Annotated in this window: 50 protein-coding genes and 1 pseudogene (2 of these 51 only partly in view); 28 read left to right on the top strand and 23 right to left on the bottom strand. The window is 68.8% G+C overall.

Features of this window, described 5'->3' with window-relative positions:
- Positions 1-377 carry the 3' portion of a MarR family winged helix-turn-helix transcriptional regulator gene (locus tag T333_RS00805; RefSeq protein WP_496423412.1) on the top strand. Its footprint begins 121 nt before the window's first position, so the window shows 377 of its 498 coding nt (coding positions 122-498); its start codon lies beyond the left edge, outside the window; its stop codon occupies positions 375-377.
- Positions 378-592: 215 nt separating this feature from the next.
- Here the strand turns inward: T333_RS00805 and T333_RS00800 are convergent, their stop codons facing one another.
- Positions 593-1,348 carry an HAD-IIA family hydrolase gene (locus T333_RS00800; protein WP_354999024.1) on the bottom strand — a complete coding sequence of 252 codons (756 nt, stop codon included), beginning with the start codon at positions 1,346-1,348 and terminating at the stop codon, positions 593-595.
- A gap of 202 nt (positions 1,349-1,550) precedes the next feature.
- On the opposite strand from T333_RS00800, the gene fgd reads away from it, so the two are divergent.
- The gene (gene fgd / locus T333_RS00795; RefSeq protein ID WP_496423411.1) at positions 1,551-2,561 is read left to right on the top strand and encodes a glucose-6-phosphate dehydrogenase (coenzyme-F420); all 1,011 of its coding nucleotides are present in this window, start codon (positions 1,551-1,553) and stop codon (positions 2,559-2,561) included.
- Positions 2,562-2,752: 191 nt separating this feature from the next.
- Positions 2,753-4,060, top strand: a complete 1,308-nt coding sequence (locus T333_RS00790; protein ID WP_496423410.1) for a ferredoxin reductase family protein — start codon at positions 2,753-2,755, stop codon at positions 4,058-4,060.
- A gap of 193 nt (positions 4,061-4,253) precedes the next feature.
- On the opposite strand, the gene T333_RS00785 is transcribed toward T333_RS00790, so the two are convergent.
- Positions 4,254-4,760, bottom strand: coding sequence for a nitroreductase/quinone reductase family protein (locus T333_RS00785; RefSeq protein WP_354998648.1), 507 nt, complete (start codon positions 4,758-4,760; stop codon positions 4,254-4,256).
- A gap of 151 nt (positions 4,761-4,911) precedes the next feature.
- On the opposite strand from T333_RS00785, the gene pta reads away from it, so the two are divergent.
- The 3 genes from pta to T333_RS00770 all read left to right on the top strand — a co-directional run bounded on the left by pta (position 4,912) and on the right by T333_RS00770 (position 9,001).
- Complete coding sequence (pta, locus tag T333_RS00780; RefSeq protein ID WP_496423409.1) at positions 4,912-6,984, top strand: phosphate acetyltransferase; 2,073 nt, start codon at positions 4,912-4,914, stop codon at positions 6,982-6,984.
- Between the two features lie 102 nt (positions 6,985-7,086).
- Positions 7,087-8,286, top strand: coding sequence for an acetate kinase (locus tag T333_RS00775; protein ID WP_496423408.1), 1,200 nt, complete (start codon positions 7,087-7,089; stop codon positions 8,284-8,286).
- A gap of 364 nt (positions 8,287-8,650) precedes the next feature.
- Positions 8,651-9,001, top strand: a complete 351-nt coding sequence (locus T333_RS00770) for a hypothetical protein (protein ID WP_496423407.1) — start codon at positions 8,651-8,653, stop codon at positions 8,999-9,001.
- A 13-nt stretch (positions 9,002-9,014) separates the two neighbouring features.
- On the opposite strand, the gene T333_RS00765 is transcribed toward T333_RS00770, so the two are convergent.
- From T333_RS00765 to T333_RS00755, 3 genes are all read right to left on the bottom strand, one after another.
- A complete protein-coding gene (locus T333_RS00765) occupies positions 9,015-11,351 on the bottom strand; it encodes a serine/threonine-protein kinase PknG (RefSeq protein WP_496423423.1) in 2,337 nt (778 codons plus the stop codon).
- 256 nt (positions 11,352-11,607) lie between these two features.
- Positions 11,608-12,588 (bottom strand): glutamate ABC transporter substrate-binding protein, encoded by a 981-nt coding sequence (locus T333_RS00760; protein WP_496423422.1) that lies wholly within the window; start codon positions 12,586-12,588, stop codon positions 11,608-11,610.
- An 11-nt stretch (positions 12,589-12,599) separates the two neighbouring features.
- Positions 12,600-13,976 (bottom strand): GlnX family signal transduction membrane protein, encoded by a 1,377-nt coding sequence (locus T333_RS00755; protein WP_354998654.1) that lies wholly within the window; start codon positions 13,974-13,976, stop codon positions 12,600-12,602.
- A gap of 142 nt (positions 13,977-14,118) precedes the next feature.
- On the opposite strand from T333_RS00755, the gene T333_RS00750 reads away from it, so the two are divergent.
- Positions 14,119-14,793: an NUDIX hydrolase gene (locus T333_RS00750; RefSeq protein ID WP_354998655.1), complete on the top strand. Its 675-nt coding sequence runs from the start codon at positions 14,119-14,121 to the stop codon at positions 14,791-14,793.
- Here T333_RS00750 and thiE read toward each other — a convergent pair whose 3' ends face one another.
- Entirely contained in the window at positions 14,794-15,498 is a 705-nt protein-coding gene (gene thiE / locus T333_RS00745) for a thiamine phosphate synthase (protein WP_354998656.1), read from the bottom strand. It abuts the gene before it with no gap.
- A 119-nt stretch (positions 15,499-15,617) separates the two neighbouring features.
- Between thiE and thiO the strand changes: the two genes are divergently transcribed.
- From thiO to T333_RS00715, 6 genes are all read left to right on the top strand, one after another.
- A complete protein-coding gene (thiO, locus tag T333_RS00740; protein ID WP_496423406.1) occupies positions 15,618-16,715 on the top strand; it encodes a glycine oxidase ThiO in 1,098 nt (365 codons plus the stop codon).
- Positions 16,712-16,930 carry a sulfur carrier protein ThiS gene (thiS, locus tag T333_RS00735; RefSeq protein ID WP_253813837.1) on the top strand — a complete coding sequence of 73 codons (219 nt, stop codon included), beginning with the start codon at positions 16,712-16,714 and terminating at the stop codon, positions 16,928-16,930. Before thiO ends, thiS begins: the two co-directional genes overlap by 4 nt.
- Positions 16,923-17,681: a thiazole synthase gene (locus T333_RS00730; RefSeq protein ID WP_354998658.1), complete on the top strand. Its 759-nt coding sequence runs from the start codon at positions 16,923-16,925 to the stop codon at positions 17,679-17,681. Before thiS ends, T333_RS00730 begins: the two co-directional genes overlap by 8 nt.
- A 95-nt stretch (positions 17,682-17,776) precedes the next feature.
- A complete protein-coding gene (locus T333_RS00725; protein WP_354998659.1) occupies positions 17,777-18,793 on the top strand; it encodes an ABC transporter ATP-binding protein in 1,017 nt (338 codons plus the stop codon).
- Positions 18,793-19,593, top strand: a complete 801-nt coding sequence (locus T333_RS00720; protein ID WP_496423405.1) for an ABC transporter permease — start codon at positions 18,793-18,795, stop codon at positions 19,591-19,593. The genes T333_RS00725 and T333_RS00720 overlap by 1 nt, the downstream gene beginning before the upstream one ends.
- A 422-nt stretch (positions 19,594-20,015) precedes the next feature.
- A complete protein-coding gene (locus T333_RS00715; protein WP_496423404.1) occupies positions 20,016-20,936 on the top strand; it encodes an adenylate/guanylate cyclase domain-containing protein in 921 nt (306 codons plus the stop codon).
- Positions 20,937-21,258: 322 nt separating this feature from the next.
- On the opposite strand, the gene T333_RS00710 is transcribed toward T333_RS00715, so the two are convergent.
- Positions 21,259-22,089, bottom strand: coding sequence for a Rossmann-fold NAD(P)-binding domain-containing protein (locus T333_RS00710; RefSeq protein ID WP_496423403.1), 831 nt, complete (start codon positions 22,087-22,089; stop codon positions 21,259-21,261).
- Positions 22,090-22,214: 125 nt separating this feature from the next.
- Here T333_RS00710 and T333_RS00705 point away from each other — a divergent pair.
- Positions 22,215-23,075 (top strand): annotated as a pseudogene (locus tag T333_RS00705) (LysR family transcriptional regulator); the annotation flags it as partial.
- A 48-nt stretch (positions 23,076-23,123) separates the two neighbouring features.
- Here the strand turns inward: T333_RS00705 and T333_RS00700 are convergent.
- On the bottom strand, positions 23,124-23,282 hold the full coding sequence (locus T333_RS00700) for a CG2302 family histidine operon protein (protein WP_354998663.1): 159 nt from the start codon (positions 23,280-23,282) through the stop codon (positions 23,124-23,126).
- Positions 23,283-23,432: 150 nt separating this feature from the next.
- On the opposite strand from T333_RS00700, the gene T333_RS00695 reads away from it, so the two are divergent.
- From T333_RS00695 to T333_RS00660, 8 genes are all read left to right on the top strand, one after another.
- The gene (locus tag T333_RS00695; protein WP_496423402.1) at positions 23,433-25,148 is read left to right on the top strand and encodes an acyclic terpene utilization AtuA family protein; all 1,716 of its coding nucleotides are present in this window, start codon (positions 23,433-23,435) and stop codon (positions 25,146-25,148) included.
- Positions 25,145-26,308 (top strand): acyl-CoA dehydrogenase family protein, encoded by a 1,164-nt coding sequence (locus T333_RS00690; protein ID WP_496423401.1) that lies wholly within the window; start codon positions 25,145-25,147, stop codon positions 26,306-26,308. Before T333_RS00695 ends, T333_RS00690 begins: the two co-directional genes overlap by 4 nt.
- Positions 26,305-27,903 carry an acyl-CoA carboxylase subunit beta gene (locus T333_RS00685; RefSeq protein WP_496423400.1) on the top strand — a complete coding sequence of 533 codons (1,599 nt, stop codon included), beginning with the start codon at positions 26,305-26,307 and terminating at the stop codon, positions 27,901-27,903. Before T333_RS00690 ends, T333_RS00685 begins: the two co-directional genes overlap by 4 nt.
- Positions 27,904-27,910: 7 nt before the next feature.
- Complete coding sequence (locus tag T333_RS00680) at positions 27,911-29,950, top strand: ATP-binding protein (protein ID WP_496423399.1); 2,040 nt, start codon at positions 27,911-27,913, stop codon at positions 29,948-29,950.
- Positions 29,950-31,110 (top strand): acyl-CoA dehydrogenase family protein, encoded by a 1,161-nt coding sequence (locus tag T333_RS00675; protein WP_496423398.1) that lies wholly within the window; start codon positions 29,950-29,952, stop codon positions 31,108-31,110. Before T333_RS00680 ends, T333_RS00675 begins: the two co-directional genes overlap by 1 nt.
- A gap of 73 nt (positions 31,111-31,183) precedes the next feature.
- Positions 31,184-31,966 (top strand): enoyl-CoA hydratase family protein, encoded by a 783-nt coding sequence (locus T333_RS00670; protein WP_354998669.1) that lies wholly within the window; start codon positions 31,184-31,186, stop codon positions 31,964-31,966.
- 4 nt (positions 31,967-31,970) lie between these two features.
- Positions 31,971-32,585 carry a TetR/AcrR family transcriptional regulator gene (locus T333_RS00665; RefSeq protein WP_357254499.1) on the top strand — a complete coding sequence of 205 codons (615 nt, stop codon included), beginning with the start codon at positions 31,971-31,973 and terminating at the stop codon, positions 32,583-32,585.
- A 193-nt stretch (positions 32,586-32,778) separates the two neighbouring features.
- Positions 32,779-33,561: an SDR family oxidoreductase gene (locus T333_RS00660; RefSeq protein WP_496423397.1), complete on the top strand. Its 783-nt coding sequence runs from the start codon at positions 32,779-32,781 to the stop codon at positions 33,559-33,561.
- Between the two features lie 219 nt (positions 33,562-33,780).
- Here T333_RS00660 and T333_RS00655 read toward each other — a convergent pair whose 3' ends face one another.
- From T333_RS00655 to T333_RS00630, 6 genes are all read right to left on the bottom strand, one after another.
- Positions 33,781-34,410: a class I SAM-dependent methyltransferase gene (locus tag T333_RS00655; RefSeq protein WP_496423396.1), complete on the bottom strand. Its 630-nt coding sequence runs from the start codon at positions 34,408-34,410 to the stop codon at positions 33,781-33,783.
- A 325-nt stretch (positions 34,411-34,735) separates the two neighbouring features.
- Positions 34,736-35,779 carry a 2Fe-2S iron-sulfur cluster-binding protein gene (locus tag T333_RS00650; RefSeq protein ID WP_496423395.1) on the bottom strand — a complete coding sequence of 348 codons (1,044 nt, stop codon included), beginning with the start codon at positions 35,777-35,779 and terminating at the stop codon, positions 34,736-34,738.
- 8 nt (positions 35,780-35,787) lie between these two features.
- Positions 35,788-36,636, bottom strand: coding sequence for an SDR family NAD(P)-dependent oxidoreductase (locus T333_RS00645; RefSeq protein WP_496423394.1), 849 nt, complete (start codon positions 36,634-36,636; stop codon positions 35,788-35,790).
- A 12-nt stretch (positions 36,637-36,648) separates the two neighbouring features.
- Positions 36,649-38,214: a flavin-containing monooxygenase gene (locus T333_RS00640; protein ID WP_496423393.1), complete on the bottom strand. Its 1,566-nt coding sequence runs from the start codon at positions 38,212-38,214 to the stop codon at positions 36,649-36,651.
- Between the two features lie 19 nt (positions 38,215-38,233).
- Positions 38,234-39,226, bottom strand: a complete 993-nt coding sequence (locus T333_RS00635) for an AurF N-oxygenase family protein (RefSeq protein ID WP_496423392.1) — start codon at positions 39,224-39,226, stop codon at positions 38,234-38,236.
- Entirely contained in the window at positions 39,223-40,176 is a 954-nt protein-coding gene (locus T333_RS00630; RefSeq protein WP_496423391.1) for a diiron oxygenase, read from the bottom strand. Before T333_RS00630 ends, T333_RS00635 begins: the two co-directional genes overlap by 4 nt.
- A 212-nt stretch (positions 40,177-40,388) precedes the next feature.
- Between T333_RS00630 and T333_RS00625 the strand changes: the two genes are divergently transcribed.
- Positions 40,389-40,715: a DUF4873 domain-containing protein gene (locus T333_RS00625; RefSeq protein ID WP_357254484.1), complete on the top strand. Its 327-nt coding sequence runs from the start codon at positions 40,389-40,391 to the stop codon at positions 40,713-40,715.
- A 24-nt stretch (positions 40,716-40,739) separates the two neighbouring features.
- Positions 40,740-41,462, top strand: a complete 723-nt coding sequence (locus T333_RS00620) for a TetR/AcrR family transcriptional regulator (RefSeq protein ID WP_354999027.1) — start codon at positions 40,740-40,742, stop codon at positions 41,460-41,462.
- 525 nt (positions 41,463-41,987) lie between these two features.
- Here the strand turns inward: T333_RS00620 and thiD are convergent.
- On the bottom strand, positions 41,988-42,833 hold the full coding sequence (thiD, locus tag T333_RS00615) for a bifunctional hydroxymethylpyrimidine kinase/phosphomethylpyrimidine kinase (protein ID WP_357254482.1): 846 nt from the start codon (positions 42,831-42,833) through the stop codon (positions 41,988-41,990).
- A gap of 138 nt (positions 42,834-42,971) precedes the next feature.
- Here thiD and T333_RS00610 point away from each other — a divergent pair, with 138 nt between their 5' ends.
- Entirely contained in the window at positions 42,972-44,120 is a 1,149-nt protein-coding gene (locus T333_RS00610; RefSeq protein ID WP_496423390.1) for a GTP-binding protein, read from the top strand.
- Positions 44,121-44,291: 171 nt separating this feature from the next.
- Here T333_RS00610 and T333_RS00605 read toward each other — a convergent pair whose 3' ends face one another.
- Complete coding sequence (locus T333_RS00605) at positions 44,292-44,915, bottom strand: NAD(P)-dependent oxidoreductase (protein WP_354998681.1); 624 nt, start codon at positions 44,913-44,915, stop codon at positions 44,292-44,294.
- Between the two features lie 218 nt (positions 44,916-45,133).
- Complete coding sequence (locus T333_RS00600; RefSeq protein ID WP_496423389.1) at positions 45,134-46,219, bottom strand: epoxide hydrolase family protein; 1,086 nt, start codon at positions 46,217-46,219, stop codon at positions 45,134-45,136.
- Between the two features lie 89 nt (positions 46,220-46,308).
- Between T333_RS00600 and T333_RS00595 the strand changes: the two genes are divergently transcribed.
- Positions 46,309-46,974 (top strand): TetR/AcrR family transcriptional regulator, encoded by a 666-nt coding sequence (locus tag T333_RS00595; RefSeq protein WP_357254475.1) that lies wholly within the window; start codon positions 46,309-46,311, stop codon positions 46,972-46,974.
- Positions 46,975-47,163: 189 nt separating this feature from the next.
- Here T333_RS00595 and T333_RS00590 read toward each other — a convergent pair whose 3' ends face one another.
- Positions 47,164-47,958 (bottom strand): thioesterase family protein, encoded by a 795-nt coding sequence (locus T333_RS00590; protein ID WP_496423388.1) that lies wholly within the window; start codon positions 47,956-47,958, stop codon positions 47,164-47,166.
- A 276-nt stretch (positions 47,959-48,234) separates the two neighbouring features.
- On the bottom strand, positions 48,235-49,479 hold the full coding sequence (locus T333_RS00585; protein ID WP_496423387.1) for a KasA/KasB family beta-ketoacyl-ACP synthase: 1,245 nt from the start codon (positions 49,477-49,479) through the stop codon (positions 48,235-48,237).
- A 40-nt stretch (positions 49,480-49,519) separates the two neighbouring features.
- Here T333_RS00585 and T333_RS00580 point away from each other — a divergent pair, with 40 nt between their 5' ends.
- The gene (locus T333_RS00580; RefSeq protein WP_496423386.1) at positions 49,520-50,074 is read left to right on the top strand and encodes a TetR family transcriptional regulator; all 555 of its coding nucleotides are present in this window, start codon (positions 49,520-49,522) and stop codon (positions 50,072-50,074) included.
- A gap of 138 nt (positions 50,075-50,212) precedes the next feature.
- On the opposite strand, the gene thiC is transcribed toward T333_RS00580, so the two are convergent.
- From thiC to T333_RS00565, 3 genes are all read right to left on the bottom strand, one after another.
- Positions 50,213-51,850: a phosphomethylpyrimidine synthase ThiC gene (gene thiC, locus T333_RS00575; protein WP_496423385.1), complete on the bottom strand. Its 1,638-nt coding sequence runs from the start codon at positions 51,848-51,850 to the stop codon at positions 50,213-50,215.
- Positions 51,851-52,152: 302 nt separating this feature from the next.
- Positions 52,153-52,626, bottom strand: a complete 474-nt coding sequence (locus tag T333_RS00570) for a VOC family protein (protein ID WP_354998688.1) — start codon at positions 52,624-52,626, stop codon at positions 52,153-52,155.
- A 101-nt stretch (positions 52,627-52,727) separates the two neighbouring features.
- Entirely contained in the window at positions 52,728-54,116 is a 1,389-nt protein-coding gene (locus tag T333_RS00565) for a lipase family protein (protein ID WP_496423384.1), read from the bottom strand.
- 94 nt (positions 54,117-54,210) lie between these two features.
- Between T333_RS00565 and T333_RS00560 the strand changes: the two genes are divergently transcribed.
- Entirely contained in the window at positions 54,211-54,894 is a 684-nt protein-coding gene (locus T333_RS00560; RefSeq protein WP_496423383.1) for a TetR/AcrR family transcriptional regulator, read from the top strand.
- A 225-nt stretch (positions 54,895-55,119) separates the two neighbouring features.
- Here the strand turns inward: T333_RS00560 and T333_RS00555 are convergent, their stop codons facing one another.
- Positions 55,120-57,179, bottom strand: the 3' portion of a protein-coding gene (locus T333_RS00555; RefSeq protein ID WP_496423382.1) for an MMPL family transporter. It continues 244 nt past the right edge of the window; only the last 2,060 of its 2,304 coding nucleotides appear in the window; its start codon lies off the right edge, out of view; its stop codon occupies positions 55,120-55,122.

The following is a 57,179-nucleotide window of genomic DNA, read 5'->3' as shown; positions in this document are numbered from 1 at the left end:
GGTGGCAGGTGCTCGGCGCGGTACTGCGCGAGCCGCTGCCGGTGGCGGGCATCGCGCGCGCCATGGGCATCACCCGCCAGAGCGTGCAGCGCATCGCGGACCTGTTGGTGGACAAGGGACTCGCCGAATACCGCCCGAACCCCGCGCACCGCCGCGCCAAGCTGGTCGCCGTCACCGAGGAGGGCCACGCGGCGGTCCGTCGCATCAACCCGCGGCACGCGGTGTTCGCCGACCGCCTCGCCACCGAGCTGGGCGCCGACGAATTCGCCCGCATCGTGGCGGCGCTGACCCGGCTGTCCGCCGCGGTCGACGGGATCACCGAGCGCGAGGGTCAGCCGTCACCGGAAACCGGGCGGGATGGCTCGCCGCCGAGCTAGGCGCGGAACTCGCACACCGTCGAAACGCTGACCCGGCGGCCCGCGGCCGACGTGATCACCGAACCCGAGGGCTTGCGGTCACCGGATTTCCGGCGCGATCTTTCGCGGCCGAGCTCGGTGCGGAGGAACTTGCCCGCATCCCGAGGCGCAGGCCCGGCCGTCCGCGACGCTCGACGCGATCGCCGAGTGCGGATCAGCGCACGCCGAAATTCGCGTCAGTCGAACGGCTTGTCGGTGCGACCGACCAAGTCCGCGACCGAATCGATGACGCTCGTCGGCCGGTACGGATACTGCTCTACCGACGCCCGCGTCGAGATGCCGCTGGTCACCAGGATGGTGCGCATGCCCGCCTCCAATCCGGAGATCACATCGGTGTCCATGCGGTCGCCGATCATCACCGTGGACTGCGAGTGCGCGCCGATGCGGCGCAACGCCGAACGCATCATGAGCGGGTTCGGCTTGCCGACGTAGTACGGCTCGCGGCCGGTCGCGCGGGTGATCAACGCGGCCACCGAGCCGGTGGCGGGCAGCACGCCCTCGCGGGACGGTCCGGTGGCGTCCGGGTTGGTGGCGATGAAGCGGGCGCCACGTTCGACGAGCCGGATGGCGGTGGTGATGGCCTCGAAGGAGTAGGTGCGGGTCTCGCCGAGCACTACGTAGTCGGGGTCGCTGTCGGTCAGCACGTACCCGATCTCGTGCAGCGCGGTGGTGAGCCCGGATTCGCCTACCACGTAAGCGGTTCCGTTGGGGCGCTGATCGTCGAGGAAGGTCGCGGTGGCGAGGGCGGAGGTCCAGATGGCCTCCTCGGGGATGTCGAGCCCGCTCTTGCGCAGCCGCGCCTGTAGATCGCGGGGTGTGCGGATCGAGTTGTTGGTGAGTACGAGGAACGGCGTCTCGTTGGCACGTAGTTCGGCGAGGAACTCGTCGGCGCCGGGCACCAGATGCTCCTCGCTCACCAACACCCCGTCCATGTCGGTCAGATAGGACAGGATCGGCTCGTTGTCAGCGTTCACCAGACAATTGTCGGCTATCCCGGCGCGCGAGGCATCGGACTCGGCGCAGATGCGGCCGGTCACACACTCGTGCGACACCGTGACTATGGTCGAAGCAGGCCGTGCGAGAACGGGGTGCGGAAGGCCGCACCGGCACAGCGAAGCGACAGGAGTGGCGCACATGGGTGATCTGAAGCTCGGGTACAAGGCGTCCGCGGAGCAGTTCGGGCCGCGCGAGCTGGTGGAGATCGCGGTGCTCGCGGAGGAACACGGCTTGGACAGCGCGTCGGTGAGCGACCACTTCCAGCCGTGGCGGCACAAGGGCGGCCACGCGCCGTTCTCGTTGGCCTGGATGGCCGCAGTCGGCGAGCGCACCAAGCGCATCCAGCTCGGCACCTCGGTGCTCACCCCGACCTTCCGGTACAACCCCGCGGTGATCGCGCAGGCCTTCGCGACGATGGGCTGCCTGTACCCGGGCCGCGTCATGCTCGGCGTCGGCACCGGCGAGGCGCTCAACGAGATCGCCACCGGCTACACCGGCGAATGGCCGGAATTCAAGGAGCGTTTCGCCCGGCTGCGCGAGTCGGTGGATCTGATGCGCGCGCTGTGGACCGGTGATCGCGTCGATTACGACGGCGAGCACTACCGGACCGTCGGCGCCTCCATCTACGACGTCCCCGAAGGCGGCATCCCGATCTACATCGCCGCGGGCGGCCCGCTGGTCGCGCGCTACGCGGGCCGCGCGGGCGACGGCTTCATCTGCACCTCGGGCAAGGGCATGGACCTCTACACCGAGAAGCTGATGCCCGCCGTCGCCGAGGGCGCCGCCAAGGTCGGCCGCACCGTCGAGGACATCGACAGGATGATCGAGATCAAGATCTCCTACGACACCGATCCCGAACTGGCGCTGGAGAATACGCGCTTCTGGGCGCCGCTCTCGCTGACCGCCGAGCAGAAGCACAGCATCACCGACCCGATCGAGATGGAAGCCGCCGCGGACGCGCTGCCCATCGAGCAGATCGCCAAGCGCTGGATCGTCGCCAGCGACCCCGACGAGGCCGTCGCCCAGATCCAGCCCTACCTCGACGCGGGCCTCAACCACCTGGTCTTCCACGCCCCCGGCCACGACCAGCGCCGCTTCCTCGACCTCTTCCAGCGCGACCTGGCCCCCCGCCTCCGCAAGCTCGGATAGGCGCAGCACCACCTCCCTTACGTGCCCCAACCACGGCGGTCGCCGAGGACGGGGCGACGGATCCGTTGCCCCGTCCTCGCGGACACGCGTGACCACGAACCGGATCGGCGGCGAAGTCGCGGATAGCGTGGGACGCGTGCCGGCCGGGCACAGCCGTACATCCCATCGACCGGGAGGTAGTGGTGTCTGTGGTGGTTCGGGGAATCGGGTGGATCGCGCTCTACGTGGCGGTGGCGGTGGTGCCGCTGGTGTTCGCCGTGATCGGACCGGTCGAGGGCGGCCGGGGTTTCTGGGTGGAATTCTCGGTGGCGCTGGGATTCGTCGGTATGTCGATGCTTGGTGCGCAATTCGCGCTGGTCGCTCGGTTCCGGGCGGTCGCGGCGCCCTTCGGTGAGGACGCGCTGGTTCAGTTCCACCGCCAGATCTCCTACGTGGCGCTGGCGTTCATCCTGGCCCACCCGATCCTGCTGCAAGTCGGTGGTATCGACATCGTGGCGCTGCTGAACCTCGCCGAGGCGCCCTGGCGCGCCCGCTGCGCGGTCGCTTCCACGGTACTGCTGCTGATCGTGGTGGCTACTTCGGTGTGGCGGCGGCGACTGCGCATCCGCTACGAGGTGTGGCAGTTGGCGCACGGCGTGCTGGCGGTGGCCGTGGTGGGTTTGGCGTTGGCGCACATGCTGCTGGTCGGCTACTACCTCGATGCGGTCTGGAAGGTGTGGTTGTGGACAGTGATGACAGTCGCGCTGGTCGGGCTGCTGGTGTGGGTGCGGGTCGTCGCCCCGATCCGGCGGCTGCGGCGGCCGTGGCGCGTCGAACAGCTCACCCCTGAACGCGGCGACGCCCGAACCCTGACCCTATGCCCGGTCGGGCACAGCGGATTTCGGTTCGCACCGGGGCAATTCGGGTGGCTGATCGTCGATCGGTCACCATTCGCGGTCACCGCCCACCCGTTCTCGTTCTCCTCCAGCGCCGAAGACCACGGCCGCGTCGCGATCACCATCAAGGCGCTCGGCGATTTCACTTCGACCATCGGCGATATCGCCCCTGGTACTCGCGCCTTCCTCGACGGCCCCCACGGAGTGTTCACTCCCGACCGCCATGAAGGGCCGGGGTTCATCCTGATCGCGGGCGGCGTCGGTATCACGCCCATGATCTCGATCCTGCGCACGATGGCCGACCGCGGCGACCGGCGCCCGTTCCTCCTGATCTACGCGGTACGGACGGCGGCCGAGCAAACCTTCGACGACGAGATCACGGTGTTGGCGCAGCGTCTGGACCTCACCGTGGTGCTGGTCCCACAGGACCCGCCGCCTGGTTGGGACGGCGAAAGCGGGTTCGTCGATCGCGAGCTGCTCCGGCGGCACCTGCCCGACCGGCATCGACGGCAGCAGTTCTTCGTCTGCGGACCGACACCGATGGTCACCGCCGTGGAGGACGCTCTCGCCGACCTGGACGTACCGGCGGACCGCGTCCACACCGAACGATTCGCCTTCGTCTGACCTGGAAGGTCCGGTATGCGACACACCTACACCACCCGCGCCGTATGGGTGATCACCGTCGTCCTGCTCGCCGCCTGCACCTGGTTCGCCCTGGCTCTCGCGTGAACCCGAGCCCCGACTCGGCGTCTCGCATCTGGACTACTCCCGCTGGCCGACCCACTGGCCCGCACGGGCCGAACGTCGTCCGGTCGAATCAGGCGCGGGTCAGCGCGAAGATACGTAGATCGCGGGTGGTGCGATCGCGGTAGGCGGCGTACGCGCCGGTCACCTCGACGAACCGCTGGAAGATCGGCTCCTTGGCCGCGCCCTCGACCGGCGTCGCGGTGACGGGGATGCGCTCGCCCGCGATGGCGACCGTTGCGTTCGGGTCGGCGAGCAGATTGGCCGTCCAGGCCGGGTGGTGCGCCTGGCCGAAGTTGCTGCCGATGACGTACAGCGTGTCGCCGTCGTGCACGTACAGCAGCGGCTGGGTGCGCGGCTGACCCGATTTGCGGCCCTTGGTGGTCAGCAGGATGACCGGCGCGCCGATCGGTCCCAGGATCGTGTACTTGGCGTCGGTACGTTCCAGCACCCGGCGATCCAGCGGCGTGATCTTGCGAATAACCCATGACCCCGGCTTGGTCGCGGCGAACTTGTTCGCCACGCGGGACAGAAGATTGGTGCGCGAACCCCACTGCCGGTCCGGGAACTGCGTCGTCATGGGCCGGAATATACCGGCGCGACCGGGTTCGGCGGAGCGCCCGCGTCGCCCGACGAGCCCGGCTCATCGCCTCGGCGATCGAAAGTGATTTCCCGAATATTTGCCATCGGTTGGCCGGGCACCGGCGTGTCGGCTCACTAAGCTCGGGCTCATGGTCGAATCCGCTCCGTCCACCGTCTACATCGCCTCGCCGGAGGGCGACACCGGAAAATCGACGGTCGCGCTCGGCGTGCTGCAGATGCTGTGCGCCACCACCGCGCGGGTCGGAGTGTTCCGGCCGATCACCCGCTCGACCAGCGAGCCCGACTACATCCTGGAGCTGCTGCTCGAGCACAGCACCGCGGACATCGACTACGCCCAGGCCGTCGGCGTCACCTACGAACAGGTGCACGCCGATCCGGACGCCGCGATCAGCGAGATCGTGATGCGCTTCCACGACGTGGCCAAGGCCTGCGACGCGGTGGTGGTGATCGGCAGCGACTACACCGACGTGGCGAGCCCCAGCGAGCTGCGCTTCAACGCCAGGATCGCGGTGAATCTCGGCGCGCCGGTGCTGCTCGTGGTGCGCGGCGCCGATCGCAGACCGGACGAGATCAAGCAGCTCGTCGAGCTGTGCGCGAGCGAATTGCAGCAGGAGCACGCGGCGCTGATGGCGATCGTCGCGAATCGCTGCGATCCGGACGAGTTGAGCGAGATCTGTTCCTTGCTCGACGGTTTCGATGTGCCGTCCTGGTCGCTGCCGGAAGTCCCGTTGCTGATCGCGCCGACGATGGCCGAGCTGTGCGAGGCGGTCGGCGGCGAAATGTACAGCGGCGACCCGGAGCTGCTGCAGCGCGAGGCGCTGAAGGTGATGGTCGGCGGCATGACGGCCGAGCACATCCTGGAGCGTCTGGTCGACGGCGTGGTGGTGATCGCGCCGGGCGACCGCTCCGACGTGCTGCTCAGCGTGGTGAACGCCCATGAGGCCGAAGGCTTTCCGTCGCTGTCCGGCCTCATCATGAACGGCGGCATGCTGCCCCATCCCGCGGTCGCGCGACTGATGGCGGGCCTGAAGCAGAAGCTGCCGATCCTCACCACGAGCCTGGGCACCTACGACACGGCCAGCGCCGCGTACCGCACGAGGGGCCGGATGTCGGCGGGCAACCCGCGCAAGGTGAACACCGCGCTCGCCCTGATGGAACAGCACGTGGACGCGCCGGAATTGTTGCGGCGCATCAGCGTTCCGCGTACCTCGGTGGTGACACCGCAGATGTTCGAGTACCAGCTGATCGAGCAGGCCAGGGCCGATCGCAAGCGGATCGTGCTGCCCGAGGGCGACGACGACCGGATCCTGCGCGCGGCGGGTCGAGTGCTGCAGCGCAAGATCGCCGACCTGGTCATCCTCGGTGACGAGTCCGCCATCCGCGCCAGGGCCGCCGAACTCGGCGTCGACATCTCCGAGGCCGAGGTGCTCGATCCGCGCACCTCCGGCTACCTCGACGAATTCGCCGCCGAATACACCGAATTGCGCAAGCACAAGGGCATGACGCTGGAGCGCGCCCGCGAGACCATCGCCGACATCTCCTATTTCGGCACCATGATGGTCTACAAGGGCATCGCCGACGGCATGGTCTCCGGCGCGGCGCACACCACCGCGCACACCATCCGGCCCTCCTTCGAGATCATCAAGACGGTGCCGGGCGTCTCCACCGTCTCCAGCGTGTTCCTGATGTGCCTGGCCGACCGGGTGCTCGCCTACGGCGACTGCGCCGTCGTCCCGGACCCGAGCTCGGAGCAGCTGGCCGATATCGCGATCTCCTCCGCGCAGACCGCCGCGCGCTTCGGCATCGACCCGAAGATCGCCATGCTGTCCTACTCCACCGGCGAATCCGGCAGCGGAGCCGACGTGGACAAGGTACGCGTCGCGACGAAACTGGTCCGCGAGCGCGCGCCGGAACTCTTGGTGGAGGGCCCGATTCAATACGACGCGGCGATCGAGCCGACGGTCGCCGATGCGAAGCTTCCCGACTCCGAAGTGGCCGGGCACGCGACGGTCTTCGTGTTTCCCGATCTCAACACGGGCAACAACACTTATAAGGCGGTGCAGCGCAGCGCGGGCGCCATCGCGATCGGCCCGGTTCTGCAAGGCCTGCGCAAGCCGGTCAACGACCTCTCGCGCGGCGCGCTGGTCGCCGACATCGTCAACACGGTGGCGATCACCGCCATCCAGGCGCAGGGGCAGTGACACCGGGCACCCGCCGGAACGGAACAAACGCGCGGTGACCCTGGTTGCCGCGGGTAGGGACGTCGCTCGCGGGCGAGGTCTCGAACAGACGCAGGAGGCATGATGAGCAACGACGACCTTGTGCTGGTGATCAACTCCGGTTCCTCGTCGATCAAGTACCAGCTGCTGGACCCGGAGACGGGTGCGGTGGCGGCCTCCGGTCTGGTGGAGCGGATCGGGGAGCGCGAGGGCGCCGTCGAGCATCGCGCGGGCGACCGCACCGTGGAACGTACCGAGCCGATCGCCGACCACAAGGCCGGATTGCAGCTGGTCTTCGACATTTTCGCCGAGACCGGCCACGACCTGACCGGTGCGGGTGTGCGCGCGGTCGGGCACCGGGTGGTGCACGGCGGCGAGGTGTTCTACGAGCCGACGCTGATCACCGACGACGTGGTCGAGGAGATCTCGAAGCTGTCCGCCCTTGCCCCCCTGCACAATCCGGCCAATGTCACCGGCATCGAGAGCACCAGGGAGCTGTTGCCCGGCGTGCCGCAGGTCGCGGTCTTCGACACCGCGTTCTTCCACGGCCTGCCGGAGGCGGCGCGGACCTACGCCATCGACGCGAAAATTGCCGCCGCGCATGGTATTCGCAGATACGGCTTCCACGGCACCTCGCACGAATACGTGTCAGGACGGGTCGCGGAGGTGCTCGATCGGGATCCGAATACCTTGCGCCAGATCGTCTTCCACCTCGGCAACGGCGCGTCCGCGTCGGCGATCCGCGGCGGGCGTCCGATCGACACCAGCATGGGGCTGACTCCGCTGGAGGGACTGGTGATGGGCACGCGGGGCGGTGACATCGACCCGGGCATCATCGGCCACCTGGTGCGCTCGGCGAACTTCGACGTCGACCGGATCGAGGAGCTGCTCAACCGCAATTCCGGTATCAAGGGCCTCTCCGGCGTCAACGATTTCCGCGAGCTGCGACGGCTGATCGACGCGGGCGACGCCGCGGCCCGGCTGGCCTACGACGTCTACATCCACCGGCTGCGCCGCTACCTCGGCGCGTATTTGATCGAGCTCGGCGGCGTCGACGCCATCACCTTCACCGCCGGTGTCGGCGAGAACAGCGCCCAGGTCCGCGCCGACGCCCTGGCCGGTCTGTCCGGGTTCGGCATCGAGGTCGACCCGGCGCGCAACAACGCCGCCGACCGCACCGCCCGCCTCATCTCGCCACCGGACGCACCCGTCGCCGTCTTGGTGGTGCCGACCAACGAGGAACTGGCCATCGCCCGCGCCGCGAGCCAGCTCGTCGAGGACTAGAAAACCTCACGGAATCCTCAGGGTCGGCGCGCCAGCATGGAAGGCGGATCGGGGTCGCCAGGTATCCGGGCCGACCCGCGGGCCGTCGGGAGCGATGCCCTCGCCTCCCTCCAGCCGCTCCGGCTGCCCCCGGAACGGCGCGGCCCGCGGGCTTCCCGGACGCCGACTGCTCCCGCGCCCGGATCCGCCCCGGCCGCCGTTCCGCCGCGGCGGCCGGGTTCTTCCGAACCGCGCTGATCCGACGACTCAACAGTTGCGTAACCCGGGCGCTGGCCGATAGTTTGGCGACTCGTTGACACCGGCATCGCGGACGGCCGTGTCGAAGATCGTTGTCGGCGCTGAGCCGTAGCTTGTGGGGGAACGAATGGTCATCTGGAGCCGCTGGGGCATCGTGCTGTTTCTGGCCATCCCCGCGGTGGTCTTCCCGGCGCTGGCGCTCGAGCATCGGATTCTCGGCGAGCAGCATCCCAGCGAGCCGGTGAACATAATCCTCTGGGGGATCAACGCGCTGTTGCTCTCGCCGACATTCTGGCTGCTGAACCTGCTGATGGAGCGCGTGTTCGACCAGCCGAAGGAAGACCCCCGCACCGGCATCCTGATGCGCCCGCGGCGCGCCACGCTGTTCTACATTCCGACGGAGTACTGGTTCATGATCGCCGGATTCGCGGGTGCGGTCGCGCTGATCATCGGAACCGTCCGGACCGTGGTGGAGTAGCTCCACGCGGGACTCAGAACCAGGTTTTGGCGCGGATGGAGTTGGCGAGGTCGACGAGGGCGTAGCGGTGTTTGCGGCCGGGGGCGTGGCGGGCGAGGGCGCGGAGGCCGGATTCGGTGCCGTCGCGGAGGTCGCGTTCGGTGAACGTGGCGCCCAAGAGCTTGGCGTTCGGGTGTTTCGGGGTGTTGCCTGCTTGCAGCCAGGCCAGCGCGGCGCCGAGGACGAGCACTCGCATCTGCGGTGTGCGACTCTCACCGGGGGGCAGTGCCTGCACCCGCGAGGCCGTCAAGTGCAGTGTCGACTCGTCGAGCTCGGCGACCGGAGATGCGGTGAGCAGCAACAGCACCGCGGTCATCCGCGCCACGGTGTAGCAGCGCGCGGATGTGGCCACCTCGTCCAGCGCGTCCACCGCGGCTTCGACCTGGCCCGCGGCGGCCAGCTGCCTGGCCAGCCCGAACGCCGCGCTCACCACCGCGCGGTCGGTGCGCCAGACGGTGCCGTAGAACTTCTCCGCGTAGGCGCGCCACTGCTCGGGATCCGGCGAATCCCAGTGCTGCAAAACGAGTTCGGCGGTGGCGGCGAGGGCGAGCTTGGGCGCGATCTCGCCGGGCAGCACGTGCAGCACGGCCTCGAATGCCGCGAAGGCGCGCTCGTAGTTCTGCTCCCGCAGCTCCGCGAGCCCGGTGTACCAGTCGATGCGCCAGTCGTAGGTCCGGATGCGGGACAGCAGGTACAGCGCCGCCGCCGACTCGCCCATGTCCAGCCGCACCCGCGCCTCGGCGAGCGAAAGCTCCAGATCCCAAGTCTCCGGGGCGTTCTCGGGGTCGGCGGCCGCCCGATCCCGCGCCTCCTCGAGGGCGTCCAGCGCTTGGCGTGGCTCCGGGTGTACCGCGGCGGCGAGCAGGGGAGCGGAGGGGTCGGCGGGGTCCATCAGCGGAATCGGCAGCGCGGCGGCGATTTCCGAGGCTTGCAGCAGGCTGCTGCGGCCTATGCCGTCGGCGTAGGCGTCGGTCTGCCTGATCAGTTCGTCGGTGCCGAAGCTGGTGCGCTGTGGACTGAACACTGTGGACAACTGTGGATGCTCGGTGCCGGTGTCCAGCGCGAGGATCTCCCGCAGCACGCCCGCCAGCTGCGCGGCCATCGCGCGGGCCGAGCCGAACCGGCGCGCCGGGTCGGGATCGGTGGCGCTGAGCAGCAGCCGGTGGAAGAACTCGTAGCGTCGCAGCACGGGATGCTCGGCGGGATCCGGGATTCCGTCCTGGTAGCGGCCGCGCTCCATGGGCATGTTCAGGGTGAGCACCGCCAGCGTGCGGCCGACCGTGAAGATGTCGGAGGCCACCGTCGGACCGGTCTTGGCGATCTCGGGCGCCTGGAAACCCCTGGTGCCGTAAAGGTTTCCGTACGCCTCGATGGTGGAGACCGCGCCGAGGTCGATCAGTTTGACCTGGTCCTCGGTGATCATGATGTTGTCCGGCTTGAGGTCGTTGTAGGTCAGGCCGATCGAATGCAGGTAGTCCAGCGCGGGCAGGATCTCCAGCACGTACGCGATCGCCTCGGCGACCGGCATCCGCGCGGGCCGTTCGAAGGTGTCCAGGACCGCGCGCAGTGACTGCCCGCCGACGTACTCCATCACGATGTAGCCGATGGGCGAGCCGTCCGAACCGGGATGCTCGACGAAGTTGTGGATCTTGACGATGCTGGGATGGGCGACCTCGGCGAGGAATTGGCGCTCGGCCACCGCCACGGCCTGCGCCTCCGCGTCGCCCGCGTGCAGCAGGCCCTTGAGCACCACCCACCGGTCGCTGACATTGCGGTCGATAGCGAGGTAGATCCAGCCGAGTCCGCCGTGCGCCAGGCAACCCTGGATCTCGTACTGGCCGGACACCATGTCGCCAGGGTGCAGCGACGGACGGAAATCGTAAGGCGCCTCGCAAGTCTCGCAGGTGCCGACCGTCGTCGCCGGACGCACGGCGGTGGCTCGGCCCACGGGATTGCCACAGCGCCAACAGAAGCGCCTGCCCTCGGACACCACCGGATCGGTGAGCACGGCCGACATCGGATCCGCGGGCGGCACCGCCGGTATCGGCACCAAGCCGCCGCCGAGCCTGCGCATCGAAGGCCGAGAACGTGCGGTACGCACGCTACGACCCGAAGTGCGCGATGCACCACCGGAATCCGGCTCGGAGCGCCGGGTCTCGTCGAGGGCCGGGGCGGCCGTCGTGCCGGGCGGTTCCAGGGCGACCGCCATGGTGCCTGGTGGCTCGGGCGCGACCGCCACGGTGCCGGGTGGCTCGTCCGATCGGTTCGATTGCGGCGCTGCGATTTCCGGCGCGCTCGCCTCGGTCGGCATACCACCGTCGCCGGGCCTGGCCGGCCGGGCGTGCTCGTCTTCGGAGTTCGAGGACGCACTGGTCGTACCGGAATCTTCGCCGGAATCCGCTGCGCCGCAGACCGGCCCGGCCTCACCATGGTGAGCAACCGGATCGGACCAGCGAATGGTCGGCGGCGCCTCGGACTCCCGTGACTCCGACCCGGACGGCACGGAACCACCAGCGGGCCGGTCGTCCTCCGGTCGCGGGAAGGGGTGGTATCGCGTTGTCATCGCCTCAGTCCTGGTACGCGGCATCGGGCGGAGCGGGCGTCGGACCGAGGACCGCCAGCCACTGCTGGTAGATCCTGGTCCAGGTGCCGTCGGTGCGCAGCCGCTCCAGCGTGCCGTTCACGAACCGCACCAAATCGTCGGCGTCCTTGTGGATTCCGATGCCGTACGGCTCGGCGCTGATGCTGTCGCCGACCAACTCGGTGTACGGATCCTGCGCTGCCAAGCCGGCCAGGATCGCGTCGTCGGTGCTCACCGCGTCGACTTGCCGCTGTTGCAGGACGACGAGGCAATCGGCCCAGGTAGGCACGGTCAGGATGGTGGCGGCGGGCTGTTCGCGCCGGAGCCGGTCCAGCGAGGTGGTGCCGCTCACCACGCACACCCGCTTGCCCGCGAGATCGGCGACGCCGGTGATGCCGGAGTTCTTCATGACCAGCACCCGCTGGTCGGCCCGCAGATAGACGGTCGAGAACGCGACCTTTTCGCGGCGCTCGCAGGTGATGGTCATCGTCTTGACCACCACGTCCACCGTGCGTTCCTGGAGCACCTTCTCGCGGTCGGCCGAGGCGAGGCTGCGGAATTCGATCAGATCCGGACTGCCGAGCAGATCGCGCGCGATCTCGCGGGCGATGTCGGCGTCGAAGCCGACGATGGTGCCGCTGACCGGATCGCGGAAGCTGAACAGATTGCTTCCGGTGTCCAGACCGACGAGCAACCTGCCGCGGGCGCGGATGGCGTCGATGTTCGGCCCGCTGGCGGCGCGGCCGGAGCCGGTGGGGCGCAGGCTGGCGGTCGGGTCGCCGCACTCCGGTTCGGTGGCGCTCGGCAGCGGCGCGTCGGTGTTCAGCGGGCTGGCTTGCGCGGGCAGCGGCGGTTCGGTGTAAGTGCCGATCGTGGCGTGGTCGACCGGGTCGGGCCCGGCCGCGCAGCCACCGAGGAAGGCGGTGGCGGCGACCGCTGCGGCCAACAGGCCGCGCGCCGTGCTCATCGGTGCGGTGTTCATCGATATTCTCGCAATCGAGGCCAGAGACCGACGCCGACGTAGGCGGCGGCGACGATGCCGAGCGCCATGGCGCCGGTCGCGAGATAGTCGAGTACCCGGACGGCCTGGGAGATGTCGTCGCGCAAGGTGTTTCGCGTATCGGTGATGCCGTCCCCGAGCGAGCGGTCCAGCGCTTCGACGTGCGCAGTCGACTGGGCCGCGCCGGGTCCGGTGGCCACCGCGGCCGCGCCGATGAAGTCGCCACGCGCGAGCGCTTCGTTCATCCGGTGGTGCGACGCGCGCCAACGGTCCAGCGCGGCACGGGCACTCGCGACGCTCTCGGTGGCGGGCGCCGCATGCGGGTAGCCGCCGAGCAGCTCGTCGAGGCGGGCGATGCCGGCGTCGAAGGTGCGGTCGTAGTAGCCGGTCGCATCGCGCCGCACCAGTTTCAGCGTCTCCGCGGCGCGCGCCTGCTGGGCGAGGATGCGGCCTTCGATCAGCCGGGAAGCGGGCACGGCGCCGTCGTCGCGTCCGCTGATCATCGAAGTGGCCGAGACCGATCCGGCGATCACCGTCCACGCCAACAGAGCCAGCATCGCGGCGGAGGCGAGCAGCAGACCGGCGTTGAAGGTGCGCCGCCACCGTCGCGCCAGCTGGGTCTGCGCCCAGACCAGCACGGCGAGCACGAGGATCAGCAAGCCGATGGCCATCCACGGCGGACGGACGTGGGCCCGCTGCGCCGCGTTCACGGCCTCGGCGCGGTGGTCTTGCAGCTCCTCGGCCATCGGAAGCAGGGTGGTCTGCATCTGGTTCGACGCTTCGCTCAAATAGGCCGCTCCGACGGGATACCCGCTGCGGTTGTTGGTGCGTGCGGCCTCGATCAGCCCGGCGTACACCGGTAGCTCGGTCGCGATGCCGGTGCGCAGCCGCACATCCGCGCCAGGATCGGGGTGGCCGACGGTGTGTCCGGACTGGGCGACCAGCTCGGCCGCCGCCTCGCCGACCGCCTGGGAGTATCTGTCGCGCACCGCTTCCGGCTCGACGCCGCCCGAGATGAACGCGGTGCTCGCGGCCGCGTCGGCGATGGACAGCGACGTGTAGAGGCGGTGCGCGGAGTGCGCGTCGGGCTCGGTGTCGTCGAGCAGAATGCGTAGCGCTTCTTGGCGATCGCTCACCATCGACGCGGTCACCGCCCCCGCGGTCAGGCACAGGCCGATGAGCAGCAATCCGATGGCGATCAGACGGCCGGGCGAAGAATTCGCGAAGGACCGCAGGTTGGCGGGATCGAGGTGCTCGCGGACCGTCGCGGCGGACACGGCGCCGAACGGCAGGCGCGCGGGCTCGGCGGCGGCCGACGGCGGCCGCCCGGCCGCCAGCTGCTCGGTCCGAGCCATCGTCCACCTCCGGGTCCGCGTCCCACCTGTGCCCCTGCGTCGCAGTTTATTGTGGTCCTACCGGTGCCGTGGCGTGTCGAACACCCCCTGCTGTCCGCTCTGCGGTGCGGACACGTCAACGGCTGGATGAGGATGGTTAGCGATGCGCGGTGACGGCGACGGGTGGTCGCGAGGCCCGGACGGCCTGAAGCATTGGGGGCGGTTCGGCGCTGCCGGATTGTTGCTGCGCGCGCCGCTCGCGGCGGGTGGCTCGGCGGTGCTGCTCCAGCACCGCGCCCTGTGGAGTCACCAGGGCGGCACCTGGGCGCTGCCCGGCGGCGCCCGCGACAGCCACGAGACCCCGGTGCACGCGGCGGTGCGCGAAGCCTGGGAGGAGGCGGGCATCCATCCCGTCGACGTCCGGGTGCGCGCCGAACGCATCACGGCGTCCGCGCTCAGCGGCTGGACCTACACCACGGTGATCGCCGACGCGGTGATGACCTTGCCGACCAGCGCCAACCGGGAGAGCGTCGAACTGGCCTGGGTGCCGGAGGACGAGGTCGACGCGCGGCCGCTGCATCCCGGTTTCGCCGTGGCCTGGCCCGCCTTGCGTGCGGTCCCGGCCCGCGCCAGCCTCGCCGAGCTCGACGACTCGCGTGCCCTCGCCGCGGCCCTTCCGCGCACCGTCGACCTCGCCGACCAGGGCTTCATCTGGCTGCACTCGGATCCCGAAGGGCCGGGCGGCGTCGCGCGGATCACCGAGAACGAACCCGAAGCCGGAGAACTACCGTCCCCCGTCGCCGTGCTCTCGCTGACCAGAGGACAGATCCTGGGCTGACTACGTCCTGCTGTTGGCGAGCAGCGCGGACTTCAGTTCGCGGGCCGCGGCCTCGGGATCGCGGGCCTCGGTGATCGCCCGCACCACCACGATCCGGTCCGCGCCCGCCGCGAGCAACTCGGGCAGCCGCTGCTGATCGATGCCGCCGATGGCGAACCACGGCCTGGTCGGGTGCGCGTCGGCGGTGGAGCGGATCAGCTCGATGCCCGCGGCCTGGCGGCCGGGCTTGGTCGGCGTCGACCACACCGGACCGGTGCAGAAGTAGTCGATGTGCTCATCGATGGCGGCCAGACCGGCCTGTGCCCTGTTGTGCGTCGAGCGGCCGATCACCACGTCCGGTCCGAGGATGCGGCGCGCGTACCAGGGCGGGAGGTCGCCCTGGCCGAGGTGCAGCACGTCGGCGTTCGCGGCCAGCGCGATATCGGCGCGGTCGTTCACCGCGAGCAGCGCGCCGTGCCTGCGGGTGGCGGCCTTCAGCTCCGCGAGCGCGCCGAGTTCCGCCTTGGCCTCCATCGGCCCGAACTTGGCCTCGCCCGGTGATCCCTTGTCTCTGAGCTGGATGATGTCAACCCCGCCCGCGAGCGCGGCTTCGGCGAACCTGGCCAGATCGCCCTTCTCGCGCCGGGCGTCGGTGCACAGATAGAGCCGCGCGGTGGCCAGGCGCTCCCGTGGCGGCAGCGTTCGGTTCGGGAGGGAGGGTTGCACGTCTTCGACGGTAGCCGCGCTACCGTGGGGATGCGAACAGGAGGCGGGTCGGGCGCGGCGGCCGCGGCGCGCTGACATGGCGCCCGAGTACCCCCGCGCGGATGAGGTAGGTGGACAGAATGCGGACTCTCGCCGTCGTCGGTGGCGGCGCCATCGGGCTGGCGGTGGCGTGGCGGGCCGCCGAGGCGGGATGGCAGGTCACGCTGTTCGATCCCGCCGTCGGATCGGGCGCCTCGTGGGTAGCCGGGGGAATGCTGGCGCCGCTGTCCGAGGGCTGGCCCGGTGAGGATCGCGTTCTGGAATTCGGCGCGGCCGCGCTCGCCCGCTGGCCGGAGTTCGCGGCGCGGCTGGAATCCGTCTCCGGCGCGGAGGTCTTCGTCGCCGACGAGACCCTGACCGTCGCGCTGGACGGCGCCGATGCCGCCGATCTGCGCACCGTCGCCGACTGGGTCGGCGGACACGGTCACGAGCTGCGCGTGCTGGACCGCGCGGGCGTCCGCGAACTGGAACCGGCGCTCGCGCGCACCGTGCGCGCGGGTTTGCTGGCGGCGGCCGAACCCGCCATCGACAACCGGCGCCTGCTCGACGGCCTGCGGCACGCCGTGGCCGCCGCGGGCGTCGAACTGCGCGCCGAGGAGGTCACCGATCTCGACGCGCTCGCCTTCGACCAGATCGTGCTCGCCGCAGGCGCCGCCTCGGCGCGGCTGTGGCCGGACCTTCCGGTGCGACCTGTCAAGGGGGAGATCCTGCGCCTGCGCCATCGGCCGGGCGCCGCGCCCGCGCCGCGGCGGGTGATCCGGGCCAGGGTGCACGGCAGGCCGGTGTATCTGGTCCCGCGCCGGGACGGAATCGTCGTCGGCGCAACGCAATACGAGGCGGGTTTCGACACGGCCGTGACCGTGGCGGGCGTCCGCGACCTGATCGCCGACGCCGAGGCCGTGCTGCCCGGCATCGGCGAATACGAACTGGCCGAGGCGGCCGCGGGTTCCCGGCCCGGCAGCCCCGACAACCTGCCGCTGATCGGCAGGCTCACCGACCGGGTGATCGCCGCCACCGGGCACGGCCGCAACGGCATGCTCACCGTGCCGCTGACCGTCGACGCGGTACTGAGCCTGTTGTCCGGCGCGGTGCTGCCCGAAGCGGAAGCCGCCGACCCGCAACGCTTTTCGACGACGCCGAGAGCGTCGTCCCTATCCACCGCAGGAGGAGTTCGATGACCGCGACATCCGTCCCCATCGGCGTCACCGTGAACGGGCAGGATCACGAATTCGCCGAACCACTCACCGTCCGTGAGCTTTTGGCCCGCCTCGAGCTGCCCTGTCAGGGCGTGGCGCTGGCGGTGGACGGCGCGGTGTTCCCGAAGTCGCGCTGGGACGAGCCCGTCGGCCGCGGCTGGAGCATCGAGGTCCTGACGGCGGTTCAAGGTGGGTAACGCGCCGCTACGCATCGCCGACCGCGAGTTCGGTTCCCGGCTCATCATGGGTACCGGCGGCGCCGAAAGCCTCGCCGTGCTCGAGGAGGCGCTGGTCGCCTCCGGCACCGAGCTGACCACCGTCGCCATGCGCCGGGTGGACGCCGCGGGCGGGACCGGCGTGCTCGACCTGCTGAAACGCCTGGACATCATGCCGCTGCCGAACACCGCGGGCTGTCGCACCGCCGCCGAGGCCGTGCTCACCGCGCAGCTGGCCGCCGAGGCGCTCGACACCAACTGGGTGAAGCTCGAGGTCATCGCCGACGAGCGGACCCTGCTGCCCGATCCGATCGAATTGCTCAGCGCCGCCGAGCAATTGGTGGACGCGGGGTTCGTCGTGCTGCCCTACACCTCCGACGACCCGGTGCTGGCGCGGCGCCTGGAGGACGCGGGCTGCGCCGCCGTCATGCCGCTCGGCGCTCCGATCGGCACGGGTCTCGGCATCGGCAACCCGCACAACATCGAGATGATCGTGGCCGCCGCGGGCGTGCCGGTGATCCTGGACGCGGGCATCGGCACCGCGAGCGACGCCGCCCTCGCCATGGAGCTCGGCTGCTCCGCGGTGCTGCTCGCCACCGCCGTCACCCGGGCGAAGCACCCCGAGCTGATGGCCGCCGCGATGGCCGACGCCGTGCGCGCGGGCTACCTGGCCAGACAGGCGGGCCGCATCCCCAAGCGTTTCTGGGCTCAGGCGTCCTCCCCGGAGCTCTGAACCCACGCACTCAGGGGCGACTCATCCGCAAGGATGACGCGATTGACGTCTTTGTAGTGACGCGCGAGCCGCGGTTTTGCGGAATGCTGGACGGCATGATCGAACTGAGGGGCCTGACCAAACATTACGGCCAGACCGCCGCGGTTCAGGATCTGTCCTTCACCGTGCGACCCGGACAGGTGACGGGCTTCCTGGGACCGAACGGCGCAGGCAAGTCCACGACGATGCGGATGATCCTGGGCCTCGACAAGCCGACCGCGGGTACCGCGCTCATCAAGGGCAAGCCGTACCACGACCTGGATCATCCGCTACGAACCGTCGGCGCGCTGCTCGACGCCAAGTGGGTGCATCCCAACCGTTCGGCGCGCTCGCACCTGCAATGGCTCGCGGCGTCCAACGGCATCGCCAAGTCCCGGGTGGACGAGGTGCTGCGGCTGGTCGGACTCTCCGAGGTCGCGGGCAAGAACGCGGGCGGTTTCTCGCTCGGCATGTCGCAGCGGCTCGGCTTGGCGGGCGCCCTGCTCGGCGATCCCGAGGTGCTGCTGTTCGACGAGCCGGTGAACGGCCTCGACCCGGAGGGCATCCTGTGGATCCGCCGGTTCATGCAGCGGTTGGCGGCCGAGGGGCGCACCGTGCTGGTCTCCAGCCATCTGCTCTCCGAGATGGCGCAGACCGCCGAGCACCTGGTGGTGATCGGGCGCGGTCAGCTGATCGCCGACACCACCACGCGCGAGTTCATCGAGCGCGCCTCCGAGCAGTCGGTCCGGGTGCGCAGCCCGCAGCTGGACCAGCTGCGCAGCCTGCTCACGTCCAACGGGATGACCGTCCGTGAGGACGGGGCGGGCGCGGACGGACCCGCGCTGCTGGTGGCGGGCGTCCCGAGCGACGCGGTCGGCAAGCTGGCGGGCGCGAACGACATCACGCTGTTCGAGCTCTCGCCGCAGCGGGCCTCGCTGGAGGAGGCGTTCATGCGGATGACGGGTGGTTCGGTGCAGTACCACGGCGAAGGTTTCGATCCGGCGGGAGCGACGGGCCCGGAGGCGGCAGCTGGCGTAACCACGAAGGGACCCGCGGACGCCGCGTCCTACACAGCGATGGGAGGTGCGCTCTGATGGGCGTGTTGGCAGCGGAACGAATCAAACTCACCTCGACCAGGTCGCCCTGGTGGTGCGCCGCCCTGACGGTGGTCTTCGCCCTGGGTATCACGGCGCTGTTCAGCCTGCTGCTGAACGTGTCGATGAATGCCTACCAGGACGACCCGACGATCGCGCCGGAACCGCCGTACGCGGAGAATGTGATGGCGGGCCTCGGCATCACCGGCGTCTCGTTCATTCCGGGCTTCGGCTACATCCTGATCATGATCCTGGCCGCGTTGGCGGTGACGAGCGAATACCGCTTCGGCACCATCAAGGCCACCTTCCTCGCCGCGCCCCACCGTTCCACGGTGCTGGTCACCAAGGCGAGCATGATCGCGGTCGGCGCCGCGGTGCTCTCCGCGATCCTGACCTTCCTCAGCTTCCTCATTCTGAAGGCGCTGACCGACAGCGATGTCGGCAGCAAGCTCAGCCTGACCGACGGCGACCTGAAGGTCTTCTACGCGGTCCCGATCTTCGCCGCGCTGGTCGTCTTCCTCTCGGTGGGCGTCGGCGCCCTGATCCGCCAGTCGGCGGGCGCGCTGTCGCTGCTGATCGTCTGGCCGGTGCTGATCGAGCCGATCATCGGCGCGTTCGGCAAGTACGGCCGCAACATCCAGGTGTTCCTGCCCTTCCAGAACGCGAACCGTTTCCTCGGTCTCGGGGACACCGGCTTGCCGTGGCACTGGGGCGCCTGGCCCGCGCTGCTCTACTTCGCGGCCTTCGTCGCCATCGTGTTCGGCGCGGCCCTGGTCGTGGTGAACAAGCGCGACGCCTGAGAAAACCGAAGACTGCCCGAGCTGCCCTCCCTCGCCGCTCGGGCTCGGGGGACGCGACCTTGTCGGGAGGTCCGCGTACCCGGTAGCACTGCCCGCCACTGCCCGGCGGACTGTGCGGGCCACCGGCCCGGCGCCCGGAGAAATCCCCCTTCGGCGCCGGGCCGGTGGCGCTTGTGCGTACCGGCCCCGGTCGTTCGGTGAGCAATACGACGGGCTCGTCCTGCCTGCTCTCCCTGTGCCCGCCGTCACTGCCGAAATGCTGATACCAGCAGTAGCATTAATTCGGATTCGGCAACCATCTCGCTATCGGTCTGCAAACCGGTCGGGATGGTCGCTCCGTCCGATCGGGAGGCGGCGGGAGGTGTCGGGTGGCGATCGCGAGTAGGCAGCAGCGGGCCGTGTGGCTGAGATACGCTCGGGGCGTGAGCGATACACCTTCCGGCGGTGCCGAGCCTGGGTCGCGGCCGGAGGACAACGGCGGTGTCGAACCCGAGGTCGTGATTCCGCTGGTGCCCGCCGAGGAGGCGGGCGGCGCCCGGCGTTCGGCGCCTCTTCGCAAGGCGCAGATCTCCGCGCTGATGAACGCGGCCAACCAGCGGCCGGACCTCATCGGGGTGCTGCGCAAAGCGCGCGAACAACTTCCGGGTGACCCGTCCTTCGGCGATCCGCTGTCGGTCAGCGGGCCGGGCGGCGCCCGCGCGGTCGCCAGGGCCGCCGACAAGCTGGTGGGCGACACCCCGAGCGCGGCGCGCGAGATCGGCTTCGGCGCGCTCCAGGTCTGGCAGGCCATGCTGGAGCGGGTCGGCCGCGGCAAGGGTAGCGAAGAAATAACTGTCATGTTCACCGACCTGGTCGCCTTCTCCAGTTGGTCGCTGACGGCGGGCGACGAGGCGACCCTCGAACTGCTGCGTGAGGTCGCCAAAGCCATCGAACCGCCGATCGCCGAACGCGGCGGCCGGGTGGTGAAGCGCATGGGCGACGGGCTCATGGCCGTGTTTCCTTCGGCCGACCGCGCCGTGCGCGCCGCGATACAGGCCAGGCGCAACCTGGCCGACATCGATTTGCGCGGCTATCGCCCGCGGATGCGAATGGGCCTGCACACCGGTTCACCGCGGGAGATCGGCGGCGACTGGCTCGGCGTCGACGTCACCATCGCCGCGCGCGTCATGGAGGCGGGCGGCAACGGCAACACCATGATCTCCGAGGCCACCCTCCGGTCACTGGAGCCGGAAACACTCGCGGAACTGGGCTTGACCGTCAAGCCCTACCGACGCAGTTTCTTCGCGGCCCCGCTCAGTGGCGTACCGGAAGACCTGCGCATCTTCCGGTTGTCGAGGAACTGAGTCAGGCCCCTGGCTGGCGAAACCGGAACCCCAGGTCGAGGCCGTGTCGGTTCTCCTGCGCCCGGTCACGGCCGACCTGTCGTACGGACGATTAGTGCGTCGGGTGCGACAACGCCCCGGCCGAACCGCACGTATCGGCGGACGGACGGGGCGTTGTGGTATCCGAATTTCAGGCGACCCGCAGCCGGTTCGCCGGCTCCCGATTACGGTTCATCGACGGCCGACCGCCAGCGGTCTGGTGAGCCGACTTGGACCGGCGGTTCGAACCCGGTCGCCGAGCACCGGGCGGTCGGCGCGGAGGAACCTATTGTCGCACTTGCTATTACGCATTCCAGACGCCGGTGGCGGCGGTCTTGCGCACGTAATCGGCGAAATCGCCCGGCTTGCGACCCAGCCCGCGCTCGATGCCGTCCGTCACGTGGGCGTTGCGGCCGTCCAGCACCGTGGTGAACAGGTAGATGAGGAAGTCGACCAGTTCGTCCGGCAGGCCCTGGCTGCGCGCCGCGTCCGCGTAGTCCTCCGGCGCGACCTGCACGAACTCGATCGGACGCCCTGCGGCGGCGGCGATTTCGGCGACCGCCTCGGCGAAGGTGAGCAGCCGCGGGCCGGTCACTTCGTAGATCTGACCGGCGTGCCCGTCCTCGGTGAGGGCGGCGACCGCGAGGTCGGCGATGTCATCGATATCGATGAACGGTTCCACCACCTCACCGACGGGCAGTACCAGCTGACCGGCCTTGATCTCCTCCGCGAAGTGGCCTTCGTCGAAGTTCTGCGCGAAGAAGCTGGAGCGGATGACGGTCAATCCCGGATGCACCTGTGCGAGCAACTCTTCCGCCGCCTGCGCCTCCTCCTCGCCGCGGCCGGACAGCAAGACCACCCGCCGCACTCCGGCCGTCGCGGCCATCTCCCCGAAGGCGCGCACCGTGTCGGGTGCGCCGGGGACCGCGAGATCGGGCTGGAAGGTGATGTAGACGGCCTCGACGTCCAGGAGCGCCGGAGCCCAGGTGGCTGGATTGTCCCAGTCGAACGGCGGCTGCGCCGATCGGGATCCGACCCGCACCTGCACCCCGCGCGCCCGCAGGCGTTCGACGATCCGGCCGCCGGTCTTCCCGGTGCCGCCGAGAACCAGTGTGTGTTTGGTGTTGCCGCTCATGACTTTTCCTTTCGCAATGGCACGAGCAATCGCCACTTCCGAGCATCGGATCGCGCGGCCTCCGTAACAACGACACGGTCGGCAACGGTCGTTCACATCGACTAAACAATCGAGAGCGAGCAAAAGTGTTGGAACGGAACGAAATCGAGGCGTTCTTGGCGGTGGCCGAGGAACTGCACTTCAGCCGGGCCGCCGAACGGTTGCGGGTGTCCACCGGCCGCATCAGTCAGACCATCCAGCGGATGGAACGCCGCATCGGCGCGCCTTTGTTCGAGCGCACTAGCCGCCGCGTCGCGCTCACGCCCATCGGTCGGCAGTTGCGCGACGACCTGCGACGCGGTCACGAACAGATCCAGCAGGCGGTGCGCCGCGCGACCGATGCCGGCCGCGGCATCGAGGGCGTCCTCACGGTGGGCTTCGTGGGGGCCGCTGCCGGACAGTTGATTCTGCGCACCACGGAGAACTTCCGGGTCGAACATCCGGGCGCGGAGGTGCGCATCCGGGAGGTGCAGATCACCGACGGTCTGGACGGCTGGCGCAGCGATGCCTACGACATGGTGCTGATCAGCCGCCCTATCGACGAACCGGATCTGGTCACCGGGCCCACGCTGATCAGCGATCGGCGCATGCTCGCCATCCCCGCGAAGCACCCGATGGCCGGGCGGGAGTCGATCTCACTGGAAGACCTGGCCGAGTTCACCCTGCTGCGGATGCCGAGCAGCCTGCCGCAGTCGGTTCTGGACGACCGCATCCCGCGGGAGACCCCGAACGGTAGACCGATCCCACACGGCCGCACCGCGCACACCTTCCAGGAAGTCCTCACCATGATCGGAGCAGGCGCCGGCGCCTTCGTCTGCGGCGCCCAGGTCACCAAGTTCTACCTGCGCCCCGATGTCGTCTATCTGCCCATCGCCGACGCACCGCCGGTCGAATGGGGTTTCGTCTGGCGCGCCGCCCGCGAGACCGCCCGCATCCGCGCCTTCGACGAGGCCGCACTGCGCACCGCGAAGAAGGGGTTCGACTCATCGCAGTCGCTACGCGAAGCCCCAGGCTATGGCGCCGCCTGCGGCGAGGACGGCGCAGACCGCGAGGGAGATGGAGAGCGGGCGGGAGGTCTTCCACGTGGAGTACGCGCCGCCGATCAAGAACCCGGACAGGGCGAGCAGCAGGACAACGGTTAGGTCGGTGGACATGAGGCCATTCTGCTGGGTCCACTGGGCTGCCCCTGTGGAGGGGCCTGACCTGCTTCAACTATTAACAAGCACGCGCGCTTGATTTTTTCGCGGGCGGATGTGATGCTGAACACCGGAACGCGAACTCCACCGCAAGGAGGCCTCCGGCTGATGAGTAAGTTGGCCGCCGATCCGGATGTCATCCGCATCGGCAACTGTTCCGGGTTCTATGGTGATCGGCTCAGCGCCATGCGCGAGATGCTCGAAGGCGGGCAACTCGATGTGCTCACCGGCGACTACCTCGCCGAGCTCACCATGTTGATCCTGGGCAGGGACCGGATGAAGGACCCGAGTCTCGGCTACGCCAAGACCTTCGTCAAGCAGATCGAGGAGTGCCTCGGGCTGGCGCTGGAGCGCAATGTGCAGATCGTCGCCAACGCGGGCGGTCTGAACCCGGCCGGGCTGGCCGAGAAGTTGCGCAAGGTGGCCGCCGATCTCGGGCTCGACGCGAAGATCGCGCACGTCGAGGGCGACGATCTGCTCTCGCGCGCAAGCGAACTCGGCCTCGGCAGCCCGCTCACGGCGAACGCCTATCTCGGCGCGTGGGGCATCGTCGAATGCCTGAACGCGGGCGCCGACATCGTCGTCACCGGCCGGGTCACCGACGCCTCGGTGATCGTCGGCCCGGCGGCCGCGCACTTCGGGTGGGGCCGAGCGGATTACGACGCGCTCGCGGGCGCGGTCGTCGCGGGCCACGTCATCGAGTGCAGCACCCAGGCGACCGGCGGCAACTACGCCTTCTTCACCGAACTAGCCGATCTCGGCAGGCCGGGCTTTCCAATCGCCGAGATCCGCCGCGACGGCAGCAGCGTGATCACCAAGCACGAGGGCACCGGCGGTGCGGTCACGGTCGACACGGTCGAGGCGCAGCTGATGTACGAGATCCAGGGCGCGCGCTACGCGGGCCCGGACGTCACGACACGGCTCGACACCATCCGGCTCACCCAGGAAGCCCCCGACCGCGTGCTCATCAGCGGTGTCGCGGGCGAGGCGCCGCCGCCGCAACTCAAGGTCTCGCTGAACACCCTCGGCGGTTTCCGCAACGAGATGGAATTCGTGCTCACCGGCCTCGACATCGAGGCGAAAGCCGCACTGGCGCAACGGCAACTGGAGTCCTGGCTGCCGGTGCGCCCGGCCGAGCTGGAATGGACCCTCGCCCGGCTGGACCGGCCGGACGCCGACACCGAGGAGCAGGCCAGCGCGCTGCTGCGCTGCGTGGTCCGCGACCAGGACCCGAACAAGGTCGGCCGCGCCTTCTCCAGCGTCGCGGTGGAACTCGCCCTGGCCAGCTACCCGGGATGCAGCTTCACCGCCGTGCCGGGAAACGGCTCGCCGTACGGCGTGTACACGGCCGGTTTCGTGGACGCCACCGAGGTACCGCATACGGCGGTGCTGCCGGACGGCTCTCGCATCGAAGTCGCCCCCGCAGCGGAAACCGTGGCGCTGGACGGAGTTCCGGAACCCGAGCTTCCCGAGCCGTTGCCCGCCAACGAGACTCGCCGCGCCCCGCTCGGCGCCGTCGCGCTGGCCCGCAGTGGCGACAAGGGTGGTGACGCGAACATCGGCGTCTGGGTGCGCACCGACGAGCAGTGGCGCTGGCTGGTCCACACGCTCACCGTCGAGCGGATCAAAGAACTGCTGCCGGAGGCCGCGCCGCTCACCGTCACCAGGCACGTGCTGCCGAACCTGCGCGCCGTGAACTTCATCGTCTCCGGCCTGCTCGGCAAGGGCGTGGCCTACCAGGCCCGTTTCGATCCGCAGGCCAAGGGGCTCGGCGAATGGCTGCGCTCCCGTCACCTCGATATCCCCGTGGAGCTGCTCTCATGACCAGTGCCGTAGTCAGTCCGTGGAATACGCCGGAACGGCGCGAATTGCGCGCCACCGTGCGCGGTTTCGTCGAGCGCGAGATTCTGCCGTACCTCGACCAGTGGGAGCGCGACGGCGAGATCCCGCGCGAACTGCACAAGAAGGCGGGCGCGCTCGGCCTGCTCGGCATCCAGTTCCCCGAGTCGGCGGGCGGCTCCGGCGGTGACGGCGTCGACGCCATGATCGTCTGCGAGGAGATGCACCAGGCGGGCGCCTCCGGCGGCCTGTTCGCCTCGCTGTTCACCTGCGGCATCTCGGTGCCGCACATCATCGCCTCCGGCAACGAGGACCTGATCGAGCGCTTCGCCCGCCCGACCCTGGCTGGTGAGAAGATCGGCTCGCTGGCCATCACCGAGCCGGGCGGCGGCTCCGACGTCGGCCACCTCACCACCACCGCTCGCCGCGACGGCGACCACTACATCGTCAACGGCGCGAAGACCTACATCACCTCCGGCTGTCGCGCCGACTTCGTGGTCACCGCGGTGCGCACCGGCGGCCCGGGCTCGGGAGGCATCTCGCTGCTGGTGGTGGAGAAGGGCACGCCCGGCTTCACCGTCAGCCGCAAGCTGGACAAGATGGGCTGGCGCGCCTCCGACACCGCGGAACTGTCCTACGTGGACGTGCGGGTGCCGGTGGAGAACCTGGTGGGCCCGGAGAACTCCGGCTTCTATCAGATCGCGGGCGCGTTCGTCAGCGAGCGGGTCGGCCTCGCGGTGCAGGCGTATTCGCAGGCGCAGCGTTGCCTGGACCTGACCCTCGAATGGGTGCGCAACCGCGAAACCTTCGGCCGCCCGCTGATCAGCAGGCAGGCCGTGCAGAACACGGTGACCGAGATGGCGCGGCGCGTCGACGTCGCCCGCGTCTACACCCGAGATGTGGTGCAGCGCAGCGCCAATGGCGAGACGGACCTGATCGCCGAGGTGTGCTTCGCCAAGAACACCGCCGTCGAGGCGGGCGAGTGGGTCGCCAACCAGGCCGTTCAGCTCTTCGGCGGCCTCGGCTACATGAGCGAGTCCGAGGTCGAGCGCCAGTACCGTGACATCCGCATCCTCGGCATCGGCGGTGGCACCACCGAGATCCTGACCGCACTCGCCGCCAAACGATTGGGGTACCAGTCATGACCCGCCTGCGCAGCACCCTCGACAGCGGCTCGGCGGAGTACACCGCCGCCGCCGAGGCGATGAACACCAAGCTCGCCGAGATCGGCGCCGAATTCGCCAAGAACGTCGCGGGCGGCGGCCCGGACAAGATGGCGCGGCACCGCAAGCGCGGCAAGCTGACCGCGCGCGAACGCATCGAGCTGCTCATCGACGAGGACTCGCCGTTCCTCGAGCTGTGCCCGCTCGCCGCGTGGGGCAGCGACTTCCACGTGGGTGGCAGCGTCATCGCGGGCATCGGCATCGTCGAGGGCGTCGAATGCATGATCGTCGCACCGGATCCCACGGTGCGCGGCGGTACTTCCAACCCGTGGACGCTGCGCAAGAACCTGCGCATGAACGACATCGCCATGGAGAACCGGCTGCCGGTGATCGGACTCGTGGAGTCCGGCGGCGCCGACTTGCCCACGCAGAAGGAGGTTTTCGTCCCGGGCGGCCGGATGTTCCGCGACCTGACGAAGCTTTCCGCGATGGGCATCCCGACCATCGCTCTGGTGTTCGGCAACTCCACCGCGGGCGGCGCCTACATCCCCGGCATGTCCGACTACACGGTGATGATCAAGGAGCGCTCCAAGGTCTTCCTCGGCGGTCCGCCGTTGGTGAAGATGGCCACCGGTGAGGAGTCCGACGACGAATCCCTGGGCGGCGCCGAAATGCACGCTCGGACTTCGGGTCTGGCCGACTATCTGGCCGCCGACGAGCAGGACGCGATCCGCATCGGCCGCTCCATCGTCAAGCGTCTGAACTGGAAGAAGCAGGGTCCGGCGCCGCGCGCGGAGGTGATCGAGCCGCTGTTCGATCAGGAGGAGCTCCTCGGCATCGTTCCTTCCGATCTGAAGATTCCGTTCGATCCGCGCGAGGTGATCGCGCGCGTCGTGGACGGCTCCGATTTCGACGAGTTCAAGCCGCTGTACGGCAGCAGCCTGGTCACCGGTTGGGCCGAGCTGCACGGTTATCCGGTCGGCATCCTCGCCAACGCGCGCGGTGTGCTGTTCTCCGAGGAGGCGCAGAAGGCGGCGCAGTTCATCCAGCTGGCCAACCAGTCGGCTACGCCACTGTTGTTCCTGCACAACACCACCGGCTACATGGTCGGCAAGGAGTTCGAGCAGAAGGGCATCATCAAGCACGGCGCGATGATGATCAACGCGGTCTCCAACTCGAAGGTGCCGCACATCTCGCTGCTGATGGGCGCCTCCTACGGCGCGGGCCACTACGGCATGTGCGGTCGCGCCTACGATCCGCGCTTCGTCTTCGCCTGGCCCAGTGCGAAATCCGCGGTCATGGGCGGTGCGCAGCTGGCCGGTGTCATTTCCATCGTCGGCCGGGCCGCCGCAGAGGCCAAGGGCATGCCGTTCAACGAGGAGGCCGACGCGAGCATGCGCGCCATGATCGAGGCGCAGATCGAGGCCGAGTCGCTGCCGATGTTCATGTCGGGCAGGCTCTACGACGACGGCGTCATCGACCCCCGCGACACCCGCACGGTATTGGGCATGGCGCTCTCGGCCATCCACAATGCCCCGATCAAGGGCGCCGAGGGCTTCGGCGTCTTCCGGATGTGAGGCAGCCGTGAACGAAATCTCGACTGTACTCGTCGCCAATCGCGGCGAGATCGCCCGACGCGTCTTCGCCACCTGTCGGCGGATGGGCTTGGGCACCGTCGCGGTGTACTCCGATGCGGACGCCGCGGCACCGCACGTCGGCGAGGCCGACGCCGCGGTCCGCCTACCCGGCAATACACCCGGCGAGACCTATCTGCGCGGCGAGTTGATCGTCGAGGCCGCGCTGTCGGCAGGCGCCGACGCCATCCACCCCGGCTACGGATTCCTTTCGGAGAACGCCGAATTCGCGCGCGCCGTGCAGGCGGCCGGGCTGGTCTGGATCGGACCGCCGATCGAGGCCATCGAACAGATGGGCTCGAAGGTCGCGTCCAAGAAGATGATGGACGCCGCGGGCGTGCCGGTGCTCGCCGAGCTGGACCCGGCCGAGGTCACCGAGGCGCACCTGCCGGTGCTGATCAAGGCATCCGCCGGTGGCGGCGGGCGCGGCATGCGGGTGGTACGCGAACTCGCCGACCTGGAACCGCAGATCGCGGCGGCCCGGCGCGAGGCCGAGTCGGCGTTCGGCGACCCGACGGTGTTCTGCGAGCGGTACCTCGAGACGGGCAGGCACATCGAGGTCCAGGTCATGGCCGATACGCACGGCACGATCTGGTCGGTCGGCGAGCGCGAGTGCTCCATCCAGCGGCGTCACCAGAAGGTCGTCGAGGAGGCGCCCTCGCCGCTGGTCGAGCGCGTCGACGCCATGCGTGCGTCAGGCCCGGAGGCAGTGAGCATGCGGGATCGGCTGTTCGAAGCAGCCCGGATCGCCGCGGGCGCCATCGGTTACACGGGCGCGGGCACCGTCGAATTCCTCGCTGACGAGCAGGGCGATTTCTTCTTCCTGGAGATGAATACCCGTCTCCAGGTGGAGCATCCGGTCACCGAATGCACGACGGGGCTGGATCTCGTTCGCCTGCAACTGGAAGTGGCCTCCGGCGCGGCGCTGCCCGCCGAACCGCCCGCCATGCGCGGACACTCCATCGAGGTCCGGCTCTACGCCGAGGATCCCGCACACGACTGGCAGCCGCAGAGCGGCACCGTACGCCGACTCGAGATTCCCTCGGTCATCGCGGAATTCGATCTGCTCGACCGGCCGGGCGTGCGCCTGGACACGGGTGTCGTCGACGGTTCGGTCGTCGGCGTGCACTACGACCCGATGCTGTCCAAGGTCATCTCCTACGCCGAGACCCGCACGGAGGCAGCGCGTCTGCTCGCCTCGGCATTGCAGCGGGCCCGCATCCACGGTCTGGTGACGAACCGCGACCTGCTGGTGCGGGTGCTGCGCCACCCCGCTTTCCTGGCGGGCGACACCGACACCGCGTTCTTCGAGACGCACGGATTGGATTCGCTCGCCGAACCTTTGGCGTGGGAGTCCGACGAGGCGCTGTCCCTCGTCGCCGCAGCCCTCGCGGATGCCGCTGCCAACCGCGCGGCGGCGCGGGTCGGCGGCGGGCTGCCGAGCGGCTGGCGTAACCTGCCCTCGCAGTCGCAGCGCAAGTCCTACGAGAGCCGCACCAGTGGCGTGCACGAGGTCGGCTACCGGTTCACCCGCGACGGTGTGGTGGTGGACGGCCACGAGGGCGTCGAGCTGGTGGAGCTGAGCCCCGAGCGAGTGGTGCTGAACGTGCCGGGCGAACGCGGTCCGGTGCGGCGGGTGTTCACCGTCGCGCGCTACGGCGACCTGGTCTGCGTCGACTCCCCGCTCGGCCCGGTGAGCGCGCGCAGACTGCCGCGCTTCAGCGATCCGGCCGACCAGGTGGCCACCGGTTCGCTGCTCGCGCCCATGCCGGGCAGCGTGATCCGGCTCGGCGCCGAGCTCGGCAGCCGGGTGGACGCCGGTCAGCCGATCCTGTGGCTGGAGGCGATGAAGATGGAGCACACCATCGCCGCGCCCACCGCGGGTGTGCTGAGCGCGCTCAATGTCACCGTCGGCCAGCAGGTCGACATCGGCGCCGTCCTTGCCGTCGTGGATCCCGACGACGCGGTCAACGAGAACCAGGAGCAATGATGTCCTTCATCGAATCCGACGAGCGCAAGCAGCTGCGGGCCGCGGTGGCCGCGCTCGCCGCCAAGTACACCTACCGCGACTACGTGCTGCCCAGGGCGCGCAAGAACGAGCCGCTCACCGAATTGTGGGACGAGGCGGGCAAACTCGGCTTCCTCGGCGTGAACCTGCCGGAGGAGTACGGCGGCGGTGGCGCGGGCATGTACGAGCTTGCGCTGGTGATGGAGGAGCTGTCCGCGCAGGGCGCGGGGCTGCTGCTGATGGTGGTGTCCCCGGCGATCTGCGGCACCATCATCACCAAGTACGGCACCGACGAACAGAAGCAGCACTGGCTGCCCAAGCTCGCCGACGGCACCGGCAAGATGGTCTTCGGCATCACCGAGCCCGACGCCGGGTCGAACTCGCACCAGATCACCACCACCGCCCGCCGCGACGGTGACGACTGGATCCTCAACGGCCGCAAGATCTTCATCTCCGGCGTGGACCAGGCCGAGGCGGTGCTGATCGTCTCGCGCACCGAGGACCACAAGACCGGCAAGCTCAAGCCCGCCCTGTTCATCGTGCCCACCGACGCGCCCGGCTTCACCAAGGTGCCGCAGGAGATGGACATCATCGAGCCGGACCACCAGTACAGCCTGTTCCTCGACGACGTCCGCCTGCCCTCCGACGCCCTGGTCGGCAAGGAGGACGCCGCGCTGATGCAGCTGTTCGCGGGCCTCAATCCGGAGCGGATCATGGGCGCCGCGATGGCCGTCGGCCTCGGCCGCTATGCCATCGATCGCGCCGTGGAATACGCCAAGGAGCGCACGGTGTGGAAGACGCCGATTGGTGCGCACCAGGGCATTTCGCATCCGCTGGCCCAGGTGAAGATCGAGCTGGAAATGGCCAAGCTGATGATGCAGAAGGCCGCGACCCTCTACGACGCGGGCGAGGAGATGGGCGCGGCCGAGGCCGCGAACATGGCCAAGTACGCGGCGGCCGAGGCCAGCATCAAGGCGCTCGACCAGGCGATCCAGACGCACGGCGGCGCGGGCCTCACCGCGGACTACGGTCTGGCGGCCATGCTCGCCGCGTCTCGCATCGGCCGGATCGCGCCGGTCAGCCGCGAGATGGTGCTCAACTTCGTCGCCCAGTTCTCGCTGGGTCTGCCGAAGTCGTACTGACGCAGCCGATTTCGCCCCGGCCATCGACAGCGCCGGGGCGGAATCACCGGATCGACGAACCAGAGGAGACCCGATGACCGACACTTCCACCGCGCCGCTCGTTCGCTACGAGATCCGCGACGGCTTCGCGGTCCTCACCTTCGACTCACCGCACAACCGCAACGCGCTGTCCTCGCGGCTCGTCACCGAGCTGTTGCGCGGCCTGGACGACGCGGCCGCCGACCCCGCGGTGCGCGGCATCGTGCTCACGCACACCGGCAACACCTTCTGCGCCGGCGCGGATCTCAGCGAGGCCAGCGACGCCGACCCCGCGGTGGCCGCCGACCAGCGCACCCGCGTGATGATCGGCGTGCTGCGCAAGCTGGTGGAGGTGCCCAAGCCGGTGATCGCGCAGATCGACGGCAACGTGCGCGCGGGCGGCATGGGCATCGTCGCGGCCTGCGACCTGGTGGTGGCGGGACCGGGCAGCTCTTTCGCGCTCACGGAAGTGCGAATCGGGTTGGCGCCGTTCATGATCTCGCTCACCCTGCTGCCGCGGCTGAGCCCGCGCGCCGCGAGCCGCTACTACCTGACCGGCGAGAAGTTCGGCGCCGACGTAGCCACCGAGATCGGGCTGGTCACGGTCACGGCCGAGGACCCGGCCGCCGAGGTCGCGCGGTTGATCGGCGAGCTGCGCAAGGGGTCGCCGCAAGGTCTGGCCGAGGCGAAGCGTCTGGTCAACGCGGACATCCTCGCCGGGTTCGACGCCTCGGCCGAAGAACTGGCGCGGCGTTCGGCGAGTTTCTTCGGCACGCCGGAGGTGCACGAGGGCATGCTGGCCTTCCTACAGCGGCGCGCACCGAGCTGGGCAGAATAGCGCCATGGCGACACCCCACGAACCCAAGCAGGACCGCAGCCGAGCGACGAGGCAGCGCCTGCTCGAGGCGACCATCGACTGCCTGGCCGAGATGGGCTGGGCCGCCGCGACGGTCGCGGTGGTCGCCGAACGGGCGGGGGTGTCGCGCGGTGCGGCTCAGCACCACTTCCCGACCAGGGAAGACCTGATCACGGGCGCGCTGGAGTACATGTTCGACACCCGCATGGACCAGGCCAAGGCGGAGGCGGTGACGATCGCCGGAGTGGCCGAGGGCGCGGGCCGGACCCAGGCCGTCGTGGCGGGCCTCGTCGAGTCCTACACCTCGCCGCTGTTCAAGGCGGCGTTGCAGGTGTGGACGCACGCGGCCGCCGACCCGGTGCTGCGCGAACGTATCGTGCCGTTGGAGGCGAAGTTCGGCCGCGTCGCGCACCGCAGGGCCGTCGAGGCGCTCGGCGTCGACGACTCCGATCCCGTCGCGCACCACTTGGTGCAGGCCACGCTCGACCTGGCCCGCGGTCTCGGCCTCGCCGACGTCCTCACCGACGACTCGGCCCGGCGCAAGGAGATCGTCCAGCAGTGGTCGGCGACACTGCATTCGGCGCTCACCGCGCCGCGCTGAATCTCTCCGGCACGGATCGCGGCCGTCGAAGCGCGTGCCGTGCGGTCGTGCCGTGCGGCTCCGCGTGGCGCGGCGCTGGATTCACCCGAGGACTGCCGTCGACCTGCGCGTTCGTCCCGATGTCACACTCGCCCGACCTGCTTCGTCCCCTCTGTGAACGCGGAACACCGCAGCGCAGCAGAAGGAGCAGGACATGAACGCCAGCAAGAAGATCGCCGTCGCCGGAGCCACCGGACGCCTCGGCCGCCACGTGGTCGACGTGCTGAACGAGCAGGGCCACGAGGTGGTGGCCTTCTCCCGCGCCAACGGCGTGGACATCGAGACCGGCTCGGGCCTGGTCGAGGCGCTGGCCGGGGTGGATGTGGTGATCGATGCCTCGAGCACGCCCTCCGCGGACAAGGACATCGCCACCGAGTTCTTCACCGCTGCCGCGCGCAACCTGCACGAGGCGGGCAGCAAGGCGGGGGTAGAGCGGCTGGTCGTGGTGTCCATCATCGGCATCGACGACAGCGTCGCGGGCTACAACGCCGCCAAATTGGTGCACGAGCAGGAGCTCGCTAAGGGTCCGCTGCCGGTGCAGATTCTGCGGGCCGCGCAGTTCCACGAGCTGGTCGAGGTGATGACGCAGTGGGGAACCCAGGGCGAGGTCGCCTTCCTGCCGAACATGCGGACCCAGCTGGTGGCCGCCCGCACCGTTGCTGAGAAGCTCGTCGAGATGGCGGTGAACCCGGCGCCGCAGATCACCGGCGGACCGTTCCCGGAGATCGCCGGGCCCCGGCCGGAGACCATGGCGGGCGCGGCCGCGGTGCTCGCCGCACGGCGTGGCGACGCGATCCAGGTGCAGGAGGTCAGCGACCCGGCCAACCTGGACCGGGACCAGTTCGAGAACGGCGCCCTGCTGCCCGGCTCGCATGCCACGCTGGCGGGCCCGACCTTCGCGGAGTGGGTCGACGCGAACTACCCCACCGCGAACTGAGCGCTGAACAGACGCGCACCGGCTTACGAAAGAGTCGGTGCGCGTCCTTGTTTCGGCAACGGCTCCGCGGTCGGCGGTGGAGCTCCGTCGGACCGGGCTGTGAGGTTCCTTGGACCGTGTCCGCTCGGCGGTGGAGCAAGCGCCGGTACGCCCGGACGATGCTGCCGGACTCAGTCCGTCCTCAGACCGCGCATGACCGGAGCGAAGGCTGAGGTACGCCTAACGCAGGCGGCGGATACGCAGCACCGTGTCCTCCCTACGGCCTTCCTGCCCCTCGGGCCCGACCCTTTCGCGCTCGACGACGTCCTCGGTTTCGACCCGCCAATCCTCGGGCGAGAGCGCGAGGGCGGCGAGAGTGCCTGGGATGGTGGGGAATTCGAAGAACGGCGGCTCGACCATCCAGGTCGGCCAACCCGCGTGCGCCACGATCAGCAGCGTGCCGCCCGGGGCGACGGCATCGGCGGCGTGCCGCAGGATCTTGTCGCGTTCGCCGTCCCCGGCGACCGGCGAGTGCAGGAATTGCGCCGAAACGAGATCGTAGGAGCCCTCGGGGAAGGAGTGCGCGAGATCGTGCCGCGCCCAGGTGATGCGATCGGCGACGCCCGCGGCCGCGGCGTGCTCGGCGCCGCGCGCCAACGCGATGGCCGAGACGTCGACGGCATGCACCCGCCAGCCGCGCTCGGCCAGCCAGAGGGCGTCCCCGCCCTCACCGCAGCCGAGATCGAGCGCGGTGCCCGGCGCGAGGTCGGCGGCTTCGCGGACAAGCAACGCGTTCGGTTTGCCGGTCCAGACCCGCTCGCGCTCGCGGTAGAAGTCTTCCCAGTACTCCTGAGCGGTGGTTTCGGTCATCGAACACCCTTCCTGACCTGCGTATGCCCGGTGCTTGTCGAGCGGAAAACCCGCACAGGGCATGGTGCGCTCAGTCCTCGACCCCACGCCAGTTTCCTTGCCAATCCGGCAACGGTCCCTGGCGGGCGCACTTGTGCGGAGAAGGCGTACCGCAGGCCGTGTGATTCCCGTTGGCAGGTATTCGCGCAGAGAACCACACCATGAGCAGGCAAACCCGTCCCTGGCGGGCGCACATGTGCGGAGAAGGCATACCGCAGGCCGTGTGATTCCCGTTGGCAGGCATTCGCTCAGAGAACCACACCATGAGCAGGCACACCCGCTCCTGTCACTGATCGAAGTCGATGCGGACGTGGTCGGAGACGGGAAGGGCTTGGCAGGCGAGCGTCAGACCGAGGGCGAGGTCGGCGTCGACGAGCGTCTCGTTGCGCAGCATCCGCACCTCGCCCGCGCGGACCGTGCAGGCGCACGCGCTGCACTCGCCCGCCCGGCAGGAGAACGACGCGTCGTAGCCGTTGGCGAGCAGCACGTCGAGCAGCGTGCGAGAGCGCGGCCATGACAGCTCCAGCGTGCGTCCGTCGAGGGTCACCGTGGCGGTGGCCGCGCCCGATTCGGCGTCCGCGCCAGAGAGTTCGATGTCCGCGAACGGGTCGCCGGTCAGCGACTGGAACTTCTCGTGGTGGATGTGCGACTCGGGCATGCCGATCGCCCGCAGCGCCGCGGTGCCCGTCGCCATGAAAGGCGCTGGGCCGCAGAGGAATGCGTCGTAGCGCGGGTAGGGCGTGAACAGCTCGCGCAGCCCGGACACCGTCGGCAGGCCGCGCTCGTCCACCAGCCAGTGCACCACGGTGAACCGATCCGGGAACTCGACCGCCATCTCCTCGAGTTCCGCGCCGAAGATCACCGCGCCCGCGTCGTCGTTGGCGTAGACCAGCAGCACCGTGCCGGAACCCGCGATCAGCGCCGATTTCGCGATGGACATGATCGGTGTGATGCCGCTGCCCGCGGCGAGCAGGAGCAGATCGGCGTCCAGCGACTTCGGCACGAACACCCCGGACGGCGCGAGCACGCGCAACCGCATGCCGACGGAAGCGTTGTCGCACAGCCAGTTCGACGCGTAGCCGCCGGGCGTACGCTTCACCGTCACGATGGCGTCGTCGTCCAGATGCGGTGAGCTGGACAGCGAATAGCAGCGCGCGACCGATCCGGTGCGCTCGCTCGGCACCTCCAGCGTCAGGAATTGCCCAGGGTGGTAACGGAATCGGGGGACCAGCGCGTCGGGGACCTCGAAGACCAGCGAGATCGCCGCGTCTGTCTCCTTGATCACCTCCACCACTTCCAGGGTGTGCACGTGCGAATTGGACTGCGCCATCGCCCCTCCTACAGTTCGATGCCGAAACGGCTCGCGGCCCGCTTGCCCAGCCGGTACAGCGGTACGCCGAGATCCGCGTAGTGCGGCCCGAGCAGCCGCGGCACCAGGTCGAAGCCGCGCGCGTCCGGCCCGATCAGCACCCGCGCCTTGTTCTTGCGCACGCCGCGCAGGATGATCTTGGCCGCGGCTTCCGGGCTGGTCATGGTGATCAGCTCGAAGCCGCGGCGCACCGTCTCCCGATCGATCCCGTTCGGAATGCCGCGGGCGTTGACGGCGATATCGGTCGAGACGCCGCCGGGATGCACGCAGGTGACCCCGACCGGGTGCCCGGCGATGCGCATCTCCTGCCGCAGCGCCTCGGTGAAGCCGCGAACAGCGAATTTCGCGGCGTTGTAGGCGCTTTGCGACGGAATGCCCATCAAGCCGAAGACCGAGGACACATTGACCACGTGCCCGTCGCCGGAGGCGATCAGGTCGGGCAAAAAGGCCTTGGTGCCGTGCGCGACGCCCCAGAAGTCGATGTTCATCAGCCAGTCGAAATCGTCCCAGTCCATGTCGAGGACGTCGGCGCTCAGCGCGACACCGGCGTTGTTGATCACCAGGTCGACGCCGCCGAACTCCGCGCGCACGTCCTCGGCGTGCGCGTAGACGGCGGCTCGCTGCGCCACGTCCAGCTGGTACGGAATGGCGGTGGCGCCGAGCTTTTCGCAGCGACCTGCGGTATCGGCGACCGCGCCGGTGTCGATGTCGGACAGTGCGAGGCGACTGCCGTTGCGCGCCAGCTCCAGCGCGAGCGCCCGGCCGATGCCGGAGCCCGCGCCCGTGACGACGGCGACCTTGTTGTCGAAGTGGCGCACGGGAGCCCCCTGTCAGTTGCCTGTGAGCGTGGTCGGAAAGGTTTGGGACGGAAGGTTTTCCAGCACGACGGTCGATCGCACCGGCGCGCTCGGCGGTGGCCCGATGAACTCGTATTCGTCCGGACGCAACCGCCTCGTCCGCAACCAGTACTCCCAGGTGAAACCGGACCACAGCGTGCGGTTGTTGCCGTGCTCGTCCAGGTACCAGCTGCGGCAGCCGCCGGTGTTCCACACCGAACGGGCCAGCTTGCGCTGGAGTCCGGCGTTGTAGCGGTCCTGCGCCGCCCGCCGTGGCGCCAGCGCCACCGCCCCGCGCGCCCGCACCTGCCGGATCGCGTCGAGCACGTAGTGGATCTGCGACTCGATCATGAAGATGATCGAGTTGTGGCCGAGACCGGTGTTCGGACCGAGCAGGAAGAAGGCGTTGGGCATGTCGGCGACGGTGATGCCGCGGTGCGCCTGCACGCCTTCGACGGTCCATCGCGCGCCGAGATCGACGCCGTCGCGGCCGGTGATCGACAAGTTGGTGAACGAGTCGATGACGTGGAAGCCGGTGCCGTAGACGATCACGTCGGCCGGGTGCTCGACGCCGTCGGCGGTGACGATGCCCGCGGCGGTGAGATGGTCGATGCGGTCGGTGACCACGGTCGTCTTCGGGTCGGCGAGCGCCGGATAGTAGGTGTCCGAGCCGAGCAGCCGTTTGCAGCCGGCCCGATAGTCCGGCGTCACCGCGGCGCGCAGCGCGGGATCGTCGATCTGGCGCGCGATGTGCCGTCGACCGACCCATTCCACCGTCTTCAGCAGGTCGGGTCTGCGCGTCATCGCGTAGGCGGCGACCTCCGCGCCCCAGTAGATGCCGTTGCGCAGCGCGAAGCGCAGTCCGGGCACCCGCCGCAGCGCGGTGCGGAAACGCTCGGAGAAGACCACGTCGGCGCGCGGCAGCACCCACGCCGCAGTGCGCTGGAAGACCGTCAGAGCACCGACTTCGTCGATGATCTCCGGCACGAACTGGATCGCGCTCGCGCCGGTCCCGATCACCGCCACCCGCTTGCCGCGCAGATCGACATCGTGGTCCCACTGCGCGGAATGAAAAGCGGCGCCCGTGAATTCGGTTCGGCCGGGGAGTTCCGGAATGCTCGGAATGTGCAGCGCGCCGATGGCCGAGACGATGAACCGCGCGACGTACTCGCGGCCGTCGGCGCTGAAGGCGTGCCAGCGCCGTTCGTCCTCGTTCCAGTGGCCGCGGACCATGTGCTGGCCGAACCGGATTCGCGCACGCAGCCCGTACTTGGCGACGACTTCCTTCAGGTAGCCGAAGATCTCGGGCTGATCGGAGAACAACCGGCGCCAATTCGACCGTGGCTCGAAGGAATACGAGTACAGGTGTGTCGGCACGTCGCAGGCACAACCCGGATAGGTGTTGTCGCGCCAGGTGCCGCCGATCTCGTCGGCCTTCTCCACGATCAGGTAGTCGCCGAGCCCCGCCTTGTCCAGCGCGATCCCCATGCCGAGGCCGGAGAACCCGCTGCCGATGATCAGCACCCCGGTGTGCACCGGGGTCGAGGATCGCGCTGCCATCGCGTCACCTCCGATCGGATCACGCCGCCGCGCGGCGCTCGAGTTCGTCGAGGATGTCCTGCGGCACGCTCCGCGAGACGCGGTACAGCCGCCGTGTCACGGCGCCGTCGAGCATGCCCACCTCGTGCGCGAAACGCAGCAGCGGTTCGCCGGCGAAGGTCGCGTTCACCCGGAAATTCGGCGAGGTGAAGGCGGCGACGAAGCCACGGAGCGGATCGATGCCAACCGACCGGTACACGCGCGGATTGATCAACACGGGGTACACGCCCAGCACCATCACCGCGAAAACCAGCCGGTGGAAGGCGTTGGACACCTTGCCGCGCTCCTCGATGGCGCGCACCAATTCCTCACGGGCGTAGGTGATGTGGCGCGCTTCCTCCAGTACGTGGATCTTCATCAGTTGGCGCACATGGGGTTGCAGGTCCGGATCGTTCATCGCCTCGCGCTGCAACCGGTCCAGGATCTCCTCGATCAGCAGGGTGCCCGCGTAGGACGAGGGACCGAGCGGGATGAACGCGACGAGGCGGCCGAGCTTGCGCCCGGTCTTCGGCAGCAGGTACGGCCGCAGGCCGGTGAGGTTCACCAGGCGGCTGAACATGGTGGAATGCCGTGTCTCCTCGCCGATTTCGGCCAGCGCGTAGCGGGTGTGGTCGTCCACCAGCCGCTCGCTCTCCAGCACCGTGCGCAACAGCATCGTGCTCAGTCCGGCCTCGGCGAGGATGCCGAAGCTGAGCACGCTCACCAGCTCGTGCAGGCCGAGTTCGGTGCGCTGCTCGGGGGTGAGCCGTTCCCACAGCGCGGTGCCGTACAGCGACTGCCGGTGTTCGGGTATCCAGTGCTTGCCGGGCTCGATCGGTGCGTCCCAATCGATGTCGAGCTCGCCGTCGTAGGCGCGTTCGGCGGAGGAGCGCAGCAGCCGCCGGGCGGTCTTCTGTCGATCGCCGACCGTCTTGCGGCGCACCGTCGATGCGCCCGCGGTGGTGACGATGGGTCCGGGGGTCTCGGTGGTCATCGCACCGCTCTCCTGTTCCTGGTCGAGCGAACGCCCGGGTGGTGCGTTTCGCGGAGGAAGTCGCGCACGGTCGCGGTCGCGGCGCGTGCGTTGCTCCGGTAGGCGCCGGTGGTCAGCGCGGCCGCCGCGCCCACGAGCGGGTGAATTCCGACGGCGCGGTACACGGCCGGATGCACGAGCGCCGCGTAGGCGACGGCGGTCACGGCGCTCAATGCCCAGCGGTGCAACGCGGCGCGAATCGGTCCGCGAGAGTCGATGGCGCGCAACAATTCCGCGCGCGTCGCCTCGACGTGTCGCGCGCTGGACGCGGCGTGCAGCAGCGCGAGCTGGCGTAGGTGCGGCTGGATGTGCTGATCGGTGGTCAGGTCGCGCAACAGCTGCGCCGCCATCTCCTCGACGAGCAGACGGAAGCCGAGCGCGGTGGGACCGTCGGGGACCCACAGCGTCAGCTTGGTCAGCGCGCGCAGCGGCGGGGGCAGGCGATAGGGCGGCAGGCCGGTGGCGTTGATCAGCCTGCTGTACATCGTGGAGTTGCGGCTCTCGTCGTGAATCGCCGCGAGGGTGAACCTGGTCTGATCGTCGACGGGATCGCGGCTTTCGATGACGTCGCGGAACATCAACATGGACAGCATGGATTGCGCGTAGATGCCGACGCTGAGCATGCTGACCAGCTCGTGCTTGCCGAGTTCGCGTCGCTGCTCGGGGCTCAGCCGCTCCCACAGCCCGCTGCCGTACAGCGAAACACGTTCGGGTGGAAGCCAATTCAGCGCCGGATCGGGCGTCGCGTCCCAGTCGATGTCGAGATCGGGGTCGTAGGCCGCTTCGGCGACGCCCGCGAAAAGCAGCCGTCGGGCGATGCTCTGCCGATCGCCGATGTGGCGACGGCGGCGCACTTGGGCGCCGGACGGCGTGGTGGCAGGCCGAAAGCCATGGTTGTGGCTGGACGTCATTGTCCGCACCAGCTCTCTGTGCGGGGTCGCCAGCTGTGCTCGAGTGCTGCGCTGGGACCGCTGCGTCGGAGACGCGGTACCGGGAAAGAGGAGGACCGTGAATGCGGAACTTCTAGTACCCAATACCGCCGGTTCCGTGTACATTTACGAGTGTGTCCCACGTCTCACTCGATGTCAACGGCCCAGGTGAGGTGGGGTTCCGAGGAGTCGAGATGAACAGCGACAGTCCGCATGCGCGGTCCGACTATCTAGGCGCGGCAACCCTCGTCGTGCACGGCCGCGAGATTCCGGTGCAGGTCGAGTTGCGCGGTTACCGGGAACCGATCGACGGCATCTACCGGTGGTTCGGCCGGATTCGTCCGAACGACGATCTCGCGGCCGCGCTCGGTGACGAGCCGCGCACCAGGGTCGTCATCCGCACCGAGCACGGCGCCCGCGACGGGTACGTCGGCGACCCCGATCCATGGCGGCGGTTCCGGATAACGGGAAAGAGCACGCCTCCGTTTCCGGTGCCGACCGAGTTGACCGAGGTGGAGTGAAGAATTGGTACGGTCGGATTCGTGATGCACAGCCGCCGGGAAGTCGACCAGGCGCGGCCCAAACGGGTCGACGCCCGGACCGAGCGGTGGCGCGCGCACCGGGTGAAGGTGCGCGACGAGTTCGTCGACGCCGCGTTCCGCGCGCTGGACAAGTTCGGTCCGGAAGTCAGCATGGGCGATATCGCCAAGGAGGCGGGCGCCGCGAAGCCGAAGCTGTACCGGCACTTCGAGGACAAGACCGACCTCTACAACGCGATCGTCGACCGGGTGCGCGACATGCTGTGGGAACGCATCATCTCCAGCATCGATCTGAGCAACGACTCGGCGCGTGAACTGGTTCGGCGGGGGGCCGCGGAATACGCGCTGGTGGTCACCGAGCACCCGAACGTCTTCCGTTTCATGCTGCACAGTCACTTCACCCAGCAGGCCGACGAGTCCGAGCGGGCGCTGCAATCGGCGCGACAGTCGGCGCGGCGGGCCGCCGAGATGTTCGCCGGGCTTGTCGAGGACGAGTCGATCGACGTGGCCAGCATCGAGCTCGTCAACTATTCGATATTCGGCGCGGTCGCCTCGGCCACCGACTGGTGGCTCGGCGCGAACCGGCTCCAAGCCAACGCGATGCCGATCGAGAAGTTCGTCGCCTATATCGCCGAGATAGTCTCGGCGCTCGCCGAGGCCAATGCTCGCCTCAACGGCATCGTCATCAATGCCGATCTACCTCTGCACTGCGCCTTTTCGAAGATCTGAGCCTTTTCGAAGATCTGAGCCTTTCGGCAATCCGAGCGCCTTCGGCCACCTAGCGCCTTTGGACCGACTCAGCGCCTTTCGGCCGACTCAGCGCCTTTCGACCGACACGACTCAGCGTCTTAGGGCGCAACCATGCGTCTCGCCCCGGCGGTGCCGCCCGAGGGCGGCACGGGGGCGTAAGGCCAGCGCTGCCGGACGTCGTCATGCCGCGCATGGCCGGAGCGAAGGCGGAAGTCCGCACAACATGCGCTGCTGGACGTGTCCGTCCTCAGGCTGCGCATGGCCGGAGCCTATGCGGGACACGCATAACTTGCGCTGCCGGACGGAGTCCGTCCGTCGGACCGCGCATGGCCGGAGCTAGTGCGGAGATACGCCTTGTCGCGTCCACTGCGAACGCCGTTGTTCTCAGCCGAGCCGCGCCGTTGAGGCCGACCGTGTTCGCGACATACCCAGTATGGACCCGCCCACCGACAAGTTTCGGTGCCCGGATCGGTAGGCGAGACAGCCTGTTCTTCGCGGAATATCTCAGGAGGAGTGCAGCCGCCACAGGGGGGAGACCGGGCCGTGGCCGGCGCCGAGATCGTAGGAGGCGGCCAGGCAGCGGCGTGTCCATTCCTTGGCGAACTCGACCGCCTCGGGCACCGGGTAGCCGTGCGCGAGGGCGCACGCGATGGCCGCGGCGAGGGTGTCGCCGCCGCCGTGGTCGTTGCCGGTGGTGATGCGCGGCGCGGGGAATTCGTGGAAGTTCTCGCCGTCGAAGAGGAGGTCCGTGCTCAGGTCGGAAGAGCGCATATGTCCGCCCTTCACGATCGCCCAGCGCGGGCCGAGCGCGTGCAGGGCCTCGGCGGCGCGTCGCGCCTCGGCCTGGTCGGTGACCGTGATCCCGGTGATCAGCCTGACCTCGTCGAGATTGGGCGTCACGATCGTCGCCAGCGGAATCAGGGTGTGGCGCACCGCGTCCAGCGCCTCGGCGTGCAGCAGCGCGTCGCCGTGCATGGAAGCCGCGACGGGGTCGACGACCAGCGGAATCTCGCCGTCACGCCCGATGCCGACTTCGCGGCAGACCCCCGCGACCGCCTCGATGATGGCCGTCGAGGCGAGCATGCCGGTCTTCGCCGCGCCGACGCCGATGTCGCCGACCACCGAACGCACCTGATCGGCGACGATCTGCGGCGGAATCTCGTGGAAGCCGCTCACGCCCACCGAGTTCTGCACCGTCACCGCCGCGACCGCGACGCACGCGTGCACACCGCACATCGCCATGGTGCGCGAGTCGGCCTGGATTCCGGCGCCGCCGCCGGAGTCGGTGCCTGCGATGGTGAGGACGCGGACCGGGGTCTGTCCGTCGGCGGGGAGGGGCAGCAGTTTCACAGGGCGACCATAACCGGCGCGGTCGGACGCGGGTCCGTCGAGAACCTCGCCCATGGCTGGGGCGGTGGCGGAGGTGCGCGGATCTCGCGGTTGCCGGCCGCATGCCGTCCCAGAAATGAAAACCATTACCATTAGGCCGTGACCACTTCATCGCGCACCGATCCGCTGCCCGTCACCGTGCTGTCCGGCTTCCTCGGGGCGGGCAAGACCACGCTGCTCAACCACATCCTGGCCAACCGCGAGGGCCGCCGGGTCGCGGTCATCGTCAACGACATGAGCGAGGTGAACATCGACGCCGCACTGGTCGCGGGCCAGGGACACCTGGACCGCACCGAGGAGAAACTGGTCGAACTCACCAACGGCTGCATCTGCTGCACGCTGCGCGAGGACCTCATCGAGGCGGTCGGCAGGCTGGCTCGCGAGGGGCGCTTCGACCAGCTGGTCATCGAATCGACCGGCATCTCCGAGCCGATGCCGGTCGCGGCGACCTTCGACTGGGAGTTCGAGGACGGTTTCAGGCTCGGCGACATCGCCCGGCTGGACACCATGGTGACGGTGGTGGACGCCTCGACCTTCCTCGCCGAGGTGGTGCGCGGCCAAGCGCTGGCGGAACGAAAGCTGGAGGCGGGGGAGGGCGACGAGCGCACCATCGCCGATCTGCTTGTCGACCAGGTGGAATTCGCCGACGTGCTGTTGATCAACAAGACCGATCTGGTGAGCGCGAATACCGCGGGAACTGTGGAAGCCACACTGCGGCGGCTCAATCCGCGTGCGCGAGTGCTGCGCACGTCGCATGGAGTGGTGGAACTCGGTGAGGTGCTCGGTACCGGTCGCTACAACCCGCTGGTTGCCGCGGAAGCTGAGGGGTGGGCGGAAGAACTTGCGGGCGGGCATGTTCCGGAGACCGAGGAGTACGGCATTCGGAGTATCACCTATACCGCTTCGCGCCCGTTTCACCCGGCGCGGTTGGCTGGGGCATTGGAACAGTTGCGAGGGGTATTGCGCAGCAAGGGATTCTGTTGGATCGCCAGCCGGGCGGGACTGGCGGCCGTGTGGTCGCAGGCGGGGCCGAATCTGAGCTTCGAGCCTGCTGCTTGGTGGTCGTCGATGGAAGTTCCCGCGGGGCAGGAGATCGTTTTCATCGGGGTGAAGTTGGATGGGGATCGGGTTCGGGCGTTGCTGGATGGTGCGCTGCTGACCGATGCGGAATATGCGGCTGGGGCTGAGGTTTGGGGTGCGTTCGATGATCCGTTTCCGGCTTGGGGTGAGTTGCACGAGCATGTGTGAGCGGTGCGTCGGTTGACTGGGGGCGTCCGGTCAGAAGCCACCATATGACTACCGTGGAATCCATTTCTCTATCGACGGTAGTCATATGGTGGTTGGAGGTTGACCGGCTGGCGGCTGTTTTCTGTCTGCCACCTGTAGCGGCAGCCGACCACCCGCAAAGCCAGCGCCTGTTCAGTGCGAGATCCCCGGCGCCTGGTACAGATAGGTCGAGTCGGTGAGCTGCTCCAGCAGGAACTCGGCGATGTCCGCCCGCGCGATCTTCAACGTGAGCCCGCGCTCGGATCCGGGGAACGCCCGCCGGTAACTGCCGGTCCGCGGCCCGTCGGTGAACGCGCTCGGCCGCACGATGGTCCACTCCAGGCCGCTCGCTCGCACGTACTCCTCCTGCTTGACGTGGTCGTTGTAGGCGCGGCGCAGCAACATGCCGAACAGCAGGTGCTTCCACAGGAAGTTGAGATTGTCGCGGCTGTCGCCGATGCCCAGCGTGCTCTGGCAGATCAACCGCTTCACGCCGGTGCGCTGCATCGCCTCCACGACCGCCTTGGTTCCGCCGAAGCGAACGAGACCCTTGCGCCCGTCGCCGAGCGCGATCACCACCGCGTCCTGGCCGGTGACCGCCTTCTCGGCCTGGTGCGTGTCGAAGACGTCGCCCTCCACCACGCGCAGCCGCTCGTGCCGCTGGGTGACTCCCGCGGCGTTGCGGGTGAACGCGGTGACCTCGTGGCCCTGCTCGAGCGCCTGCTCGACGACCAGTCGGCCGACGCTGCCGGTGGCTCCGAAGACTGCGATTTTCATGGTGTTCTCCTTGCGGTGAAAGCTGGTGTGCCGTTGGTGAATCCAGTACATCAACGCGAAGCGAGACGAACCATGGCCGTGACTCTCGATGACATAAGCGAACGTCCACGCACCGCGGCGCACACCCGGAGTCGGATGTGCGCCGCGGGTCGGCCCGCCGACCGCACCGCCGGGTCGGGACCGATGTGCCCCGACCCGGCGGCGAACCTCGGTGGCACCTACCGATACGTCGCGAAGAACTCGGTGATCTCGCCCGCGATCAGCTCGGGCGCCGAGTGGTGCAGGTAGTGGGAGTGCACGTCGTGGGTCTTCCAGGACGCGATGGCCTTGTGGTCGCGGTCGGCGAACCGGCGGATGCCGTGGAAATCGCCGGTCGATCCGCAGAGCGCCATCGGCACGGTGGTCGCCTCGGTGGGCTGCGGCGCCTTGGCGTTCTCGAAGTACTGCCGGATCGCCGAGCCCGCGGTGCCGGTGAACCAGTGGATCGCGATGTTCGTCAGCACGAATTCGTCGTCCAGCTCCGGGCCGAGCAGCTGCGCGTTCCAGCCGACCAATCCGGTCGGCGAATCGGTGATCGCGTGCGCCAGCGTCTGCGGCTGCTGCGCCTGGAGGATGTTGAAGCTCATCTTGTTCTGCGCGAACCACTCCAGCGTCGCGAGCGCCTGCTGCTCCTCCTCGGTGAGGTCGGTCAGCTCGGCCGGATCGCCGGACGGGAACGAGTACACCTGCGAGACGTGCACGCCGACAACATGTTCCGGATCCATCCGGCCGATCTCGGCGGAGATCTGCGCGCCGCCGTCGTTGCCGACCGCGCCGTAGCGGTTGTAGCCGAGCCTGCTCATCAGTTCCGCCCACGCCTTGGCGATGCGGGTGTTGTCCCAACCGGATTCCTTTGTCGGACCCGAGAATCCGTAGCCGGGCACCGACGGGATCACCAGGTCGAACCCGGCAGCGGTGAGCGGGGCGACGATGTCGAGGAATTCGACGAAGGTGCCGGGCCAGCCGTGACTGAGGATCAGCGGAAAGGCGTTGTCCCGCTTGGACTTCACGTGCAAGAAGTGCACGGTCTGGCCGTCGATCTCGGTGGTGAACTGTGGATGGGCGTTGATCTTCGATTCGATTGCGCGCCAATCGAATCCGGTGCGCCAGTAGTCGACCAAGTGGCGGACGCGGTCGACGCTCACGCCGTAGGTCTCGCCGGAGCCGGGGATCTGATCGGCCCACCGGGCACGGGCCAGCCGCGACTGGAGGTCGTCGAGCTCGGCCTGCGGGATGTCGATGCGGAAGGGGGTGATTGCGGGCATCGGGGGCTCCTTGTTCTGAAACGGAATGCTTCGTTCTGTTTAAACCGTAGCAGAACGGATTATTCCGTTTCAAGTGCTAGGCTGAACTCATGCCGAAGACATCCGAAGTCCCAGCTCGCAAGGGTCTGCCCGGTCGCAAGGCGCAGGCCGCCCGCAACGACGGTCTGATTTTGGAAGCGGCGCGGGCCGTGTTCCTCGCCGATGCCAACGCGCCGATCGCCGCCGTCGCCGAACGCGCGGGCGTCGGCATCAGCGCGCTCTACCGCCGCTACCCGAGCAAGGAGGTGCTGCTGCGCACCCTCTGTCACGAGGGATTGCGCCGCTACAACGCGGAAGCGGATGCGGCACTGGAGGATTCGGACGGCTGGCGTGGGCTGGTCGGCTTCTTGGAGCGCGTGGTCGACGCCGACGTCCACTCGCTCACCGTCCACCTGGCGGGCACCTTCACCCCCGACGAGGCGATGCTGCCCGACGTGGTGCACGCGGACGAGGTCAACGAAGAACTCATCCGCCGCGCCCACGCTTCCGGACGGCTGCGAGCGGAGGTGAATCCGCTGGATCTCGGGCTGATCCTGGAGGCATGCGCGGCCATCACCATGCCGGACCAGGCACGCACCGCCCAGCTCCGCCGCCGCACCCTCGCCCTTCTCATCGCGGGCCTCGCCGCCGACGGTGAGCTACCTGGGCCACCACCGCAGCCTGGTGAATTCGCCTGGCGCTGGCAACCGCGGGTTGACGCGGCCCGCTCCCGGTGAACCTGCCCGGCGACGAGGCGCGCGAATGGGGCGCGAAGTCCGGATGTGGACTGGTAGGAACGAACCATCCGTGCGAGGTGAAGGGGACAGGCATGAACTGGACGCCCCTCGACGACGTCGGCTTCCTCTTCTTCTCGAACCCCGACGGCAACGGCTGGGCGATCCAGCAGATCTCCACCCGGCCGTAGTTCAGCGCACGCCGAGATAGAGAGTCTGCGTGCTGCGGCCGAGGGGGCCTTTCTCGTCGAAGAGGGCCGATTCGGCGAGGCCGATGCCGTGCGGTTGGGGGTAGGTGACCGCGTCGAGACAGACCCATTCGCCCACCGGCTGGCGGTGCAGGGTGACGGTGAGGTCGGTGTTGATGAACAGGTAGCGGTTCCAGTCGAGGACCGCGCTCACGCCGTTGCCTGAGTCGGCGGCGGCCAGGGTGCGTTCCAGCGGGCTCGGCGTGGTGCCCGCGACGATCGGATACTTCAGTCGAATCCAGCAGATCGCCGGGCCCGGTTCGCCGAAAGCGCCTGTGACGAAACGGTATTCGATCGCGGTGTGGAAGCCGATCTCCTGTGCTGCCGGGAACGGCGTTGGTGCGGGCGCGTGGTCCGGACCGGGCCGCGCGCCCACCGGATGGAATTCCTCGGGCAGCGGAAGTTCGGGCTCGGCAAGCTTGAACCGCCAGGCATTGGCCTTCATGACCGGACCGCGCTCGGTCGAGAGCGTCGCCTCCACCAACTCGACGCTGCGTCCCGGCCGAGTCACCCGCGCCTCCGCGATCAGCGGCTGCAACGGCACAGGTCCGAGGATCTCCACCGCGACCCGCCCGACTTGAAACCCTTCCCGCGGCTCACACCGCTCGATGACGTGCCCGAGCAACGCCGAGGGAGGCCCCGCGTGCTGCGCGTCCGGCGACCACGGCCCACGCGTGAGTTCGGTGGAGATGAACAGTTTCGGGTCGTCCGGATCCGGGAGGTAGAAGGCATCACTCACGTCATCGTCCGTCCCTCGGACCGGCCGCACTGCCGGTTGTCGAATAGTTCGTCCGGTTAACGATTCTGCCACGCGGGGTAGCGGTGGACCGGGCCGGTCGACGCTCGTGGCAGGTGCGTGAGGCAACCCGACGACCGGAAGTGTCGGGCGGCGGCGGGATGCCCGGTGTCCCGATACGGCGGCTCGATGCGGTCGTGCCGGTGTCCGGAGTCGGCGGCTAGATGCGCCCATGCCGCAGCGATGGCGCGCGTCCGGTGTGATCGCCGGGCGGGTGACTCACGCACGTCCGAAGGTGAGGGCCACGTTGTGTCCGCCGAATCCGAAGGAGTTGTTGACGGCGTAGTCGATTCGTTGGCGGCGGGGTGCGCCAGCGACGATGTCGAGGTCGATGTCAGGGGCCTGGTTGTCGAGGTTGAGGGTGGGCGGGATGATCTGGTCGCGCAGGGCGAGGACCGTGAGGATGGACTCGAGCGCGCCGACCGCGCCGATGGAATGGCCGAGCGCGGATTTCGGGGCGTAGACCGAGGCGTGCGGCGTGACGGCCGCGATGGCGTTCGCCTCGGAGGCGTCGCCGATCGGGGTCGAGGTGGCGTGCGCGTTGACGTGGGCGATGTCCGAAACCCCGAGGCCCGCGGTCTCGATGGCCTTGCGCATGGCGCGGGCCGCGCCGATGCCCTCCGGGTCGGAGGCGACGATGTGGAAGGCGTCGGAGGTGATGCCCGCGCCGAGCACGCGAGCGTGGATCTCGGCGCCGCGCGCCCTGGCGTGCCGCTCGGATTCGAGCACCATGAGCGCGCCCGCCTCGCCGAAGACGAAGCCGTCCCGGTCCCGGTCGAAGGGGCGCGAGGCGCGTTCGGGTTCCTCGTTGCGGGTGCTCATCGCGCGCATCATGGCGAAGCTGGCGATCGGCACCGCGTGGATGTTGCCCTCGACGCCTCCCGTCACCACCACGTCGGCCTCTCCGGAGCGGATCAGCCGCCAGGCGTGCGCGATCGCCTCGGAACCCGAGGAGCACGCCGAGACCGGCGCGAAAACCCCTGCCTTGGCGCCGATCTCGAGCCCGACCGTCGCGGCGGGCCCGTTCGGCATCACCATCGGCACCGACATCGGCGACACCTTCCGATAACCGCCCGCGCGCATGGCATCGACCGCGTCGATCAGCGCGTCGCCGCCGCCGAGTCCGGTGCCGATGGCCACCGCCAGCCGCTCGCCCTCGACCTCCGGCGCGCCCGCCGACTGCCACACCCGCCTGCCGAGGACCAGCGCCAGCTGCTCGACGTAGGAGTGCCTGCGCTGTTCGACCCGGGTGAGCTGCGCGGCGGGATGCTCCTTCAACTTGCCGCCGATGCGGACCGGCAGGTCGTATTCGGCGACGAAGTCGTCGTCGAGTACGCCGATGCCCGTCCTTCCTCGCAGCAGCCTCGACCAGGTGGTTTCCATGTCGTCGGCGAGTGAAGTGGTGGCCGCGTAGGCGGTGACGACGACGGAGTCCGTAGTTTCTGAAGCGAGTGTTACAGTCACGGTCTTCATGAATACCTGTAGCAGTCGGTACAGTCAACCCATGGCCCGCCCACTCGACCACGCCAAACGCGCCGAACTCCTCGACGGCGTCGTCGGCTACATCGCCACGCACGGCCTCGCCGAACTCTCCCTGCGTCCCCTCGCCGCGGAACTCGGCACCAGCTCGCGCATGCTCATCTACTACTTCGACACCAAGGAAGAGCTGCTGGTCCAAGCTCTCGCCACCCAGCGCCCGGACATCAGGGCGCTCTTCGCCGACATCGCCGACGCCGCCGCCCTCCGCGCTCGGCTGTGGGATTTTTGGTGCGCCAACGCCATTGGGTCGGGGGCGACCAGTGTGAAGGTGATGTTGCAAGTGCTCGGCGCGGCTTGTGCGTCCGACGGGCCGTACGCCGGGTATGCCGCCGACGCCATCGGCACTTTCGTCGCGGCGCTCGCGGACGGGTTGCGTGGGTTCGGCGTGGAGGATGCGGAAGTTGTTGCGACGGTGCTTGTTTCGGGATTGCGGGGGATACTTCAGGATCGCGTGATCACCGGGGATGTCGCGCGGACCGACAGGGCGGCTCGGTGGCTTATCGAGAGCGCTGTTCGTTAGATTCGGGCGCGGCCAGCGGCTTTACGAGAAGTCGAAAAACGAAGCGGCCACCCTCTCCAAAGAAAGGATGGCCGCCCGCTGTGAGTGGGCCGGGTGCGCCGCGGAGGTCTCCAGATGCCGACCCGACGCGCAGCAACCCTACGAAACCACCGGCAGGTAGACCTGCTTCCCCGCCCCGGCGAACTCCGCGGACTTCTCCGCCATCCCCGCCTCGATGGCCTCCACATCCGTCAAGTTGTTCTTCTCCGCGTACTCCCGCACATCGGCGGAGATCCGCATCGAGCAGAACTTCGGCCCGCACATCGAACAGAAGTGCGCGGTCTTCGCCGGTTCCGCGGGCAGCGTCTCGTCGTGGTACTCGCGCGCCGTGTCGGGGTCGAGCGAGAGCGCGAACTGGTCGCGCCAGCGGAATTCGAAACGCGCCTTGGACAATTCGTCGTCGCGCTGCTGGGCGTGCGGGTGGCCCTTGGCCAGGTCGGCGGCGTGGGCGGCGATCTTGTAGGTGATCACGCCGACCTTGACGTCGTCGCGGTTGGGCAGACCGAGGTGCTCCTTCGGCGTGACGTAGCAGAGCATGGCCGTGCCCGCCTGCGCGATGATCGCGGCGCCGATGGCCGAGGTGATGTGGTCGTAGGCGGGCGCGATGTCGGTGGCCAGCGGGCCGAGGGTGTAGAACGGCGCCTCCTCGCACAGTTCTTCCTCGAGCCGCACGTTCTCCACGATCTTGTGCATCGGCACGTGGCCGGGGCCCTCGATCATCACCTGCACGCCATGGGATTTCGCGATCTTCGTCAGCTCGCCGAGGGTACGCAGTTCGGCGAACTGAGCCTCGTCGTTGGCGTCCGCGATGGAGCCGGGGCGCAGGCCGTCGCCGAGGGAGAAGGTGACGTCGTACTTCGCCAGGATCTCGCAGAGCTCCTCGAAGTGGGTGTACAGGAAGGATTCCTGGTGGTGCGCCAGACACCACGCGGCCATGATGGACCCGCCGCGCGAGACGATGCCGGTGACCCGCTTGGCCGTCAGCGGGATGTAGCGCAGCAGGACGCCCGCGTGCACGGTCATGTAGTCCACGCCCTGCTCGCACTGTTCGATGACCGTGTCGCGGTAGATCTCCCAGGTCAGCTGGGTCGGATCGCCGTTCACCTTCTCCAGCGCCTGGTAGATCGGCACGGTGCCGACCGGGACGGGGGAGTTGCGCATGATCCACTCGCGGGTCTCGTGGATGTTCTTGCCGGTGGACAGATCCATGATGGTGTCCGCGCCCCAGCGGGTGGCCCACACCATCTTCTCCACCTCCTCCGCGATCGAGGAGGACACCGCCGAGTTGCCGATATTGGCGTTGATCTTCACCAGGAACTTCTTGCCGATGATCGTCGGCTCCAGCTCCGGGTGCTTGTGGTTGGCCGGGATCACCGCGCGCCCGGCCGCGACCTCGTCGCGCACCAGCTCGGGCTCGACGCCTTCGCGCGCCGCGATGAACCGCATCTCCGGCGTGATGATGCCCTGCCGCGCCCAGGCCAGCTGGGTCGGCGGGCCGTCCACCTGCGGCTTGGTCCAGGTGTCGCGCAGCTTGGGCAGCCCGGCTTCGAGGTCGATGGTCGCGTTGTCGTCGGTGTACGGGCCCGAGGTGTCGTAGACGTCGAAATGCCCCCCGGTGGTCAGATTGACACGACGTACCGGAATGCGCAGGTCGTCGACTTCCTGGTAGTGCTTGACGCTGCCCTCGATGGGCCCGGTGGTCACGGTGTCGACGGCGGCGCCGTTGGCGGTGGCCATGCTTCTCCTCCCTACGCCGGCATTACCCGGTCAGGTTCATACGGTCGACGGCCCTGATCGCCCCGTAGGGCTAGCCGTCCTCTCAGCCCGCTGGTGCGAGCCCCCGTTGGCGATGTGAAATTTCCCGCCCGACCATACCCGCCCGCCGCATGGACACGCCCGGCGATGACCCGAACCCGCGCGTGCGGGCGCAGGCCAGCGCCTCACCTCGGTAGATCTGGCCGAGTGAGATTCGACTCGGAAGATGGTCGATCCGGCTGGCCAGGCCCTCCGCTCGGGCCTGGCCGCCGAACAAGCTCGGCTCAGACCGCCTCGTACGCGTCCCGCATGGCCTGCACGTCGATCTTCTTCATGCCGAGCATGGCCTTGGTCGCGCGGGTGACGGCGGCGGGATCCCCTTTGAGCAGCTCGTTGGCCTGCACCGGCCAGATCTGCCACGGGATGCCGTACTTGTCGTTGAGCCAACCGCACTCGATCTCCTGACCGCCGTCGGCCAGCAGCGCCAGCCACAGGCGGTCGACCTCCTCCTGGCTCTCACAGTTGACCAGCAGCGACATGGCGTGCGTGTAGTGGTACTCGCCGCCGCCGTTGATCGCGGTGAACTTCTGACCGTTCAGTTCGAAGTCGACGACCATGACGAGCCCGGCCTCGCGCGGCCCCGCCTCGTTGTAGTACTGGATGTCGGTGATCTTGGAGTCCTGGAAGAGCGAACAGTAGAACTCCGCGGCCTCCTCGGCCTGGGTGTCGTACCAGAGGTTCGTGACGATCTTCTGCATGGCCATCTCCTGACGTGGGGTAGGTCCTCGCGTGTGCAGACTTCCCAACGCCGCCGAATTCATCGCATCGCGGCCGGGAAATGTGCGGCCCCGACCGCCGGTCAGCGTTCGCGGGGCCCGATCGGGAACCCGAGCGCGCCGAAGGTGGCGTTGAGGTTGATCTCGATCTGGCTCAGCAGCGCGTCGACGTCGGCGAGCATCGAGACGACGTTCTCGGTCCGGCAGCCGACCTGATCCGGCGCGTTCGGCGCCAGCCTGCCCTTCAGCCAGTTGAAGGTGTCGGCCATGCCGAGGGAGGGCAGCGTCAGGTGCTCGCTCAGGTGGTCACGCTTGTAGACGACCGAAGCGCCTCCCGCGCAATATCGTTGCGCGAGAGCGTCGTTGGTCCACACGGGCACCGCTTCATCGAACACGCCTTGGTACAGGTGGATAGGCATGGTCGGCGTGTTGCCGCCGAGAACCGTCGCGTCGAACACCTCCCGAATCTCGGGAAGGGCGAGGTATTCGGCGATCGGAATCGTCAGCAGCCGTTGGTAATCCACGAACATCTGGGAGAGTGCGTTGCGCGGGAGACACTGCGTGTTGGTGCGGTCCATCAGCGCGCGGCCCTCCGGCGTGAGGTGCCGGTAGGTCACCTCCTCGAAGGTCGGATACGCGTTGGACAGCGAGGCGATGCCGATCCCGATCAGGCTGGCGAACATGGAACCGTTGACGTGCAACAACGATTCGACATCCGAGACCGGCGCACCCATCGCGGCGCCCTCGACGTTCAGCTCCGGCGCGTAGCTCGGCTGCATCTCGGCCGCCCAGCCGGTGGCCATGCCGCCGCCCGAGTAACCCCACAGAGCGACAGGGGTATTCGTGTTCAGGCCCATCGGCTCGAAACGTTGCGCGGCCCTGATCCCGTCCAGGGTCATGTAACCCGGTTCCTTGGCGACCGCGAGATGGCCATGCGGCCCCTCGTAGTCCGGGATCGACACCGCCCAACCCTGGCTGATCAGCGCGGCGAGCGCGATGAGCTCGCTGTTGGAATGGATGCCCTCGACGCCGGGCAGCCCCGCACCCTGCCGGAGCACGTACGACGGTGCGCAGGACGGGCTGGCGCTGTCGTAATAGAACTGGAGGGAGACCAGCGGGCGGGAGCGGCCGGGGTCGGCGCCCGCGGGCAGTATCACCGTCGTGACCGCGACCGCGGGCTCGTCGAACAGGTCGGTCGTGCGGTACAGCAACTGCCAGGACCGAACGTTCAGCGGCAGCACCGTGAGCACCGCGAGCCGCACCTCGCGCGAGCGCAGGATCGTCCCCGGCTCGGCGCTCGCGAAGTCGGCGGGCGGCTCGTAGAACGAATCATGTTGCGGTAGTGGCATTGCCGACGCCGGTCTCGCCGCCACCGCGCTCGTCAGCACGGTCGCCGCGACGATCATCGCGACCGCGACGGCGCGCACGAACACTGGGCTTCTTCCGGCCGGATCGCCTTTGATCACTGACACCTCAGGTCCCTTCCTCATCGGTGCAGCGATTACAGCACGAGTTCGAGTTACCAACAAGAAGTCTTTTTGAAACAAGTACCGCTATCGTCGTGACATGACCCGCAGCAAATCCGCCGCGCGGCCCGCCCCGACTCCGGCTCGGCGCCGGATACGCGGCCTCGACGCCGAGCAGCGCAGCGCGCAGCGACGCAGTCAACTGCTGGACGCCGCCACCGAACTGTTTGCCGAACAGAGCTTTTCGGGGACGTCGATCGAACAGATCTGCCAGCGCGCCTACGTCGGGACGAAGGGGTTCTACGACCACTTCGACAGCAAGGAGGCGTGCTACATCGCGCTGCTCGAGCAGATCACGGCGCAGATCCAGCAACGCGTCGCCGAGGTGGCGGCGGAAGTCGCGGGACGGGACTGGGGAGAGCGCGCGGCTGCGGTCGTCGGTGCGTTCGTGCACGCCATCGCCGACGACCCGCGCCTGGCGAAGGTGACTTTCGGTGAGGCGGGCGGTATTTCGCCGATGGTGGAGAAGCAGCGCCGCGGCAACCGGCGCTGGGCCGCGGCGTTTCTGGACAGCCAGTGGTCATCGGATGCCGCGCCGGACGAACGCGCTCGACGCAGGCGGCTGGCGTTGGCGCTCGCGACCATCGGCGGGATGTTCGAGCTGATCGCCGACTGGCTGCACCATCACGACGACGGTGGCGCGCGTGATGATGTGCAGACGCTGATCGACGATTTGGTCGAGTTCGTCGGCGTGGTTTACGCCGGGCGGGAGATGCTGTCGTAAAGGGCTGTGGTGCAGACGGATCCGCGTCAGAGCGGCGTCGTCGACGCAGCGTCGCCGGTGCCTGCGCTCTCCACCTCGACCCGCAGCGCCGGACCGTCCGTATCTTCGGCCGACTCCGAGCGTCGGTGCTGGTTGTGCGGTGCGCTGCTCACAATGGCAGTGCCATTCGCGCGTATGCGTCGCCGTTCGTCCGGCTACCGCAGCGTAGTGCGTTCAGGCGCAGCGCTATTCGCTGACAAGATCCGCGACCCTGTCGGCGCGGGTCCGCGGTGCGGCGTCGCCGGTGCCTGCGCTCTCCGCCTCGACTCGCGGCGACGGGTCGTTCGTCTCCTCCGCCAGGCCGAAGCGGCGATGCAGCGCCGCAAGGGGTTTGGGCGCCCACCAGTTGGCGGTGCCCATCACCCGCATCAGCGCGGGCGCCAGCAAGGCGCGGATCACCGTGGCGTCGCTGAGCACCGCGAGTGCGCAACCGATGCCGAACAGCTTCATGGCGGCGACGCCGGAGCTGGCCAACGCGAGGAAGACGATGCTCATCAACAGGGCGGCGGCGGTGAAGATTCGGCCGGTTCTGGCGACACCCATGGCGACGGCGTGGGTGTTGCCCGCCGCGGTCTTCTCGCCCGCCAGCCACTCCTCCCTGATCCGGGAGAGCAGGAACACCTCGTAGTCCATCGAGGCGCCGAACGCGAGGCTGAACATGAGGATCGGCATCGCCAGGTCGAGCTTGCCGGTCGGCGTGAAGCCGAGCAGCCCGGACAGGTGCCCGTCCTGGAAGATCCACACCATCGCACCGAAGGTCGCGGCGAGCGAAAGAATGTTCAACAGAAGCGCTTTGACCGGAAGCAGCAGACTGCCGGTGAACAAGAACAGCAGAATCAACGTGGTGACGGCGATGAGCGCGGCGGCGAGCGGCAGCCGGTCGGCGATCGCCGAGACCGAGTCCTGGTTCAGCGCGGCGGCTCCGCCGAACAGCACGTCGCCGGGCGCGGGGACCGCCCTGATCTCGGCGAGCTGATCCTTGCCCGCCGTCGAATACGGATCGAGCCGCGTACCGATCGACAGGAATGTGCCCGCCGGGCCGGACATCTCCGGTGAAGCGGCGGCAGCGCGCAGACCGTTGACGTAGACGCCGTCGCTGGACAGCACCGCGGGAACGTCGGCCACCTTCGACAGCGCCGCCGCGTACGCGCCGATTTCGCCTTGGCCGCCGCGGAAGTCGGGCAACACCGCGTAGGCACTCGCGCCGAGGTCGGCGGAGAAGTCGCTGCGCAGCGCGTCGCCCACCTGACGGCTCGGCGCGGACTGCGTCAGCGCGCGATCGTCGGGATAACCGAAATGCGCGGACAGGAAGGGCGACCCGAGCAAGAGCAGCGCGATCGTCGTGACCACCGCGACCGGCGCGGCACGCTTCATCACGCCGACAACCCAGCGGTACCAGAGGCTCCGCTCCGGTTGCGGCTCGGTAGGTTCGGGTCGACGGAACATGCGGCGCAACGGAACCCGCAGATCCAGCGCGTTCACCCGATCGCCGACCAGCACCAGAATCGCTGGCAGAACGATCACCGCCGCGCCCGCCGCCGCGGCGACCACCGCGATACCCGCGTACGCGAACGACTTGAAGAAGTACTGCGGGAACACGGCGAGCGCCGCCAGCGAGAGCGCTACCACCAACGCCGAATACACCACGGTACGTCCGGCGGTCTGGATCGAGCGCACCACGGCCGCACGAGAATCCAGACCGTTGGCCAGTTCCTCCCGGTAGCGGCTGACGATGAACAGGCTGTAGTCGATGGCCATCGCGAGACCGAGCGCGGTGGTCATGTTCAGCGCGTACATCGAGACGTCGGTGACCACCGTCAGCGCCCGCAGGATGCCCAGCGCGGCCGCGATGGCGAACAGGCCGATCGCGATCGGCAGCGCGGCGGCGACCACGCTGCCGAACACCAGGATCAGCAAGAGCCCGGTCAGCGGCACCGCGATGGCCTCCGCGACGATCAGGTCCTCGCTGATCTGGGCGTTCATGTCCGCGAAAACGGCGGCCAGCCCGCCCGCACGGACGGTGACGCCATCGCCACTGGTCTGCACCGTCTCGCTGATCTTGGCGGCGCGCTCGCTGAGCTCACCGTCGTCGCCCTCGATACTGCCCACGACGATCCCGCTGCGACCGTCCTTGCCGCGCAGCGCCTGCGCGAGGTCAGGCCGCGCCGACCAGTACGACTGAATGCCGCTGACCTCGGGATACGTGCGCAGCTGATCGGTGACCCGTTGCGCCGCCGCCTTCGCCG

The organism is Nocardia sp. CNS-044, assembly GCF_059570515.1.
Note: the sequence above shows the minus strand (reverse complement) of the source record. Positions and strands in the feature narration are given on the sequence as shown.

Excerpts from the sequence above, each read along its gene's own strand:
- T333_RS00800 (WP_354999024.1), bottom strand. The coding sequence starts at position 1,348 with ATGGACGGGGTGTTGGTGAGCGAGGAGCATCTGGTGCCCGGCGCCGAC.
- fgd (WP_496423411.1), top strand. The coding sequence starts at position 1,551 with ATGGGTGATCTGAAGCTCGGGTACAAGGCGTCCGCGGAGCAGTTCGGG.
- T333_RS00785 (WP_354998648.1), bottom strand. The coding sequence starts at position 4,760 with ATGACGACGCAGTTCCCGGACCGGCAGTGGGGTTCGCGCACCAATCTT.
- pta (WP_496423409.1), top strand. The coding sequence starts at position 4,912 with ATGGTCGAATCCGCTCCGTCCACCGTCTACATCGCCTCGCCGGAGGGC.
- T333_RS00775 (WP_496423408.1), top strand. The coding sequence starts at position 7,087 with ATGAGCAACGACGACCTTGTGCTGGTGATCAACTCCGGTTCCTCGTCG.
- T333_RS00770 (WP_496423407.1), top strand. The coding sequence starts at position 8,651 with ATGGTCATCTGGAGCCGCTGGGGCATCGTGCTGTTTCTGGCCATCCCC.
- T333_RS00765 (WP_496423423.1), bottom strand. The coding sequence starts at position 11,351 with ATGCCGACCGAGGCGAGCGCGCCGGAAATCGCAGCGCCGCAATCGAAC.
- T333_RS00760 (WP_496423422.1), bottom strand. The coding sequence starts at position 12,588 with ATGAGCACGGCGCGCGGCCTGTTGGCCGCAGCGGTCGCCGCCACCGCC.
- T333_RS00755 (WP_354998654.1), bottom strand. The coding sequence starts at position 13,976 with ATGGCTCGGACCGAGCAGCTGGCGGCCGGGCGGCCGCCGTCGGCCGCC.
- T333_RS00750 (WP_354998655.1), top strand. The coding sequence starts at position 14,119 with ATGCGCGGTGACGGCGACGGGTGGTCGCGAGGCCCGGACGGCCTGAAG.
- thiO (WP_496423406.1), top strand. The coding sequence starts at position 15,618 with ATGCGGACTCTCGCCGTCGTCGGTGGCGGCGCCATCGGGCTGGCGGTG.
- thiS (WP_253813837.1), top strand. The coding sequence starts at position 16,712 with ATGACCGCGACATCCGTCCCCATCGGCGTCACCGTGAACGGGCAGGAT.
- T333_RS00725 (WP_354998659.1), top strand. The coding sequence starts at position 17,777 with ATGATCGAACTGAGGGGCCTGACCAAACATTACGGCCAGACCGCCGCG.
- T333_RS00720 (WP_496423405.1), top strand. The coding sequence starts at position 18,793 with ATGGGCGTGTTGGCAGCGGAACGAATCAAACTCACCTCGACCAGGTCG.
- T333_RS00710 (WP_496423403.1), bottom strand. The coding sequence starts at position 22,089 with ATGAGCGGCAACACCAAACACACACTGGTTCTCGGCGGCACCGGGAAG.
- T333_RS00700 (WP_354998663.1), bottom strand. The coding sequence starts at position 23,282 with ATGTCCACCGACCTAACCGTTGTCCTGCTGCTCGCCCTGTCCGGGTTC.
- T333_RS00695 (WP_496423402.1), top strand. The coding sequence starts at position 23,433 with ATGAGTAAGTTGGCCGCCGATCCGGATGTCATCCGCATCGGCAACTGT.
- T333_RS00690 (WP_496423401.1), top strand. The coding sequence starts at position 25,145 with ATGACCAGTGCCGTAGTCAGTCCGTGGAATACGCCGGAACGGCGCGAA.
- T333_RS00685 (WP_496423400.1), top strand. The coding sequence starts at position 26,305 with ATGACCCGCCTGCGCAGCACCCTCGACAGCGGCTCGGCGGAGTACACC.
- T333_RS00675 (WP_496423398.1), top strand. The coding sequence starts at position 29,950 with ATGTCCTTCATCGAATCCGACGAGCGCAAGCAGCTGCGGGCCGCGGTG.
- T333_RS00670 (WP_354998669.1), top strand. The coding sequence starts at position 31,184 with ATGACCGACACTTCCACCGCGCCGCTCGTTCGCTACGAGATCCGCGAC.
- T333_RS00665 (WP_357254499.1), top strand. The coding sequence starts at position 31,971 with ATGGCGACACCCCACGAACCCAAGCAGGACCGCAGCCGAGCGACGAGG.
- T333_RS00660 (WP_496423397.1), top strand. The coding sequence starts at position 32,779 with ATGAACGCCAGCAAGAAGATCGCCGTCGCCGGAGCCACCGGACGCCTC.
- T333_RS00655 (WP_496423396.1), bottom strand. The coding sequence starts at position 34,410 with ATGACCGAAACCACCGCTCAGGAGTACTGGGAAGACTTCTACCGCGAG.
- T333_RS00650 (WP_496423395.1), bottom strand. The coding sequence starts at position 35,779 with ATGGCGCAGTCCAATTCGCACGTGCACACCCTGGAAGTGGTGGAGGTG.
- T333_RS00640 (WP_496423393.1), bottom strand. The coding sequence starts at position 38,214 with ATGGCAGCGCGATCCTCGACCCCGGTGCACACCGGGGTGCTGATCATC.
- T333_RS00635 (WP_496423392.1), bottom strand. The coding sequence starts at position 39,226 with ATGACCACCGAGACCCCCGGACCCATCGTCACCACCGCGGGCGCATCG.
- T333_RS00630 (WP_496423391.1), bottom strand. The coding sequence starts at position 40,176 with ATGACGTCCAGCCACAACCATGGCTTTCGGCCTGCCACCACGCCGTCC.
- T333_RS00625 (WP_357254484.1), top strand. The coding sequence starts at position 40,389 with ATGAACAGCGACAGTCCGCATGCGCGGTCCGACTATCTAGGCGCGGCA.
- T333_RS00620 (WP_354999027.1), top strand. The coding sequence starts at position 40,740 with ATGCACAGCCGCCGGGAAGTCGACCAGGCGCGGCCCAAACGGGTCGAC.
- T333_RS00605 (WP_354998681.1), bottom strand. The coding sequence starts at position 44,915 with ATGAAAATCGCAGTCTTCGGAGCCACCGGCAGCGTCGGCCGACTGGTC.
- T333_RS00600 (WP_496423389.1), bottom strand. The coding sequence starts at position 46,219 with ATGCCCGCAATCACCCCCTTCCGCATCGACATCCCGCAGGCCGAGCTC.
- T333_RS00595 (WP_357254475.1), top strand. The coding sequence starts at position 46,309 with ATGCCGAAGACATCCGAAGTCCCAGCTCGCAAGGGTCTGCCCGGTCGC.
- T333_RS00580 (WP_496423386.1), top strand. The coding sequence starts at position 49,520 with ATGGCCCGCCCACTCGACCACGCCAAACGCGCCGAACTCCTCGACGGC.
- thiC (WP_496423385.1), bottom strand. The coding sequence starts at position 51,850 with ATGGCCACCGCCAACGGCGCCGCCGTCGACACCGTGACCACCGGGCCC.
- T333_RS00570 (WP_354998688.1), bottom strand. The coding sequence starts at position 52,626 with ATGCAGAAGATCGTCACGAACCTCTGGTACGACACCCAGGCCGAGGAG.
- T333_RS00560 (WP_496423383.1), top strand. The coding sequence starts at position 54,211 with ATGACCCGCAGCAAATCCGCCGCGCGGCCCGCCCCGACTCCGGCTCGG.